General features: G+C 68.1%; 60 protein-coding genes, 1 rRNA gene and 4 pseudogenes (1 of these 65 running past the window's edge). 39 read left to right on the forward strand and 26 right to left on the reverse strand.

The window, feature by feature from the left end; translation table 11 throughout:
• A 5S ribosomal RNA gene (rrf, locus tag C8D87_RS28695) occupies positions 1–98 on the forward strand; the annotation flags it as partial.
• Between the two features lie 170 nt (positions 99–268).
• The gene (locus C8D87_RS28700) at positions 269–1,090 is read left to right on the forward strand and encodes an SMP-30/gluconolactonase/LRE family protein (RefSeq protein ID WP_112229078.1); all 822 of its coding nucleotides are present in this window, start codon (positions 269–271) and stop codon (positions 1,088–1,090) included.
• Here C8D87_RS28700 and C8D87_RS28705 read toward each other — a convergent pair.
• On the reverse strand, positions 1,087–3,282 hold the full coding sequence (locus tag C8D87_RS28705) for a P-loop NTPase fold protein (RefSeq protein WP_112229079.1): 2,196 nt from the start codon (positions 3,280–3,282) through the stop codon (positions 1,087–1,089). The two genes, C8D87_RS28700 and C8D87_RS28705, sit on opposite strands and share 4 nt — an antisense overlap.
• A 90-nt stretch (positions 3,283–3,372) precedes the next feature.
• Here C8D87_RS28705 and C8D87_RS28710 point away from each other — a divergent pair, with 90 nt between their 5' ends.
• The 5 genes from C8D87_RS28710 (at position 3,373) to C8D87_RS28730 (ending at position 7,872) form a co-directional block, all read left to right on the forward strand.
• Positions 3,373–5,004, forward strand: coding sequence for a circularly permuted type 2 ATP-grasp protein (locus C8D87_RS28710; RefSeq protein ID WP_233440301.1), 1,632 nt, complete (start codon positions 3,373–3,375; stop codon positions 5,002–5,004).
• 13 nt (positions 5,005–5,017) lie between these two features.
• The gene (locus tag C8D87_RS28715; RefSeq protein WP_109642887.1) at positions 5,018–5,965 is read left to right on the forward strand and encodes an alpha-E domain-containing protein; all 948 of its coding nucleotides are present in this window, start codon (positions 5,018–5,020) and stop codon (positions 5,963–5,965) included.
• 2 nt (positions 5,966–5,967) lie between these two features.
• Positions 5,968–6,810 carry a transglutaminase family protein gene (locus C8D87_RS28720; RefSeq protein WP_109642890.1) on the forward strand — a complete coding sequence of 281 codons (843 nt, stop codon included), beginning with the start codon at positions 5,968–5,970 and terminating at the stop codon, positions 6,808–6,810.
• 65 nt (positions 6,811–6,875) lie between these two features.
• Positions 6,876–7,721, forward strand: coding sequence for a helix-turn-helix domain-containing protein (locus C8D87_RS28725; protein WP_112229080.1), 846 nt, complete (start codon positions 6,876–6,878; stop codon positions 7,719–7,721).
• Positions 7,699–7,872, forward strand: a complete 174-nt coding sequence (locus C8D87_RS28730) for a DUF397 domain-containing protein (protein ID WP_325049724.1) — start codon at positions 7,699–7,701, stop codon at positions 7,870–7,872. The genes C8D87_RS28725 and C8D87_RS28730 overlap by 23 nt, the downstream gene beginning before the upstream one ends.
• Here C8D87_RS28730 and C8D87_RS28735 read toward each other — a convergent pair.
• The 4 genes from C8D87_RS28735 to C8D87_RS46225 are packed head-to-tail and all read right to left on the reverse strand — an operon-like array spanning position 7,857 to position 10,068.
• Positions 7,857–8,285 carry a type II toxin-antitoxin system PemK/MazF family toxin gene (locus C8D87_RS28735; RefSeq protein ID WP_215732520.1) on the reverse strand — a complete coding sequence of 143 codons (429 nt, stop codon included), beginning with the start codon at positions 8,283–8,285 and terminating at the stop codon, positions 7,857–7,859. The two genes, C8D87_RS28730 and C8D87_RS28735, sit on opposite strands and share 16 nt — an antisense overlap.
• Before the next feature lie 18 nt (positions 8,286–8,303).
• Positions 8,304–8,516 carry a hypothetical protein gene (locus tag C8D87_RS28740; protein ID WP_146771896.1) on the reverse strand — a complete coding sequence of 71 codons (213 nt, stop codon included), beginning with the start codon at positions 8,514–8,516 and terminating at the stop codon, positions 8,304–8,306.
• Positions 8,517–8,520: 4 nt separating this feature from the next.
• Positions 8,521–8,775: a hypothetical protein gene (locus tag C8D87_RS28745; RefSeq protein ID WP_112229083.1), complete on the reverse strand. Its 255-nt coding sequence runs from the start codon at positions 8,773–8,775 to the stop codon at positions 8,521–8,523.
• Positions 8,776–8,787: 12 nt separating this feature from the next.
• The gene (locus tag C8D87_RS46225; RefSeq protein ID WP_170166622.1) at positions 8,788–10,068 is read right to left on the reverse strand and encodes a protein-glutamine glutaminase family protein; all 1,281 of its coding nucleotides are present in this window, start codon (positions 10,066–10,068) and stop codon (positions 8,788–8,790) included.
• A 245-nt stretch (positions 10,069–10,313) separates the two neighbouring features.
• Here C8D87_RS46225 and lepA point away from each other — a divergent pair, with 245 nt between their 5' ends.
• Positions 10,314–12,149, forward strand: coding sequence for a translation elongation factor 4 (lepA, locus tag C8D87_RS28755; RefSeq protein ID WP_109642901.1), 1,836 nt, complete (start codon positions 10,314–10,316; stop codon positions 12,147–12,149).
• Positions 12,150–12,152: 3 nt separating this feature from the next.
• On the opposite strand, the gene C8D87_RS28760 is transcribed toward lepA, so the two are convergent.
• Entirely contained in the window at positions 12,153–12,758 is a 606-nt protein-coding gene (locus C8D87_RS28760) for a dihydrofolate reductase family protein (protein ID WP_109642903.1), read from the reverse strand.
• A gap of 372 nt (positions 12,759–13,130) precedes the next feature.
• On the opposite strand from C8D87_RS28760, the pseudogene C8D87_RS48705 reads away from it, so the two are divergent.
• Positions 13,131–13,544: pseudogene (locus C8D87_RS48705) on the forward strand (LysR substrate-binding domain-containing protein); the annotation flags it as partial.
• A gap of 151 nt (positions 13,545–13,695) precedes the next feature.
• Positions 13,696–14,307, forward strand: a complete 612-nt coding sequence (locus C8D87_RS28770; RefSeq protein WP_109642905.1) for a class I SAM-dependent methyltransferase — start codon at positions 13,696–13,698, stop codon at positions 14,305–14,307.
• 55 nt (positions 14,308–14,362) lie between these two features.
• On the opposite strand, the gene C8D87_RS28775 is transcribed toward C8D87_RS28770, so the two are convergent.
• Positions 14,363–14,590 carry a hypothetical protein gene (locus C8D87_RS28775; protein ID WP_109642908.1) on the reverse strand — a complete coding sequence of 76 codons (228 nt, stop codon included), beginning with the start codon at positions 14,588–14,590 and terminating at the stop codon, positions 14,363–14,365.
• 74 nt (positions 14,591–14,664) lie between these two features.
• Complete coding sequence (locus C8D87_RS28780) at positions 14,665–15,096, reverse strand: HD domain-containing protein (RefSeq protein WP_233440302.1); 432 nt, start codon at positions 15,094–15,096, stop codon at positions 14,665–14,667.
• A 99-nt stretch (positions 15,097–15,195) separates the two neighbouring features.
• On the opposite strand from C8D87_RS28780, the gene C8D87_RS28785 reads away from it, so the two are divergent.
• The 4 genes from C8D87_RS28785 to C8D87_RS28800 all read left to right on the forward strand — a co-directional run bounded on the left by C8D87_RS28785 (position 15,196) and on the right by C8D87_RS28800 (position 20,869).
• Positions 15,196–16,647 carry a chitinase gene (locus C8D87_RS28785; protein ID WP_112229084.1) on the forward strand — a complete coding sequence of 484 codons (1,452 nt, stop codon included), beginning with the start codon at positions 15,196–15,198 and terminating at the stop codon, positions 16,645–16,647.
• Positions 16,648–16,756: 109 nt separating this feature from the next.
• Positions 16,757–17,803, forward strand: a complete 1,047-nt coding sequence (locus C8D87_RS28790) for a nitronate monooxygenase (RefSeq protein ID WP_109642914.1) — start codon at positions 16,757–16,759, stop codon at positions 17,801–17,803.
• Between the two features lie 10 nt (positions 17,804–17,813).
• Positions 17,814–19,337, forward strand: coding sequence for a DUF885 domain-containing protein (locus C8D87_RS28795; protein ID WP_325049725.1), 1,524 nt, complete (start codon positions 17,814–17,816; stop codon positions 19,335–19,337).
• Positions 19,337–20,869, forward strand: a complete 1,533-nt coding sequence (locus C8D87_RS28800) for a DUF885 domain-containing protein (protein WP_112229321.1) — start codon at positions 19,337–19,339, stop codon at positions 20,867–20,869. Before C8D87_RS28795 ends, C8D87_RS28800 begins: the two co-directional genes overlap by 1 nt.
• Here the strand turns inward: C8D87_RS28800 and C8D87_RS28805 are convergent.
• Entirely contained in the window at positions 20,841–22,265 is a 1,425-nt protein-coding gene (locus C8D87_RS28805) for an amino acid permease (protein ID WP_112229085.1), read from the reverse strand. The two genes, C8D87_RS28800 and C8D87_RS28805, sit on opposite strands and share 29 nt — an antisense overlap.
• Before the next feature lie 115 nt (positions 22,266–22,380).
• Positions 22,381–23,349, reverse strand: a complete 969-nt coding sequence (locus tag C8D87_RS28810) for a zinc-binding dehydrogenase (protein ID WP_109642918.1) — start codon at positions 23,347–23,349, stop codon at positions 22,381–22,383.
• Between the two features lie 70 nt (positions 23,350–23,419).
• Here C8D87_RS28810 and C8D87_RS28815 point away from each other — a divergent pair, with 70 nt between their 5' ends.
• From C8D87_RS28815 to C8D87_RS28830, 4 genes are read left to right on the forward strand one after another with little or no spacing between them, the layout of a single operon-like run.
• Complete coding sequence (locus tag C8D87_RS28815; RefSeq protein ID WP_112229086.1) at positions 23,420–23,644, forward strand: hypothetical protein; 225 nt, start codon at positions 23,420–23,422, stop codon at positions 23,642–23,644.
• Positions 23,641–24,090 carry a guanyl-specific ribonuclease gene (locus tag C8D87_RS28820; RefSeq protein ID WP_112229087.1) on the forward strand — a complete coding sequence of 150 codons (450 nt, stop codon included), beginning with the start codon at positions 23,641–23,643 and terminating at the stop codon, positions 24,088–24,090. Before C8D87_RS28815 ends, C8D87_RS28820 begins: the two co-directional genes overlap by 4 nt.
• On the forward strand, positions 24,087–24,350 hold the full coding sequence (locus tag C8D87_RS49260; RefSeq protein ID WP_109642926.1) for a barstar family protein: 264 nt from the start codon (positions 24,087–24,089) through the stop codon (positions 24,348–24,350). Before C8D87_RS28820 ends, C8D87_RS49260 begins: the two co-directional genes overlap by 4 nt.
• A gap of 43 nt (positions 24,351–24,393) precedes the next feature.
• A complete protein-coding gene (locus tag C8D87_RS28830; RefSeq protein ID WP_146231936.1) occupies positions 24,394–24,810 on the forward strand; it encodes a hypothetical protein in 417 nt (138 codons plus the stop codon).
• Here the strand turns inward: C8D87_RS28830 and C8D87_RS28835 are convergent.
• Positions 24,807–25,580 carry an enoyl-CoA hydratase family protein gene (locus C8D87_RS28835; protein WP_109642930.1) on the reverse strand — a complete coding sequence of 258 codons (774 nt, stop codon included), beginning with the start codon at positions 25,578–25,580 and terminating at the stop codon, positions 24,807–24,809. The two genes, C8D87_RS28830 and C8D87_RS28835, sit on opposite strands and share 4 nt — an antisense overlap.
• A 62-nt stretch (positions 25,581–25,642) precedes the next feature.
• Here C8D87_RS28835 and C8D87_RS28840 point away from each other — a divergent pair, with 62 nt between their 5' ends.
• Both C8D87_RS28840 and C8D87_RS28845 read left to right on the forward strand, forming a co-directional pair.
• Positions 25,643–26,260: a DJ-1/PfpI family protein gene (locus tag C8D87_RS28840; RefSeq protein ID WP_112229088.1), complete on the forward strand. Its 618-nt coding sequence runs from the start codon at positions 25,643–25,645 to the stop codon at positions 26,258–26,260.
• Positions 26,247–26,681 carry a MarR family winged helix-turn-helix transcriptional regulator gene (locus C8D87_RS28845; RefSeq protein WP_233440303.1) on the forward strand — a complete coding sequence of 145 codons (435 nt, stop codon included), beginning with the start codon at positions 26,247–26,249 and terminating at the stop codon, positions 26,679–26,681. The genes C8D87_RS28840 and C8D87_RS28845 overlap by 14 nt, the downstream gene beginning before the upstream one ends.
• A 30-nt stretch (positions 26,682–26,711) precedes the next feature.
• Here the strand turns inward: C8D87_RS28845 and C8D87_RS28850 are convergent, their stop codons facing one another.
• From C8D87_RS28850 to C8D87_RS49265, 11 genes are all read right to left on the reverse strand, one after another.
• Positions 26,712–27,326 carry a cyclase gene (locus C8D87_RS28850; protein ID WP_109642935.1) on the reverse strand — a complete coding sequence of 205 codons (615 nt, stop codon included), beginning with the start codon at positions 27,324–27,326 and terminating at the stop codon, positions 26,712–26,714.
• Between the two features lie 211 nt (positions 27,327–27,537).
• Complete coding sequence (locus tag C8D87_RS28855) at positions 27,538–28,233, reverse strand: sirohydrochlorin chelatase (RefSeq protein ID WP_112229089.1); 696 nt, start codon at positions 28,231–28,233, stop codon at positions 27,538–27,540.
• Entirely contained in the window at positions 28,230–29,102 is an 873-nt protein-coding gene (locus tag C8D87_RS28860) for an ABC transporter permease (protein ID WP_109641087.1), read from the reverse strand. Before C8D87_RS28860 ends, C8D87_RS28855 begins: the two co-directional genes overlap by 4 nt.
• Complete coding sequence (locus C8D87_RS28865) at positions 29,086–29,862, reverse strand: ABC transporter ATP-binding protein (protein WP_112229090.1); 777 nt, start codon at positions 29,860–29,862, stop codon at positions 29,086–29,088. Before C8D87_RS28865 ends, C8D87_RS28860 begins: the two co-directional genes overlap by 17 nt.
• An 18-nt stretch (positions 29,863–29,880) precedes the next feature.
• Entirely contained in the window at positions 29,881–30,927 is a 1,047-nt protein-coding gene (locus C8D87_RS28870) for an ABC transporter substrate-binding protein (protein WP_109641089.1), read from the reverse strand.
• A gap of 11 nt (positions 30,928–30,938) precedes the next feature.
• Positions 30,939–32,279: a sulfate adenylyltransferase subunit 1 gene (locus C8D87_RS28875; RefSeq protein ID WP_109641090.1), complete on the reverse strand. Its 1,341-nt coding sequence runs from the start codon at positions 32,277–32,279 to the stop codon at positions 30,939–30,941.
• On the reverse strand, positions 32,280–33,179 hold the full coding sequence (gene cysD, locus C8D87_RS28880; protein WP_211337685.1) for a sulfate adenylyltransferase subunit CysD: 900 nt from the start codon (positions 33,177–33,179) through the stop codon (positions 32,280–32,282).
• Positions 33,176–33,871: a phosphoadenylyl-sulfate reductase gene (locus C8D87_RS28885; RefSeq protein WP_109641092.1), complete on the reverse strand. Its 696-nt coding sequence runs from the start codon at positions 33,869–33,871 to the stop codon at positions 33,176–33,178. Before C8D87_RS28885 ends, cysD begins: the two co-directional genes overlap by 4 nt.
• Positions 33,868–34,026 carry an Insertion element protein gene (locus C8D87_RS28890; protein ID WP_112229091.1) on the reverse strand — a complete coding sequence of 53 codons (159 nt, stop codon included), beginning with the start codon at positions 34,024–34,026 and terminating at the stop codon, positions 33,868–33,870. Before C8D87_RS28890 ends, C8D87_RS28885 begins: the two co-directional genes overlap by 4 nt.
• Entirely contained in the window at positions 34,023–35,702 is a 1,680-nt protein-coding gene (locus tag C8D87_RS28895; RefSeq protein ID WP_325049726.1) for a nitrite/sulfite reductase, read from the reverse strand. Before C8D87_RS28895 ends, C8D87_RS28890 begins: the two co-directional genes overlap by 4 nt.
• A 109-nt stretch (positions 35,703–35,811) precedes the next feature.
• A complete protein-coding gene (locus C8D87_RS49265; protein ID WP_376770691.1) occupies positions 35,812–35,898 on the reverse strand; it encodes a putative leader peptide in 87 nt (28 codons plus the stop codon).
• A 172-nt stretch (positions 35,899–36,070) separates the two neighbouring features.
• Between C8D87_RS49265 and hemW the strand changes: the two genes are divergently transcribed.
• Positions 36,071–37,279, forward strand: a complete 1,209-nt coding sequence (gene hemW / locus C8D87_RS28900) for a radical SAM family heme chaperone HemW (protein ID WP_112229322.1) — start codon at positions 36,071–36,073, stop codon at positions 37,277–37,279.
• On the opposite strand, the gene C8D87_RS28905 is transcribed toward hemW, so the two are convergent.
• On the reverse strand, positions 37,280–37,699 hold the full coding sequence (locus C8D87_RS28905) for a hypothetical protein (protein WP_146771897.1): 420 nt from the start codon (positions 37,697–37,699) through the stop codon (positions 37,280–37,282).
• 35 nt (positions 37,700–37,734) lie between these two features.
• Entirely contained in the window at positions 37,735–39,492 is a 1,758-nt protein-coding gene (locus C8D87_RS28910) for a hypothetical protein (RefSeq protein WP_215732521.1), read from the reverse strand.
• A gap of 233 nt (positions 39,493–39,725) precedes the next feature.
• Between C8D87_RS28910 and hrcA the strand changes: the two genes are divergently transcribed.
• The 6 genes from hrcA to C8D87_RS28940 all read left to right on the forward strand — a co-directional run bounded on the left by hrcA (position 39,726) and on the right by C8D87_RS28940 (position 45,328).
• Entirely contained in the window at positions 39,726–40,748 is a 1,023-nt protein-coding gene (gene hrcA, locus C8D87_RS28915; protein ID WP_109641096.1) for a heat-inducible transcriptional repressor HrcA, read from the forward strand.
• A 55-nt stretch (positions 40,749–40,803) separates the two neighbouring features.
• The gene (gene dnaJ, locus C8D87_RS28920; RefSeq protein WP_109641280.1) at positions 40,804–41,955 is read left to right on the forward strand and encodes a molecular chaperone DnaJ; all 1,152 of its coding nucleotides are present in this window, start codon (positions 40,804–40,806) and stop codon (positions 41,953–41,955) included.
• Positions 41,952–42,683: a 16S rRNA (uracil(1498)-N(3))-methyltransferase gene (locus tag C8D87_RS28925; protein WP_109641097.1), complete on the forward strand. Its 732-nt coding sequence runs from the start codon at positions 41,952–41,954 to the stop codon at positions 42,681–42,683. Before dnaJ ends, C8D87_RS28925 begins: the two co-directional genes overlap by 4 nt.
• 1,033 nt (positions 42,684–43,716) lie before the next feature.
• Positions 43,717–44,373: an alpha/beta hydrolase family protein gene (locus C8D87_RS28930; protein ID WP_112229094.1), complete on the forward strand. Its 657-nt coding sequence runs from the start codon at positions 43,717–43,719 to the stop codon at positions 44,371–44,373.
• A 9-nt stretch (positions 44,374–44,382) separates the two neighbouring features.
• Positions 44,383–44,973: a TetR/AcrR family transcriptional regulator gene (locus C8D87_RS28935; protein ID WP_109641099.1), complete on the forward strand. Its 591-nt coding sequence runs from the start codon at positions 44,383–44,385 to the stop codon at positions 44,971–44,973.
• Between the two features lie 37 nt (positions 44,974–45,010).
• Positions 45,011–45,328, forward strand: coding sequence for a histidine triad nucleotide-binding protein (locus C8D87_RS28940; protein WP_109641100.1), 318 nt, complete (start codon positions 45,011–45,013; stop codon positions 45,326–45,328).
• Here C8D87_RS28940 and C8D87_RS28945 read toward each other — a convergent pair.
• Together C8D87_RS28945 and C8D87_RS28950 are read right to left on the reverse strand one after the other, a co-directional pair.
• Positions 45,325–46,107, reverse strand: a complete 783-nt coding sequence (locus tag C8D87_RS28945) for a GNAT family N-acetyltransferase (protein WP_109641101.1) — start codon at positions 46,105–46,107, stop codon at positions 45,325–45,327. The two genes, C8D87_RS28940 and C8D87_RS28945, sit on opposite strands and share 4 nt — an antisense overlap.
• 13 nt (positions 46,108–46,120) lie before the next feature.
• Positions 46,121–46,867: a GNAT family N-acetyltransferase gene (locus C8D87_RS28950; protein WP_170155284.1), complete on the reverse strand. Its 747-nt coding sequence runs from the start codon at positions 46,865–46,867 to the stop codon at positions 46,121–46,123.
• A 145-nt stretch (positions 46,868–47,012) separates the two neighbouring features.
• Between C8D87_RS28950 and C8D87_RS48035 the strand changes: the two are divergent.
• The 12 genes and pseudogenes from C8D87_RS48035 to C8D87_RS47135 form a co-directional block, all read left to right on the forward strand.
• Positions 47,013–47,705: pseudogene (locus tag C8D87_RS48035) on the forward strand (PhoH family protein); the annotation flags it as partial.
• A gap of 567 nt (positions 47,706–48,272) precedes the next feature.
• Positions 48,273–48,503 (forward strand): annotated as a pseudogene (locus tag C8D87_RS48040) (LAGLIDADG family homing endonuclease); the annotation flags it as partial.
• 282 nt (positions 48,504–48,785) lie between these two features.
• Positions 48,786–49,142, forward strand: a pseudogene (locus C8D87_RS48045) (PhoH family protein); the annotation flags it as partial.
• 4 nt (positions 49,143–49,146) lie between these two features.
• Positions 49,147–49,707 (forward strand): rRNA maturation RNase YbeY, encoded by a 561-nt coding sequence (gene ybeY / locus C8D87_RS28960; protein ID WP_109641104.1) that lies wholly within the window; start codon positions 49,147–49,149, stop codon positions 49,705–49,707.
• Positions 49,708–49,712: 5 nt separating this feature from the next.
• On the forward strand, positions 49,713–51,005 hold the full coding sequence (locus tag C8D87_RS28965; protein ID WP_109641105.1) for a hemolysin family protein: 1,293 nt from the start codon (positions 49,713–49,715) through the stop codon (positions 51,003–51,005).
• Positions 50,995–51,333 carry a cytidine deaminase gene (locus C8D87_RS28970; RefSeq protein WP_109641106.1) on the forward strand — a complete coding sequence of 113 codons (339 nt, stop codon included), beginning with the start codon at positions 50,995–50,997 and terminating at the stop codon, positions 51,331–51,333. Before C8D87_RS28965 ends, C8D87_RS28970 begins: the two co-directional genes overlap by 11 nt.
• A gap of 196 nt (positions 51,334–51,529) precedes the next feature.
• On the forward strand, positions 51,530–51,664 hold the full coding sequence (locus tag C8D87_RS48710) for a hypothetical protein (protein ID WP_267899891.1): 135 nt from the start codon (positions 51,530–51,532) through the stop codon (positions 51,662–51,664).
• Between the two features lie 52 nt (positions 51,665–51,716).
• Complete coding sequence (era, locus tag C8D87_RS28975; RefSeq protein ID WP_109641107.1) at positions 51,717–52,613, forward strand: GTPase Era; 897 nt, start codon at positions 51,717–51,719, stop codon at positions 52,611–52,613.
• 163 nt (positions 52,614–52,776) lie between these two features.
• Entirely contained in the window at positions 52,777–53,535 is a 759-nt protein-coding gene (gene recO, locus C8D87_RS28980; protein WP_109641108.1) for a DNA repair protein RecO, read from the forward strand.
• A 105-nt stretch (positions 53,536–53,640) separates the two neighbouring features.
• Positions 53,641–54,459, forward strand: coding sequence for an isoprenyl transferase (locus C8D87_RS28985; RefSeq protein ID WP_109641109.1), 819 nt, complete (start codon positions 53,641–53,643; stop codon positions 54,457–54,459).
• On the forward strand, positions 54,456–54,854 hold the full coding sequence (locus tag C8D87_RS28990; protein ID WP_109641110.1) for a YbjN domain-containing protein: 399 nt from the start codon (positions 54,456–54,458) through the stop codon (positions 54,852–54,854). The genes C8D87_RS28985 and C8D87_RS28990 overlap by 4 nt, the downstream gene beginning before the upstream one ends.
• Positions 54,855–54,867: 13 nt before the next feature.
• Positions 54,868–55,163: the 5' portion of a hypothetical protein gene (locus C8D87_RS47135; protein WP_112229096.1), read on the forward strand. The gene runs 139 nt beyond the window's last position; the window shows 296 of its 435 coding nt (coding positions 1–296); it begins with the start codon at positions 54,868–54,870; its stop codon lies off the right edge, out of view.

A 55,163-nucleotide genomic window follows, 5' to 3' on the forward strand; every position in this document is an offset into this window, starting at 1 on the left:
GGGAAACACCCGGTCCCATTCCGAACCCGGTAGTTAAGCCCTTCTGCGCCGATGGTACTGCACTGGTTACGGTGTGGGAGAGTAGGTCGCCGCCGAACTTAATTTAGCCCTGCGGGTTGAGTGCCAAAAGCGCTCCCCGCAGGGCTATTTCACTTTCTGTCGACGTGCGATCGCCGGCACAAGGTCACCGTGCAACGACCGTATCGGCGGCGGTCCGACAGGCGGAAAGCCGGTGCGTCCGTCCAGCCACGTCCCTGGCGTCGAACGGATGAGGATCCTCGCGCTGCTGTGCCTCGTCCTGTCCACCACCGCGATCCCAGCTCAGGCCGCACCGATCCGCTGCCCGGCGCCAACCGTCTCCACGTTCCACACCGCCGGCACCTGGTACGAGAACCTGGAGTTCGACGGCAACACGATCTGGCTCTCCAATCTCACCGGCAACCAGATCGAGCAGTACCGCCTCGACGGCACCTTCCTGCAGAAACACGACCTCCGCGCACCCGGCGCCATCCGCAAGGGCAAGGACGGCGTCCTGCACGTCAACTTCGGCAACGACAGCCCCGAAACCCGCCCCCAGCCGTCCGGCGTGGTCCGCCTGACGCCGAAGCCCGTCGTGTGGGTGGGCGGCGACACCCTCAGCTCCGCGAACGGCGCCGAGTTCGACGCCCGCGGCCACCTCTACGTCTCCGACCCGTTCACCGGCCTGTACGAGTTCGACCGCAGAGGCACACTGTTCCGCCGAATCGACCTCGCCTACCCCAACGGCGTCGTCACCGTCGGCAACACCGTCTTCACCAACCTCGTCATCGACCCGCAGTCCGCCATCGTCCGCATCACCGGCAACCGCCAGACCCGCATCGAGCTCGGCGCCCCCGACAAGAACCTCGACGACCTCGCCGTGGGTCCGGACGGCAAGCTCTACGTCACCGCCTACACCAGCGGCGAGCTCATCAAGGTCGACCCGTGGACCGGCGCCCACTGCGTCCTGCTCAACGGCCTGAAGAACCCGACGGCGGCCCGTTTCCTGCCGGGCACGAGGACCATGTTCGTCACCCACGCCTCCGGCACCGTGCTGAAGGTCCGCCCCTAGAACAGCCTGTTCGCCAGCCCCGCAACCGCTTGCGCATCGCAGTCGCGGAGCAGCTCCCGCAGGTTTTCCGCGGCCTTGCGATCCGAGTAGGCGAACCCGAGCTTGGCGATCGTGGCGCCCCACTGGACGTCGTCGTCGACCGCGTCGGCCAGCTCCTGCCACCCACCGCGCAGCCGGTGGAGGTAAGCAGGCCACCGCGTGGCGATTTCGGCGACGGCGACCAGGTGACAGGCCTCCTCAACGTCTGTGGATTCCAGGACTCGCAGGTAAAACTGCCAGGAGTTCAGCAGCCGCTTCTCTTCTCGCACTGACTGCTCAGGCTGGGCCCGCAGCCGGCGCCGCAGGTGATCTCGGACCTCTGGGTGCCGCTCGATGGCGACAATCTCCCGCTCGACCTCGTACGGTGTCGCTGCCTTGGTCACTTCGGCGTCGCCAGTGATGGCAGCCTCGGCGGTGAGTTCGGCGGCCGGCCGTTCGCGGTGTACAGGTCCGAGCTGCGCCAGCAGCACCTGGTCGACGTCGTCCGCGGTGGTACGCGGCAGCCGCACCGGTAGTTGGACGAGCTTGCGCAGAAACGTCCAACCCGGACTCGGGTCGTCGGGATGCGTCACGATCCTCGCGTCGGCGAGTTCCTTGTAGGCGTTGTCGACGTGTGCCGCGACAACGGTCGTGTCGAGGCCCAGCACGAACTTCGTGGCGGGGAAGTCGTCCGACAAGAACACGTTGATCGCCTCGAACACCTGTGCCGTCGTACGGGGGGTGCATCGGTCGAGATCGTCGATCAGGACGATGAGTTCGTGGTCGTGCGCGGCGAGGTCTTTCACCAACGCCTCGACGTCGTGCTGGACGAGGTAGAGGTACCCGGCGCGGGCGTTGTAGTACGGATCGCGAATCAACGGATCGGTTGTGGTGCCTGCGAAAGCGTTGCTGACGACCGGCCCGGCGAAGAGCTCGCCCGGTAGGAACGCCGACGCCCTGGCAAACAGGTATCTCCATCCCGTGTGCAGCAGTCCGGTAGCCGCCAGACCGACGGTCAACCACCAGGCCCAGCCGAGTTTCAGGTTGGTCAGGGTGTTCAGCACCGACAGCCCGAAACCCAGACCTGCGAGTGACAACAGCGGCGAGAAGGTCCGCCTCCACAGCCGGCGCTGGAGGTGGCGGCGGTCCACGCGCTCGGCATTGCGGCTGAACCAGTATCGCTCACGGATGTTCTGATGCGGCATCATCGCCGCTTCCGCAGCCTCGGTCACGGCCTTCGCGAGCCCTGCCCACACCTGCTCGCTCGACTGGTGCCGCCACGGGTTGAACGACACGACCAGCGGTCTGGCCAGCAGCTTGATCTTCGAGGGTTCGGCCTTCGGCGGCTTCGTCCGTGACCGCCACAACCTGCGGTCTGCGGCGAACACGGTGAGCCTGCGACCAGGAGGGACCTCGGCAGGTGGGGTCGCGAGCCTGTGCTTGACGAGCTCCAGCAGCGTGCTCTTGCCAGAACCCCAGGCGCCCTCCACCGTGATCACGGTCGGCGCATCTTCATCGCCCGGCTTCAGAACGTCTTTGAGTGCCTGCACCAGCGTGCCGCGGTTGAGGAGATCCTCACGCGCCGCCCGGTCGCTGAACCCGCGGGTCGCCACCAGGCCGGTCAGAGGTGGAACCGGCAACCGCGGGTTCCAGATGCGCAGCTTGCCCGTCCTGCTGCCGGACACGATGCGGGGCCGTCCATCCGGTCCGGTGTAGGTGAGCAGTACCGAGGTTTGCGCCGCTCCTTCACCCTGTCGCAACTGCTCACCGGTGTCCAGGATCGTGCCACCGTCGCTCGCCGACACGAGCAGCATCTTCTCGAGTGTGCGGCAGCGGCCCATTGCCGTGACCGGCGTGGTGTGACCCTTCAACCTGCGCAGCTCGCGCCTGTCGTCCCGCTGATGGAGGACGACATCGGCGTGGTCGGCCACGGCGCCGATGTTCCCGATGATCTGGGTCGCGAGGCGGTTCGCTCCGGCCACGATCCAGTGCAGCCGGTTGGTGCCCACGTACCGTTGTCCGGTGTTGGCATGCACCACGGCCTGGTTGCTCCCGAGCGTCACCCTGATCAAGACGTCTTCCCGGACGTCCGCGTTCACTGCGAGTTCCGTGATCGGCTGCTCGAAGTCGACGACGCGCTCCATGGTCATCTGCGAACCGTCGGCTGAGGTCACGCCTGGGAAGGTACCGAGTTTCGTTTCCAGGAGGTTTCTGTCTGCCCGGACTAGTGCGCTTTTGGCGTAACAGGGGTGAAGATGTGGACCATGGAACGCCGAGCCCGCACCTCAGGACTGCGCCGCAGCCGCACGGTCACCACGCCGAGGCTCGGTGAGCTGTTCAACGGCTATCTGGATCCGCAACGCCCGCACGCCGGCGCCTACGACGAAATGTTCTCCACCGACAACGGTGTGCGATCGGCCTATCGCGCGCTGTACGAGTCGGTGGCTCCGTCGCAGGTCAACGAGCTGAACGCGCGTAGCGAAGCCCTGGGCAGGGCCTTCGTCGACCAGGGCATCACGTTCAGTCTCAGCGGCCAGGAGCGGCCGTTTCCGCTCGACCTGATTCCCCGCATCATCACGGCCGGTGAGTGGTCGAAGCTGGAGAAGGGCATCGTGCAGCGGGTGCGGGCGCTGGAGATGTTCCTCGCGGACATCTACGGCGACGCGCAGATCGTCCGGGATGGAGTGTTGCCGCGGCGTCTCATCACGAGCTGCGACCACTTCCACCGGGAGGCGGCCGGCATCAACCCGCCCAACGGGGTGCGCATCCACGTCGCGGGTGTCGACCTCGTCAGGGACGAGCAGGGCACGTTCCGGGTCCTCGAAGACAATCTGCGGTGCCCGTCCGGCGTCTCCTACGTCATGGAGAACCGCAGGACGATGGCGCGGGTGTTCCCGGATCTGTTCGCACGACATCGCGTGCGCGCGGTGGGCGATTACGCGGTTCACCTGCTGCGAGCGCTCAGGAACGCTGCAGCGCCTAACGCGGCGGATCCGAACGTTGTCGTTCTCACCCCCGGCCTGGGGAACAGCGCGTACTTCGAGCACTCGTTGCTGGCACGGCAGATGGGTGTGGAGCTGGTCGAGGGGCGGGACCTGTTCTGCCGCGACAACTTCGTGTACCTCAGGACGACCGAGGGGGAGCGGCAGGTCGACGTCATCTACCGGCGCATCGACGACGACTTCCTCGACCCGGTGCATTTCCGGCCGGACTCGGTGCTGGGCATCGCGGGGCTGCTGAACGCGGCGCGGGCTGGCAACGTCGTGGTGGCCAACGCGGTGGGCAACGGGGTGGCGGACGACAAGCTCGTCTACACGTACCTGCCGGAGATCGTGCAGTACTACCTCAACGAGAAGCCGTTGCTGCCCAACGTCGACACGTTCCGGTGTTGGTTGACGGACGAGCGGGCGCACGTGCTCGACCACCTCGACGAGCTGGTGGTGAAGCCCGTCGAGGGGTCGGGCGGGTACGGGATCGTGTTCGGGCCCGATGCGAGCGTCAAGGAGCTGAACTCGCTGCGGAAGCGGATCAGGAGCAACCCGCGCGGGTGGATCGCGCAGCCCGTGGTGCAGCTGAGCACCGTGCCCACGAAGGTCGGGGACAAGCTGGCTCCGCGGCACGTCGACCTGCGGCCGTTCGCGGTGAACGACGGCAACTTCATCTTCGTCCTGCCCGGCGGCCTCACCCGCGTCGCGTTGCCGGAGGGCAGCCTGGTCGTGAACTCGTCGCAGGGCGGCGGGTCCAAGGACACGTGGGTGCTGGCGGCCAAGTCGTCCACTGTGGAGCGCGAGCTGGCGGAGCCGGGACTGGCCGGACCGTCCGAAATGGAGTCGGCTGCGGCCGAGCAGGGGCCGGAGCTGACCACGTCCCAGCAACAGCAACAACAGCAGCAGTAGGGAGGCGCGCGAAATGCTGGCACGCAACGCGGAGTCGCTGTACTGGATCGGCCGTTACGTCGAACGGGCGGACGACACGGCGCGCATCCTCGACGTCTCGGTTCATCAGCTGTTGGAGGACGCGACGGTCGACCCGGACGCCACGTCACGGCAGCTGCTGACCGTTCTGGGCATCAAGCCGCCGGTCGGGGCGGAGCAGTTCGACGTGTGGTCGTTGACCGAACTGGTGGCCTACAACAAGGACAATCCCAGCTCGATCGTCAGCTCGGTGAACAGTGCGCGGGAGAACACGCGTGGTGCTCGCGAGGTCGTGTCGACCGAAATGTGGGAGTGCCTCAACGGCATGTGGAACGCCGTCGCGGAACGGCAGACCTACGCGCGCACGATGGGGCCGCACGCGTTCTTCAGCTTTGTCGAAGAGCGGGCGGCGATGTTCGCTGGGCTGGCCGACTCCACGATGTCGCGCGATGACGGCTGGCGGTTCCTGGTGCTGGGGCGGTCGGTCGAGCGTGTGGACATGATCGTGCGGTTGTTGCTGGCGCGTGTGGGGGACCGGGCCTCGTCTCCTGGATGGGTCACGGTGCTGCGATCTGCCGGTGCGCACGACACGTATCTGAGGACCTATCGTGGGGCGCTGGACGCGTCGCGGGTGGTGCAGTTCTTGTTGCTGGACAGGCTGTTTCCGCGGTCGGTGTTCCACGCGCTGAGGCAGGCCGAGTCGTGCCTGGAGCAGCTGGAGAACCAGCCGTCGGTGCGGGTCGGGGCGCGAGCCGAGGCGCTCAGGTTGCTGGGCAAGGCGCGCAGTGAGCTGGAGTTCCTGCGGCCGCACGATTTGCTGGACGACCTGCCGAAACGTCTTGCGGCACTGCAGAAAACGGTCCGCGACGTCGGTGAGGCAGTGTCGCAGCAGTACTTCCACGTGGCGCCGTGGGTCGCCTGGACGAACACCGAGGTGGGCTGACCATGAGCTGGCGTGTACGTGTCGTGCACACGACTGGTTATGTGTATGAGGCGCCGGTTGTGCAGTCGTACAACGAGGCGCGGCTGACTCCGCGTGGTGACCGACGGCAGAACGTCGTCGTCTCTCGTGTTGAAACGAATCCGGCGACGCGTGCGTACCGGTACACGGACTACTGGGGCACCGAGGTCACGTCGTTCGACCTGCATGCGCCGCACACGGAGCTGAAGGTCGTCGCGTCGTCGGTGGTCGAGACGAGTGCGGAGATCGAACCGGTCACCACTGGCACGTGGGCGGACGTCAAGGCGGACAGCCTCGTCGACCGGTACACGGAGTTCCTGGAGCCGACGCGCTACACACCGCGCAACCGTGAGCTGCTGACGAAGGCGCGGGAGCTGAAGAAGGGCAACTCGCCGTCGGACGCGGTGCTGGCTGCCTCGCACTGGGTGTGGGAGCAGCTCAAGTACCAGGCCGGCTCGACGGGCGTGCACAGTTCGGCCGTGGACGCGTGGCAGGAGCGCAAGGGCGTCTGCCAGGACTTCGCGCATCTGACGTTGGTTTTGTTGCGCGGTATGGGGATTCCGGCGCGCTATGTGTCCGGCTATCTGCATTCGAAGAAGGACGGTGCGCTGCGAGAGACGGTTCGCGGTGAGTCGCACGCGTGGATCGAGGCGTGGACCGGTGGCTGGTGGGGGTTCGACCCGACCAACGCGATCCCGGTCGGGCCCCGGCACGTGTGGGTGGCGCTGGGACGTGACTACTCGGATGTGGCGCCGTTGAAGGGCATCTACTCCGGTGGGGCGGCTACGGCGCTAGAGGTCACTGTGGACATCACACGGCTGGCATAGGGCTGGTCTTTTTCACCCGAATGAGCCTGTTCTATGGACCTCGGACAAGGCCTAGCGTCGGGTGAATGAGTGTGATCACATCCACCGCGTACAGCAGGGATCTCGGGGACGAGCTGCGCCGGTTGCGAGAGACCTGCACCGGGATGGGCGGCCGCGCGCTGGCCGTCAACCTCGGCTGGGATCCGAGCAAGGTGTCGAACATCGAGCACGGAAAGGTTCGTGCGAGCGAGATCGACCTCGTGCAGTTCCTGACGGCGTGCGGCAAGGACATCGACTACTTCGAGGACTTCCGCCAGCGGTACAAGTACGCGTTCGACGAGTACGTGGTGCAGGTTCCGGGAAACACGCGCACCCTCGCGCTGGCGGAGTCGACCGCCAAGACGATCACCAGCTACGACGCGCGGACAGTGCCGGGCCTCGTGCAAACACCGGAGTACGCCGACGCTCTGTACCGGCTCGGTGGGTTCGTGGCCGAGGAACGAATCCCCATGATCGTCCAGTTCCGCATGGACCGGCAGACGATCCTGCGCCGACACGATCGGCCGACTTGTTTGTTCTACGTCCATGAACTAGCGCTGCTGCAGCGAGTCGGCAGCGACCGGATCATGGAGGACCAGTACGCCCGGCTGCTGTTCGACACGCACATCATCCGGATCGTGCCTGCGGACGTCGTGGTTCCTTCGTCCGGTTGTGTGCTGTGGGAATACGAGAAAGCGGCGCCGGTGGCCTTTGGCGAGACCGATCTCGCGAAGGTGTTCGTGCAAGATCCCGGCGCCATCGCGCGGACGAGGCTTCTCTTCGACCATCTGGAAGAGGTCTCGTTGGATGCGGAACAATCGCGGAGCAGGCTGGCGGAGCTCGTCGGCCGACCGCGAGAGGAACTCGATGATGCAGGACCGCGCTTGGCGTAAGAGCAGCTACAGCGACGCAACCGAGGACGGCAACTGCGTCGAGGTCTCGTTCACCCACGACGTGCTCGTTCGTGACTCCAAGAACGCCGACGCGGGCACGCTGATGTTCAGCGCACCCGCGTGGCGTGCGTTCGTTCAGCGCCAACCGTGACGTTCGCGTAGGACGTCCACGACATGACCGAAGGCGGCGGGTGCCAGCACGGCACCCTCACGCCGGATGTCGTCGTCCGAGTCGAGCGCGAACACGCGGTCGAGCCGCAGGTACGACGGGCGACCGTCGCGGTCCCACGCGCCCGCGCCCAGCTCCAGGTAGTCCTCGCGCGGCTCCTTCGAGGAGAGCATCAGCGCGATCAGGTCGCCGTTCGCGTGGCCCACGACCAGCAGCGGGCGGTCCTTGCCGCGGGAGGCGTCCTCCTCGAACGGCACCCAGGCCCAGACGACCTCACCGGGGTCGGCGTCGCCGTCCATCTGCGGGGAGTAGTCGAGCTTGGTCGTCCGTGCAGCGTCGTAGATCTCGCGGACCGCGCCCTTCGCGGGACGGGGGTCCTCACCGTTGATCAGCACGGACGCACCTTAGACGCGTCACTCGTCGTTGCGCTCCGGGGCGGGGCCGGCGTCCGTCGTGCCGCCGTCCTCCGCCAGTTCGGCGGGTGCGGCGACGGCGGGCCCCGCCGAGATCGCGGCGGGTCCGACGGACCGGACCACCGCCGCCTGTCCCTCCCGGTTGACCCTGATCACGACATCCAGCTCGGTGACGTCGAGCTCGATCACGATGCGCACGTTGATTCCCCTCACGTGGTCAGGACAGGACCGCGAACCGGCTGTCGAAGGTGACCGTGGCGCCGGTCAGGTTCTTGACCGTGATCCAGTACGTGCACTGGGTCGAGCTCGCCCGCTCGACCGCGACGTCCCAGTCCAGCTGCGGTGCGCCGGACACCGCGGACGTGGGCATGACGTACCAGACGACGTGCCACCCGACCGGCCATCCCCAGGTGAACCACCGGTGCGAGGTGTTGGGTGCGAGACTTGCGCTGAACTGCGTTCCGGTCCACATGGCGGCCCCCGATCAGGTGCTGAGAACGTCGTAGCGGCCCTCGAAGCGGACCGTGTGCGGGCTGGAGTTGGTCACGGTGATCCAGTAGGTGGCCTGCGTGGCGCCGGCCCGTTCGACCGCGACCGACCACGAGAGCGTCGGCGTGCCGGGGCAGATCAGCGTCGGCATGATCGTCCACAGCACGTGCCAGTTCGCCGGCCAGCCGAAGGTGAACCACCGGTGGCTCGTGTTGCCCGCGATGGTCCCGAAGAACTGCGTGCGCGGCGGCCGGGTCAGGCAGTTGAAGTACGGCGGCGGCCCGCTCGTACCAGCCGCCCTGAGCTGCAGCTGTGTGCGGTACCGCGCGAGCACCGAGTTCGTCTCGCTGTACGTCGGGTCGAAGGTCAGCCCGCCGCCGAATGACCGGTAGAACACGTCCGCGCCGGTCGGCACCAGGCTCGCGGCGGGGTCGCCCTGCACCGACGCCCACGTCGCCCGCGGCACCGGGTTCGGGAAAAGTGCCGGGTCGACCACGTACGTCTCACCGGTCGTGAGTGTGAGCGTCGGCGCCACGTGCCAGCCCCAGCGAACGTTGCAGTCCGGCTTGTTGAAGCTGACCACGCGCAGGTCGCCGTAGATCCACACCTTGTCCGGCTGCACCCCGGCGCCGATCATCAACCGGCACATCTCGTGAGCGCGCCCCCAGCACCCGTCGTCGGGATACGTGAAAGGAATTCCCGGTGCGATCGGGTTCGCGGAACACGCCGTGCGATTGTTGACGAGGGTGAACATCTCGTTCGCCTTGGCGAGCGTCACCGGTGTGCCGAGAACTTCGCTCTCACCGGCCTCCACGCTTTCCGCGCGCACTTTTGGGTCTGGCCGGACGTCGATGATCTCGTGCTCGTCGAGGGTTTCCGTGACGAGCACCGGCTCCTGGCTCTCGTACGCCCGGCGCAGCGCGGCCAGCAACTCGCCGAAGTCCGGGTTGCCGCGCGACAGCCGATGCCGCGCCTGCGAGACGACCAGCTCGACGTCGACTCCGTCGTCGCTTTCCCGCAGGTCACCGACCACGACCGGCAGCGGGCACAGCAGCTCGACGATCGCTCCCGTGCGGGGATCCACCTCCACGTAGGCGGTCAGCCCTGCCGCGCGCATCTCCTCCAGCGCGGCCAGCCAGCCCGTCGCCCGGGAATCCTCGAGGTCCAGCCGGGCACTGCTGCCGTCGGCGAACACCACGGCGCGATATCGCGTTTCCGCGGCCGCTGTGGCCGTCAACTCGCTGACTTCTTCAACCAGAACGTTTTCGCGCGGCATCGGTGAATTTTATGGCGGGAGCGCATTACGCGCACAGAGCCGAAAGCCCCGGTCGGCCCATGTCAATTCTCAATTTGTTGAGCCAACGGAGTGATTTGTGGCCGGTCGGGCTAACGAAGCCGGGCTCCGGGCGAGGGCTCCGGGCGGACCTGGTCGCGGGGTCTCGACCGGCCAGTGGTGCAGGGCACACCGGCCGCTATGGGACCATAAGGGGACACCCGTCCGATTTCGTGCTGAGGACTACCTTGACCACGTTCGCCGACACGACGTTCACGTCGCCGGAGCTCATCCGGAACTTCTGCATCATCGCGCACATCGACCACGGCAAGTCGACCCTGGCCGACCGGATGCTGCAGATCACCGGCGTCGTCGAGGCGCGGGCGATGCGCGCTCAGTACCTCGACCGCATGGATATCGAGCGGGAGCGCGGTATCACCATCAAGGCGCAGAACGTGCGCCTTCCGTGGCAGGTCGACGGGCAGGACCACGTCCTGCACATGATCGACACGCCTGGCCACGTCGACTTCACCTACGAGGTGTCCCGCGCTCTGGAGGCCTGTGAGGGCGCCGTGCTGCTGGTCGACGCCGCGCAGGGCATCGAGGCGCAGACGCTCGCCAACCTGTACCTGGCGATGGAGAACGACCTCACCATCATCCCGGTGCTGAACAAGATCGACCTGCCCGCCGCGGACCCGGACAAGTACGCGAAGGAGATCGCGCACATCACCGGCTGTGAGCCGGAGGACGTGCTGCGCGTCTCCGCGAAGACCGGTGTCGGCGTCGGCGAGCTGCTGAACGAGGTCGTGAAGAAGGTCCCGGCCCCGGTCGGCGAGGCGGACGCCCCGGCCCGCGCCATGATCTTCGACTCGGTCTACGACACCTACCGCGGCGTCGTGACGTACATCAGGGTGGTCGACGGCAAGATCACGCCGCGCGAGCGCATCAAGATGATGTCGACCGGTGCCACCCACGAGATCCTCGAGGTCGGCATCATCTCGCCTGAGCCGAAGCCGTCGCGCGGCCTCGGCGTCGGCGAGGTGGGCTACCTGATCACCGGCGTGAAGGACGTGCGCCAGTCGAAGGTCGGCGACACGGTCACTTCCGAGAAGAAGGGCGCCACCCAGCCGCTGGCCGGCTACCGCGAGCCGCGCCCGATGGTCTACTCGGGCCTCTACCCGGTCGACGGCTCCGACTACCCCGAGCTCCGTGAGGCGCTGGAGAAGCTGCAGCTCAACGACGCGGCTCTGACGTTCGAGCCGGAGACGTCGGCCGCACTGGGCTTCGGTTTCCGCTGCGGCTTCCTCGGTCTGCTGCACCTGGAGATCACCCGCGACCGCCTGGAGCGCGAGTTCGGCCTCGACCTCATCTCCACGGCCCCGAACGTCGTCTACCGCGTGATCATGGAAGACGGCACCGAGCACGTCGTGACGAACCCGTCCGACTGGCCGGAGGGCAAGCGCGCCGAGGTGTACGAGCCCGTCACCAGGTGCACGATCATCGCGCCGTCCGACTACATCGGCGCGATCATGGAGCTCTGCCAGTCCAAGCGCGGCATGCTGGGCGGCATGGACTACCTGTCCGAGGACCGCGTCGAACTGCGCTACACGATGCCCCTCGGCGAGATCATCTTCGACTTCTTCGACTCGCTGAAGTCCCGCACGCGCGGCTACGCGTCGCTGGACTACGAAGAGTCCGGCGAGGCCGAGGCGGAGCTGGTCAAGGTCGACATCCTGCTGCAGGGCGAGGCGGTCGACGCGTTCTCCGCGATCGTGCACAAGGACCACGCGTACGGCTACGGCACGCGCATGGCGACCAAGCTGCGCGAGCTGATCCCGAGGCAGCAGTTCGAGGTGCCGATCCAGGCCGCGATCGGTTCCCGCGTGATCGCGCGCGAGACGATCCGCGCGATCCGCAAGGACGTTCTGGCCAAGTGCTACGGCGGTGACATCACCCGTAAGCGCAAGCTGCTGGAGAAGCAGAAGGAAGGCAAGAAGCGCATGAAGATGGTGGGGCGTGTGGAGGTGCCGCAGGAGGCCTTCGTCGCCGCACTGTCCACTGAGGAGCCCAAGGGCAAGAAGTAGGGCTCACCGGTTCACGCGGTAGGTCAGGTGCGTGAACCCGTTGCCCGTCCGCGACTCCACCTGCTCGAGATCGAGCGCCGGTACGCCCTCGAACAACCGCGTGCCGGCGCCGAGCGTGATGGGCACGATGCGCAGCCGCAGCTCGTCGATCAGGCCTGCCTTGAGGTACTGGTTGATGGTCGTGGCGCCGCCGTGGATGGAGATGTTGCCGTCGCCAGCCGCTTCGCGCGCGAGCTTGAACGCGGCTTCGATGCCATCGGTGACGAAGTGGAACGTGGTGCCGCCCTCCATCGGCTGCGGTTCGCGCGGGTGGTGGGTGAGCACGAAGACCGGTGCGTGATACGGCGGGTTGTCGCCCCACCAGCCGTTCCACTGGCGATCCCACTCGCCGCGCACGGGGCCGAACATGTTGCGGCCCATGATGAACGCCTTGGTCTGGGCCAGCTTGTCCATCTGCAGCTGCCGCTCGTCGGGGTCTTCGAACCAGGCGTGGAGCCTGCTGCCCCAGCCGTCGCCGCCGTCGTCGCCGAACGGGCGGTCCTCGGACTGGTTGAGGCCGGCGGAGTAGCCGTCGAGGGAAATCGTCAGGTCGCACGTCACCTTGGGCATGGGACCAGCGTGGACCTCGTCGCGGTGTGACGTCCATTGGCAAACCTGCGGGGCCTGCGTCGACATCGTTTATGTGGCTTGGCATCCTTGGTGGTACGGGTTCCGTCATCGTCGATGTGGGGCTGCAGCCTGCAGTCGCTGCCTGCCCGCCCCCTTCCTTCTGGCGCGGCGAAGATGACCATGTTTTCGGGACATCTACTAGACGCGGCCAGGCGTGGATTGGGACATCGTTCACCCGTCCGAGTGCTTCTCTTGGCTGAAACCGCCGAGGTCGTGGGACGTGTCGACGCGGCGACCGACGAGCTGGCGGCGCAGGTCGGGCTGCAGGCGGGGCGGGTTCGGCTGGCTGCCAATGCCTCCGCGCTGGCCACGATGGTGCCGCGGGCGGCAGGAGTGCCGGCTCAGGAGCATCCGGGCCTGGAGCTGTCCCTGTTCGAAGAGCACCCCGTCGAGGCGTTGCAGATGCTGCGGCACGGGGAGATCGACGTCGCGCTGGTGTTCCGGTTCGCCGGCGTGCCGGTCGACGAGGGGTTCCGGTTCGTGCACATCGGGGATGATCCTCTGCACCTCATCAGCTCCCGCCCTGACGACAGCGTCGCCGACCACTCGGGCTCTGCCTGGATCGGCGGGTGCGAGCGGTGTCAGGAGGAGCTGGACGCGGTGTGCCGGAGCTTCGGCTTCATGCCGCGGATCGCGTCGCACAGCGATGACATGGTTGTGGTGCAAGCACTTGTGGCCGACGGTGCCGGGGTGGCGCTGCTGCCGAGGCTCGCGCTGCAGGCCCACCGCCGGCCGGACGTGTGTGCGACCGAGATTCCCGGATTCCGGCGGCAGATCTACGCGGGACCTACGGCGACCCGCCGGCCATCGCGGCCGTCGTTGCTGCTTTGGCAACGTAGGTTGCCGTTCCGGCACGGTCGCGAGCATCTTGGGTGTCATGACGACTGCACAGGAGTTCTGGGAGACCTTCTACTCGGAGCGGGACCAGGTGTGGTCCGGCAAGCCGAATCCGTTGCTGGTGCGGGAAGCCGAGCGCCTCACGCCCGGCAGCGCGCTCGACATCGGGTGCGCTGAGGGCGGTGACGCCGTGTGGCTGGCCAAGAGGGGCTGGCGGGTGCTCGGCGTGGACGTGTCGCAGGTGGCGCTGGACCGGGCGTTGAAGCACGCCTACGACGAGGGCGTCGAGATCGCCGTGGAACGGCACGACCTCAAGGAGACGTTCCCGGCCGGCGAGTACGACCTGGTCAGCGCTCAGTTCCTGCACTCACCGGTGGAGGAGGACGGGGAGCGCAACAGCATCCTGAAGCGGGCTTCGGAGGCGGTGGCGCCGGGCGGGCACCTGATCATCGGCGGGCACGCCGGGGCGCCGTCGTGGTCGGAGCACCAGGACTACTACTTCCCGACGACCAAGGACGTGCTGGACCACCTGAAGCTGGCGGACAACTGGATCGTCATCACCGACGAGGTGGTGGGGCGGCCGCTGGTGGGGCCGGACGGTCAGGAGGAGACGCGCTTGGACAACGTCCTCACGCTCAAGCGGTTGTACTAGAAACGCAAAGGCCACCCGCGGCAACGCTGCCGGGGTGGCCCACTCATGTTCCCTGTCAGGCGGAACGGATCAGCCGGTCCATGGCCTGACGGTTGATGATCGAACGGAGCTCGCTCGTCTCCTCGGCGCTGTGGCGGGAGATGATGGCGTCCAGCTCGAGGCGGTCGCTGTCGGAGGTGTAGCTGGCCAACTGCCGCTCCAGGCTCCGGCGCTTCAGTCGAGCGTCACGGCGGGAGGCCAGGCTCGAGCGCAGGGACTTCACGGACAGGTCGTGGCGGGTCATCGTGTCCTTCCAATCTTGGTTACGATTCGATAATACACCCTGCTCAGCTTACCTGTACCGATGAAGAAGGTTAGTTAACTCACGAACTCGTCGAGCAACCTCAGCGCGGTCGCGTACTTGGCCTGCAGGCGCTCCTGCACAGCGGCGTCCAGACGGGCCATCCGCGCGGGGGAGAGGTTGTCGGCGATGTCCGCCCGCTTCACGGTCACCGCCAACGGGTTCGCGGCCACCCGGCGCAGATAGTCGGCCTGGGGCTCGTCCGGCAGGTGCGACAACGCCACGACGGCGTCGACCACGGCAGCAGGGCATCCGCGGGACAACAACTCCGAAGCGGTCACCGGGGTGTCCTCGATGACGTCGTGCAGAACGGCGGCCATCTGCGCGTGTTCGCCCGATACGGATGCCATCACGCGCAACGGATGTCCGATGTAGGGCCGGCCCGACTTGTCGACCTGGCCGTCGTGGGCGGCGGTGGCGATCGTGATCGCGTCTTCGAGGGTGAACACGCGCATCAAGCTAAATCAAGGCTTGACCCGGTGCAGTGGTCTAGTCCATTTTTAGTCCAACTCACAGCATGGCCGCCGCATGATGTGTGGAGGTGGACCATGTCCAAGACCAGACGAGCAGCCATAGCGCTGCTGTCCGCGCTGCTTGCCTGCGCCGGTCTGGTGTTGGTGATCAACGGCAACGCCGCAGCCGCGAACCTCGCGGCCAACAGCGGCTTCGAGGCCGGCAACCTGAGTGGCTGGACCTGTACCGAGGGCACGAGCGTCAGCACGAGCACGAAGCGCACCGGCAGTTACGCGCTCCAAGGGGCGCCGGCCGGGCAGAGCAACGCGAAGTGCCAGCAAACCGTGACGGTGCAACCGAACACGGCCTACAAGCTGAGCGCGTGGGTGCAGGGCAGTTACGTCTACCTCGGCGTGAACGGTGGCGCGCAAACCTGGACGCCGGGCACCAGCGGTTTCCAGCAGCTCACCGTCGACTTCAACAGTGGAGCGGCGACCAGCGTGACGATCTATGTGCACGGTTGGTACGGCCAGCCCGCCTATTACGCCGATGACGTCAGCCTCGACGGTCCCGGCACGCCGCCGACGACCACGAGCACGACGACGACCACCACGACCACTACCACCACCACGACGACCAGCAACCCGCCGAACACCGGTCTGCCCAAGCACGTTCTGACGGGCTACTGGCAGAACTTCTACAACGGTGCGCGCGCTCTGAGGCTGGCTGACGTCCCCACCACCTACGACATCGTTGCGGTGGCGTTCGCCGACGCGACGTCGACGCCCGGTGCGGTCGCGTTCAACCTCGACTCCGGCCTCAGCAGCCAGCTCGGCGGCTACACCGACGCGCAGTTCCGCGCCGACATCAAGACCCTGCAGGGGCGTGGGCAGAAGGTGATCATCTCGGTCGGCGGTGAACTCGGCACGATCCGCGTCGACAACTCCGCCGCGGCGACCAACTTCGCCAACAGCGTCAAGAGCCTGATCTCCACCTACGGGTTCAACGGCGTCGACATCGACCTGGAGAACGGCGTCAACGCCACCTACATGGCGCAGGCGCTGCGCAGCATCCACGCCGGTGGCGGCACCGTGATCACGATGGCACCGCAGACGATCGACATGCAGAACACCAGTGCCGAGTACTTCAAGCTGGCGTTGTCGATCAAGGACATCCTGACGATCGTCAACATGCAGTACTACAACTCCGGCACGATGCTCGGCTGCGACCAGCAGGTCTACGGCCAGGGCACGGTGAACTTCCTGACCGCGCTCGCGTGCATCCAGCTGCAGAACGGCCTGCGTCCCGACCAGGTCGGTCTCGGCCTGCCCGCGTCGCCGTCCGGAGCCGGTGGCGGTTACCAGTCGCCGACCAACGTCAACAACGCGCTCAGCTGTCTCGCCCGCGGCACCAGCTGCGGGACGTTCAAGCCGAGCACGACCTGGCCGTCGATCCGCGGCGCCATGACCTGGTCGATCAACTGGGACGCGTCGAACAACTGGCAGTTCGCCAACACGGTCGCCCCTCATCTGGACTCCCTGCCCTAGATGATGGCCCGTCCGTCGTAACCGCGGGTGAAGCCCCTGTTTCCTTGCGTCATCAAGGACACAGGGGCTTTACCGGGCATCCATCGCCCGGTCCAACTAGGTTGTGCTCATGTTCCACACGCTCGCCGTGCCCGTGATCGCCGCGCCGATGGCGGGCGGCGCCTCCACCCCCGAGCTGGTCGCCGCGGTGAGCGAAGCCGGCGGGTTCGGGTTCCTCGCGGCCGGTTACCTCACCGTCGAGCAGCTCGCGGACAGGATCGGCCAGACGAGCCAGCTCACGAGCAAGCCGTTCGGGGTCAACCTCTTCGTGCCCGGCACCCGGCCGACCGCCGACATCTCGTCCTACGTGGATCGTGTCAAGGCCTGCGCGAAGAAGGTCGGCGCGGTGCCCGGCGATCCGCGCTGGGACGACGACAACTACGGGGCCAAGCTCGAACTGGTGCTGGCGCTGCGGGTTCCGGTGGTGTCGTTCACGTTCGGGCTGCCCGACGTGGACGACGTGCAGCGGCTCAAGGCGACCGGCACCACGATCGTCGTCACGGTCACCACGCCCAGCGAGGCCCGGCAGGCTCAGCAGATCGGCGCGGACGTCCTGTGCGTGCAGGGCGCGGACGCCGGAGCGCACCGCGGCACGTTCACCGACGACGGCATCTCGCCCGGCGGTGGCGAGCTGTACGGGACGCTGGCCGCGTTGACGCTCGTCCGCAACGCCGTCGATCTTCCGGTGATCGCGACCGGTGGGCTCATGAACGGCGCCGACGTCGCCGCGGTGCTGGCGGCGGGGGCGGTCGCGGCGCAGCTCGGCACCGCGTTCCTCGGCTGCCCGGAGGCGGGAACCTCTGCGGCGCACCGGGAAGCACTCGCGGAAGGGGCCCGCCGGACGGCGCTCACGCGGGCGTTCAGCGGACGTCCGGCGCGAGGGCTCGTGAACCGGTTCCTGATCGAGCACACCCCGCACGCGCCCGCCGCGTACCCGAACGTGCACCACCTCACGAAGCCGGTGCGCGCTACCGGTGAGCTTGAGGTCATGTCGCTGTGGGCCGGCACCACCTACCCGCTCGCGACGGCCGAACCGGCGGCCGACATCGTGCGAAGGCTCCACGCGGAGCTCATCGAAGTGGTCAATTCCTTGGCGGAGCGCTTCAAGCGCAGCTAAGAAGGAGGGCGTGACCTCGCTCTCCGATGAGACCTTCCAGGCGATGATGGACTGGTCGCCGATGTTCGCGACGCTCGTGGGCGTGCCCGGCTGGGACGACCGGCTCGAAGACCTCAGCGTCGACGGCCACCAGGCCCTGCGCGCCAGGCTGGCGGACATCCTCCGCCGCGTCGACTCCAGCGACGAGAGTCAGGTCGCAAAGGACGTGATCAGGCACCAGGCGACCTCGATCATCACCAAGATCGACGCCAGGCTGGTCGAGCACACCGTGTCCCGCGGGTTGAACGCGCCGGTCGCGGTACTGCTCAGGAGGGCGTCCCACGTCGACTTCTCGCAGCGGCGGCACCTCGTGCCCCGCTTCCTCGACCAGGCCACGGAGCGGCTGCGCAACACCGACCGCAGGCCGTTGCGCCGGTTGGTGGAGAGCGGGTCGGCCCACGTCGAACGCTTCCTCACCGGGCCGGTTCAGGAGTGGGAGGGCGACGCGGACCTGCGTCCGGCGTTCGCCCGGTACCGCGAGTTCCTGCTCTCACTGGACGGGCGCGACGACGAGCACGCGGGCATCTGCTGGCTGCCGGAGGGCGAGGAGAACTACCGCAAGCTGGTCCGCGACTACACGACCGCCTCGTACACCCCGGCCGAGCTGCACCAGCTCGGGCTCGACCTGATCGCGGCGTTGCGCGAGGAGTACGCCGAGATCGGCTCACGCGTCTGGGGCACGACCGACGTACCGGAGATCTTCCGCCGGTTGCGCACGGAGCTGTTGTGGGACAACGAGGACGACATGCTCGCGAGTGCGGTGGAGGCCGTCGCGCGGGCCGAGGCCGAGGCGCCCAACTGGTTCGGGCGGCTGCCGAAGGCGCGTTGCGAGGTCCGGTTCGTGCCGGAGATGGACCGCGAGAGCGCTCCGTTCGCGTACTACGAGGACGCCGCGCTGGACGGCTCCCGTCCCGGCACGTACTTCGCGAACCCGTTGCGCGCCACTGAACGCAGCCGCACGGTGTCCGAGGTCACGGCGTTTCACGAGGCGATTCCCGGCCACCACTTCCAGCTCTCGATCGCCGCCGAGACCGAGCTGAGCAACGTGCGCAAGTTCGCGTTCATCGACTCCTATCTGGAGGGCTGGGGCCTCTACACCGAGCGGCTGGCCGACGAGATGGGCCTGTACTCGTCCGACGAGCAGCGTCTCGGCATGCTCGGCCTCGACGCGATGCGCGCCGGGCGGCTCGTCGTCGACACGGGCCTGCACGCGTTCGGGTGGTCCAGGCAGAAAGCCGTCGACTACCTGCGCGACAACACCACGATGGACCACACGGAGATCAACTCCGAGGTCGACAGGTACATCGAGACGCCGGGCCAGGCGCTCGCGTACATGGTGGGGCGCCTGGAGATCCAGCGGTTGCGCGGTGAGGCCGAGGCAGCGATGGGTGATCGGTTCGACATCAAGGCGTTCCACGACCTGGTGCTGGAGAACGGCGTGGTGCCGCTGTCCACCCTGAGCGATCTTGTCACCACGTGGTCTGGGAGGGCCTGATGTCGCTCGCGGATGAGATGTTCCAGGCGTCCATGGACTGGTCGCCGCTGGCCTCCACGATGTACGGCCTGCCGGGGTGGGACGACAAGCTGGAAGACCTGAGCGTGGAGGGCGAGCAGGCGCTGCGGGCGCGGATCGCCGACATCCTGCGCAGGGCCGGCACGAGCGACGAGGATCCCGTCACGCTCGCCGTCATCCGGCACCAGGGCGAGTCGATCGTGACCCGCATCGACGCCAGGCTGATCGAGCACACCGTGGCGACCGGGTTGAGCGCACCGGTCAACGGCCTGCTCATGCTCGCGTCGCAGCTCGACATGTCGCAGCGGCTCGACAAGTTCGCCCGCTACATCCAGCAGGCGGGCGAACGGGTCAAGAACTCCGACCGCAGGCCGCTGCGCCGTCACCTCCAGGCCGCCACGACGCGCCTGGAGAGGTTCCTGGCCGCACCCGCGCAGGAGTGGGAAGGGGACTTCTCGACGGAGATCCGCTCGGCCATCGCCGGGTTCCGCGACGTGCTGACCTCGATCGAGGACGGCCGCGGCGACGACAGGCCGGGACTGTGCTGGCTGCCGGACGGCGAGCAGAACTACCTCAAGCTGGTCCGTGACAACACGACCACCTCGCACACCCCGGACGAGTTGCACCGGCTGGGTCTCGACCTGGTCGCCTCGTTGCGCGAGGAGTACGCGGAGATCGGTTCACGGCTGTGGGGCACGAGCGACGTGCCTGAGATCTTTCACAGGCTGCGCACAGAACTGTTGTGGAACAACGAAGACGAGATGATCGCCAGCGCCGTGGAGGCGATCGCACGCTCCGAGGCTGAGGCGCCGAAGTGGTTCGGCCGCATGCCGAAGGTGGGCTGCCAGGTGCGCGCCGTCGACGAGGCGGAACGCGAAACCGCGGGCATCGCGTTCTACCTGCCCGCCCCGCTGGACGGCAGCAGGCCCGGCACGTACTGGCTCAACCCTCTGGGCGCCACCCAGCGCAGCCGGACCCTGTCCGAGGCGACGGCGTTCCACGAGGCGGTGCCCGGCCACCACTACCAGCTGTCGATCGCGGCCGAGACCGACATGCACAACATCCGCAGGTTCGCGTTCATCGTGGCCTACCTCGAAGGCTGGGGCCTCTACACCGAACGGCTCGCAGACGAGATGGGCCTCTACTCGTCGGACGAGCAACGCCTCGGGATGCTGGGCCTCGACGCGATGCGCGCCGGGCGGCTGGTGGTCGACACGGGCCTGCACGCGTTCGGGTGGACTCGGCAGCAGGCTGTCGACTACCTGCGCGAGAACACGGTGATGCCTGAGCCCGAGATCAACGCCGAGATCGACAGGTACATCGAGATGCCCGGCCAGGCACTGGCGTACATGGTGGGGCGCCTGGAGATCCAGCGGTTGCGCGCGGAGGCCGAGGAGAAGCTGGGCGATCGGTTCGACGTGAAGGCGTTCCACGACCTGGTGGTGGGGAGCGGCGCGGTGCCGCTCCCCGTCCTCGGTGATCTGGTTACCGCTTGGACTGCTGCTTCTGCATGACGGAGTTGCGCTTCGAGTAGGCGAAGTAGATGACGAGGCCGATCAGGAACCAGACCGCGAACCGCAGCCAGGTCTCCGGCGTAAGGAACGTGATCAGCCAGATCGAGAACACCACGCCGATGATCGGGACCACCGGCATGCCCGGCGTCCTGAACGTGCGCGGCAGGTCGGGCTGCTTGTAGCGCAACACGATCACGGCGATGCAGACGACGACGAACGCCAGCAGGATGCCGATGTTGGTGAGCTCGGCGGCCTCCGCGATCGGCAGGAAACCGGCGATGACCGCGGAGGCCACGCCCAGCACCCAGGTGATGCGCGACGGGACGTGCTTCACCGGGTGCGTCTTCGCGAACCATCGGGGCAGAAGGCCGTCGCGGCTCATCGAGAAGCCGACGCGGGCCGCGCCAAGGAGGAACGTGAAGAGCACGGTCGTGATGCCGAGGATCGCGCCGACGCTGATGATGATGCCCAGCCAGTGGAAGCCGATGTCCGCGAACGCCGTGGCGAACGCGCTTTCCGAGTCGACGTCCTTGTAGTTGACCATGCCGGTCAGCACGAGGCACGCCAGCACGTAGAGGACCATCGAGATCGCCAGCGAGTAGATGATCGCCTTGGGCATGTGCCGCTGCGAGTCCTTCGACTCCTCGGCGGCTGTGCTCATGGCGTCGTAGCCGAACACCGCGAAGAAGACCGTTGCGGCACCGGTGAAAGCGCCCGTCAGTCCAAACGGGAAGAACGGGTTGTAGTTGTCGGTGTTGATGTGGAAGACACCGACCACGATCACCAGCAGCACCACGGCGATCTTCAGGTACACCAGGGTGGTCTCGAACCGAGCCGCGTTCTTCATGCCCATGTTCAGCACGTACGCGATCAGCAGGCACAGCACGACCGCGAACAGGTTCACCTTGTACGTGCCCGCGGCGACGTCGGCGCCCTCGGTACCCGGTGCGCCCAGCATCCATTGGGGCAGCTGGATGTTGAGCAGACTCAGCAGTTCCGTGAAGTAGCCCGAGATGCCGATCGCGACCACCGCCACGATCGCGGTGTACTCCAGCAGCAGGTCCCAGCCGATGAACCAGCCGACGATCTCGCCCAGGACCGCGTAGCCGTAGGTGTAGGCACTGCCCGCCTTGGGGATCAGGCCGGCGAACTCCGCGTAGGAGAACGCCGCCGCGGCGCTCGCGACACCGGCCACGAGGAACGAGATCAGCACGGCCGGGCCGGCGGTCTTGTTCGCGACGGCTCCCGCGAGCGAGAAGATGCCCGCGCCGATGATGCCGCCGATGCCGATCGCGGTCAGCTGCCACAGGCCCAGCGTTCTGGTGAGCCCGTCGCCCTTGTCCTCCGCGATCTGGTCGATGGGCTTGCGCCTGAAGACGCCCTGCGCGGTACTCATGCTTCAGCTCCCTTGATGAAGGTGGGTCCGGGCGAACCTATGCGCGTCAACTGTCACGCGGTTTGTCCGAACCCACCAATCAAGGGATCCATTTTTGGCCGATCGAGCTGTTTACCTACTCGCGCGTGAAGACGATCTTCCCGGCGGTCTCGCCTTCCAGCATCGACCTGAGGCCCTGCTCGGCGTCCTCGAACTTGAGCTCCGCACCGATCTGCGGCTTGAGGCCGTTGAGCGCGCAGAACTGGATGAGATCGCCCAGCTCCTCGCGCGTGCCCATGGTCGAGCCGACCACGCGCAGCTGCAGGAAGAACAACCGCTGCAGCTCGGCCGCCGTCGCGTCACCGGACGTGGCGCCGGAGATCACGACGATGCCGCCGGGCTTGAGCGCCTTCATCGAGTGCGACCAGGTGGCCTTGCCGACGGTCTCGAACACCGCGTCGACCCGTTCGGGCAGGCGCGCGCCGGACTCGAAGGTCTGGTGGGCGCCGAGGGACGCCGCCAGCGCGCGCTTCTCCTCGGTGCGGCCGGTGACCCAGACGCGGAAGCCGGCGGCACGGCCGAGCTGGATGAGCGCGGTCGACACGCCACCCGACGCGCCCTGCACGAGCATCGTCTGGCCGGGGCGCAGGCCCGACTTCACGAACAGCATCCGGTAGGCGGTCAGCCAGGCCGTGCCCATGCAGGCGGCCTCGGCGAACGACAGGTCCACCGGCTTGGGCAGCGCGTTGCGGGCGGGAACGGTGACGTAGTCGGCGAACGTGCCCTGGTGCTTCTCGGTCAGCAGCGTGCGCTTCGGGTCGAGCGTCTCCTCGCCCGACCAGTTCGGGTCGCCGATGACCGAGTGCAGCACCACCTCGGTGCCGTCGTCGAGGGTGCCGGCGCCGTCGCAGCCCAGGATCATCGGGAACTGCTCCGGCTTGATGCCGACGCCGCGCAACGTCCACAGGTCGTGCATGTTGAGGCTGGCCGCCTTGACCGCGACGCGCACCCACCCGGCGGGGACCTCGGGCTCTGGGCGCTCGCCGACTCGAAGCGAGGCCAGCGGGTTCTCGGGACTGGGTTCTGCTGCGTAAACGGCGAACATGGTTCGCAACATACCTACCGTGCACCTGGTCAAATGCCGTGACACCGGTCACGAGACTAGGGTGGGGCGGGTGGACTGGCTGGTGCAGTGGTGGGGCGGGGTCGAGCTGTGGGTCGTGCAGCTGCCCGTCGCCGTGCAGTTCCCCGTCGTGATGATCGTGGTGTTGCCGCTCTGCCTGGGCGTGGCGCGGTTGATCGACCGCGTCGCGGACTGGGGCGCGAAGAACCCGGCGTCGGGTTCCGACCTGGCCCCGGAGCCCGAGCCGGAGCCCGAGTCGGAGAAGGTCGCCGCGTGAGTCCTGGTCGTCGCCTGACCGTCGCACTGGTCGGGCTCGTCGCTCTGGTCGTGATCGGGTGGTTCGTCAAGGACAACACGTCCGGGCCGCCTCCCGGCGTCTCGAAGCCGGTCGTCACGAGTGCCGCGCAGGCCGAGAAGGTGCCCGGCGCCAACTCGGGCCTCGACATCGAGCCGCTGTCGAAGCTGCCGGCCGAGGCCTCCGCGACCTGGAAGCTGGTCGAGTCGAAGGGCCCGTTCCCGTACCCGCGCAACGACGGCGTGACGTTCGAGAACTGGGAGAAGCGGCTGCCGCAGCAGAAGTCCGGGTACTACAAGGAGTACACGGTGCCAACGCCGGGCAGTCCCGACCGCGGTGCACGCCGGCTCGTGACCGGTGCGGGAAAGGAAGTCTTCTACACCGCCGACCACTATTCGTCGTTCGTCGTCGTGGACGTGACGAAATGAAACGGCACATTCTCGTTTCGGAGAAGTCCGCGGCGATCTCGGCCATTGCCGAGGCGTTGGACTTTCCATCCTGGTTCGGGCAGAACCTGGACGCGTTGTACGACAGCCTGACCGACCTGTCGTGGCTGCCCGCGGGCGAGTACGTGCTGGTCGTGCCGGTCGATTTGGACTCTTCCGTTTCGGGCGTGCTGCGTGACGCTGCGAAACGGACCGCTGAATCAGGTGACCGGAAACTGCGCGTCATTCGCACAGAACGGTGACAGGGGCTGCGCTTCTCCCGTCTGGAGTGGACAGTGCAGCTCCATGGGAACGCAATTCCGCCGTTTGAGCTGTGCGCTCGGCGTCGTAGCAGTTGTTGGTGTGCTTTGCCCCGCCGCGTCGTTCGCTGGTGACCCCGACTGCTCCCAGGAGGAGCCCTTCACCCCGTTCGACACGATCGACGGCGACAACCCGGTGACGATGCAGAACGGTCGCGTGATCGAGCTGCGCGCGTCGAACAAGTCCAAGTGCGCGTGGGGCCGCATCTCCTACGGCACGCCCGGTGAGGAGATCTGGACGGACCGCAAGGACCCCTCGGCCAACGAGCACGAGGGGTTCCTCGGGTACACACGGATCGACTCGGGTAGCGCGAAGTACACCGACGCGTTCAAGAACGACGGCAAGGTGATGCGCGCCTGCGGGTCGTCGCAGGGCGTCATCGAGTGCACGGGCTGGTTCTAGTCGGCGGGAACCCAGGAGGGCCTGCGCTTCTCCTTGAACGCCGCGATGCCCTCCTGGCCCTCCGGTCCGCCGAAGTGCCGCGCCGACAGCTCGAGCATGTCCGCGAAGACCTCGCCGAGGTTCGTCGACCGCTCCTGCTGCAGCATCTCCTTGGTGGCGGCGAGGGCGTTGGGCGCGCCGAGCGCGAGCATGTCGGTGTAGCGGCGGACCTCGGCGTCGACGCCGTCGACCGGCACCGCGGAGTTGAGCAGGCCGATCTCCTTCGCGCGGCGGGCATCGAACGTCTCACCGGTGAGGAACAGCTCGTGGGCCTGGCGTGGCAGCAGGCGCGGCAGCACGGTCACCGAGATGACCGCGGGCACGACGCCGATCCTGACCTCGCTGAACGCGAACGTGGCCTCGTTCGCGGCGATGGCGATGTCGCAGGCCGCCACGATGCCGACACCGCCCGCGCGGGCCGGTCCCCTGAGTGCGGCGACGACCGGTTTCGGGCTGGTCCAGAGCTGCTCGAGGATCGCGGGGAACTCGTTGACGCCCTGATCTCCCGCGCTCGCGCCGGCGGCCTCCTTGAGGTCCATTCCGGAGCAGAACACGGAGCCCGTGTGTGTCAGCACGACCACACGCACCTGGTCGTCCTGCTTCGCCGCGGTCAGGTGCTCCTTGAGCTCCCTGCGCAGCTGTGCGGACAGCGCGTTGCGGTTGTGGGGGGAGTCCAGCGTGATCGTCGCGATGCCACGCTGCACCTCGTAGTGGACCAGCTCGTCTGCCATGTCGCTGACCTTAGCTGCGAGGGCCATTGACAGCATGCTGTCATGTATGACAGTCTACTGTCATGACAACGCAGACGGTGTACCTGGCTCTGGTCGACGGTCTTTCGGACTGGGAGTACGGCCACGCCGCGGCTCAGATCAACATTCAGACCTTCCAGCAGCAGCCGGGCCGTTACGAGATCAAGACCGTGGCCGCGTCGCTGGAGCCGGTGCGGACGATCGGCGGCGTGCGGATGCTGCCGGACGTGGTGATCGAAGACGTGGACGTCGACGGCGCGGCGATGCTGATGCTGATCGGCAGCGACTCGTGGGAGGCGGGAGAGAACGCGGCGCTGGGCCGGCTGGCGCGGCGGTTCCGCGAGGCCGGCAAGCCGGTGGCGGCGATCTGCGGCGCGACGATCGGGCTCGCGCGTGAAGGCCTGCTGGACGACGTCAAGCACACGTCGAACTTCCCCGGCGAGCTCGGCACGTACGGCGGTTCGGCGCTGTACCAGGACGCTCGGGTCGTGCGGGACCAGGGCGTGATCACGTCCGGTGGCGCGAGCTCGATGGAGTGGACACGCGAGATCCTGCTCGAACTGGAGGCCTACCGGCCGCAGACCGTCGACGCCTGGTACGAGTTGTACCGCGAGGACAGCATGGCGGCGTTCGAAAGGCTGATGGCGAGTGTCCAGGACTGAGGCGGGCGACGTGCTGACCGACGTCGTGATGCGGACTTTCCGTTTGTACGGAGCGTTTCTCGACGCGGCCGAGGTCATGACGAAGCCTGTCGGCCTGACCGCGGCCTGGTGGCAGGTGCTGGGCGCGGTGCTGCGCGAGCCGTTGTCGGTCTCGGGCATCGCGCGGGAGATGGGCCTCGCCCGGCAGTCGGTGCAGCGGATCGCAGACCTGTTGGTGGACAAGGGTTTGGCGGAGTACCTGCCGAACCCCGCCCATCAACGCGCGAAGCTCGTCCGGCCCACGGCTGAGGGTTTTGCCGCTATCGCCCGGTTGCGGGAGGCGCAACACGAGTTCGCGAACCGCGTCGGTGCGCAGGTCCCGTTGGAGGACCTGCGCACGACGCTCGCCACGATGAACAAACTGATCGCGGCTATTTCCTGATGCCCGGCAGGGGTGGGGGCACCAGGTGTGTCAGCCGATCGTGGTCGTCGTCAGCACGGGGCTGGGGTCCGGATAGCCCTTCGCGGCGGCGTTGACCGGGAACCCGATGACCGTGACGACGGCGGTGAAGGTGAGGCCGGGCGTGTCGTAGCTGGTGCCGCCCAGCTTGGTGGTGATGGTGCCGGTGCCGCCGGCCTGCAGGTTGATCGTGACCGTCGGCAGCTCGAAGTCGGCGCCACCCTTGATCGGGCCGGGCACGCTCAGCACGACGTCGTTGCCCTGCAAGGCAACCGACGGCGTGCCACCCAAGCCGGCACCGCCCGACAGCGACGCGGACTGGAACTTCGAGTTGGCCGGCACCGGCAGCTTCAGCGCGAGACCCTTGATCTCACGCACCTGCCGCCCACCGGCCTCGGCGGGAATCTTGTTGGGCGCGGGGTCGATGGTGACCTTGACCGTGCCGTTGGGCGCGACACTCGCCGGAGCCGACGCGTCGACACCTTGGTCGAGCGTGAAGTCCGACGACTGCCCGGCGGCGCTCGCCCGCAGTTTGTAGGTGATCGTCTGTGGTGCTGCGGCTGACGCGTTGGTGGCGAACATGAGCATCGGTACCAGTAGCAGGGACCCGATTCCGGCTAGTTTCATGGCCTCTCCCCGATGAGTGGTCGAGGGGCATTTCCAGCACGCGGCGTAATCACCTGCCTACTCATGAGTAGGTTTCACGTCAACGGTTCACACTTCACATCGACCGAACGGCCGTGCGCATTCGATCTTGTGGCGGCGCCCGGAAGTGGAGCGTCGCTGACCCGGGCGCGCGCTCGTCGGGCGGATGGACGTGCTCGTAGATGCCTATGGCCTAGGCGGCGACGGTCTGGCGCGCCAAGGCCTCGTCGTACCGGTCCAACACCAGCTGAGCCACCTCGACGTCGTCCCCCAGCGGCCGCGCCACCACAGCATCTCCCGCCAGCGACGCCACCTTGTCCGGCAACAACCCCGGAGCCAGGAACCAGGACGCGACAGCGATCCGCGTAGCCCCTCGCGCCTTCAACCGCTCAACCGCCTCAGGCACGGCAGGCGAGGCGATCGAAGCGAACGCCGCCTCGACCCCGGCCCACCCGGACTCCCGAGCCCACCGCCGGGCCACGCGAGCCACGGCCTCGTTCGCCGGCTCGTGCGACGACCCGGCGCCGGCCAGTACGACTCCCAGCGACCGGTCCCCGAACGACACCCCGGCCTCGGACAGCCGCCTCAACGCAGCCGACTCCAGCCGCGGATCCGGCCCCAGCACGTCGGAAACCACCGCGGGAACCCGAGCCTCGGCAACAGCAGCCGGCACGTCGACCCGAGCGTGGAAAGCCTTACCCAGCAACAACGGCACCACAACAGCCGGGCCGCGCAACACATCGCTCAACCGAGGCGCGCAGAGGTCCAGGAAGGCACCCCGGACGTCCAGCTCAGGGCGCAACGACCGCACGACGTCCAGCAACGCGTGGATCGACGCGGCAGAGCGCGGATCACGACTGCCGTGTGCGACAGCGACAAGCGACGTCACAGCGCCCCCGTCAATCCGCGAGCCCGCAGCACGGCACGCTCCAGCGGCCGGAACAGCATCAGCTCGATCCCGATGCCCACCAACAGGATCAGGAAGATCGCCGCGATCACCATGTTGATGTCGTTCAACGACGACCCGTTGTGCAGGTACTGCCCGAGGCCGGTCCCCAGCTGGGGCGACGTCGCGATGATCTCCGCGGCCATCAGCGACCGCCACGAGAACGCCCAGCCCTGCTTCAACCCGGCCAGATACCCGGGCAGAGCCGCCGGCAACAGGATGTGCCGAGCCGAAGCCAGCCGACCGGCCCCCAACGCGCGCCCAACTCGGGGCAGCAGCGGCGGAATCTGGTCGATGCCGGCCACCAGGCCGTTGGCGATCGACGGCACCGAACCCATCAGCACCACGAAGTAGATGGTGGAAGGCGTCACGCCGAACCACAGGATCGCGGCCGGAACCCAGGCCACGGAAGGAAGTGACTGCAGGCCCGTCAGCAGCGAGCCGATCGCCGCGCGCACCACGCGGACCTTGGCGATCAGCAACCCCAGTGGTGTCGCGATCAGCACTGCCGCGATGAACCCGAACACCGCGCGGTGCAACGAGGTCCACAGGATGCTGAACGCCTCGCCCGTGCCGATGCTGCGGACGAGCTCGTTCCACACGGTGAGCGGGGCGGGCAGCTGGAACTCCGGCAGCAGAGCCGATGCCCACAACCCCTGCCACACGCCCAGGAGCAGGGCGAAGGCGATGATCGGTGGCACGCCCGTCTTGAGGAACCGGCGCCACATCGGCGCCTTGTGCGCCTCTACGGGCACGTCCAGCGCGTCGAGGCCGGCGCCGACCTTGTCGAGGGTGTCAGGAGGCGTGGCCACTGATGACCTCTCGGAGGTGGGTGTTGATCTCGTTGAGCACTGCGTCCGAGGAGTCCGTGACGTCCCACTCGCGCACCACGCGGCCGGGGCGCGAGGACAGCAGCACGACGCGCTGGCCCAGGCGCACTGCTTCGCGGACGTCGTGCGTCACGAAGATGATCGCGGTGTTCGTGGTCTCCCACACGCGCAACAGTTCGCTCTGCAGCACGTCGCGCGTGATGGCGTCCAGCGCCGCGAACGGCTCGTCCATCAGCAGCAGGGCGGGTGCGCCGTCCGCGGAGACGGTGGTGGACGCCAGCGCGCGAGCCAGGGCCACGCGCTGACGCATGCCGCCGGAGAGCTCGTGCGGGCGCTTGTCGGCGACGTCGCCGAGCCGCACCAGCTTCAGCAGCTCCAGCGCGCGACGCTTGCGGGCCAGGCGGCCGACGCCGGCGAAGCGCAGCGCCAGTTCGACGTTGCGGGCGGCGGTGAGCCACGGCATGAGCGCGGGCTCCTGGAACATCACGGCCGGGCGCGAGGTGTTGAGCTGCAACGAGCCCGACGTCGCGCCGTCGAGGCCGGCGACGATGTTCAGCAGCGTGCTCTTGCCGCAGCCCGAGGCGCCGAGGAGACACACGAACTCGCCGGGCTTGACCTTCAGGTCGACCCCGTCGAGCGCCACCACGGCCGAGTTGCCGTGGCCGAACACCTTGCGAACGCCGGCCAGTTCAACGGCAGTGTCCACAGTAGACAAAACAGTGGTCTCGAGCGTGGCGGTCATATCCGTGTCCCCTCAGAGCTACTTCTGGTCGAGTCCGGCTGCTTGCACCTGCGGCTTGCCCTGTGCCTGAAGAACCTTGTTCAGCACCGTGAAGTCGGCGTACCCGGCGACGTTCGCGGCCTCCTTGGCCACGCCCGCGGTCACCGCGTCCTCCGCGAGCTGCGGGAAGTGCTTGGCCTGCGCGTCGGTCGTCAGCTCGATGTTGTCCCACGCGGCGTCGAGGACCTTCTGACCGAGCTTCTTCGACGTGAGCTTTTCCAGAGCGGCGTTGACCGTGGTCTTGGCCTCGGCGGAGTTGGCCACCGCCCAGTCCGTCGCGGCGACGTGGCCCTTGAGCACGGCCTCGACGGTCTCCGGGTGCTCCTGCAGGAACTTCGTCCGCACGATGATCACCGTGGTCGGGAACTTCCCGCCCTCCCACAGGGACTTCTCGTCCAGCAGCACCTTCGCGCCCGCTTCGGCGACCAGGCGCGCCGACCACGGCTGCGGTGCCCAGGTGGCCTGGATGTCGCCCTTCTTGAACAGGTCGAGCGACTGGGCGTTCTCCACGTTCTGCACCGTCACCTGGCCGGTGAGGTTCTTCTCCGCCAGGTACTTCTTCAGCGCGACGTCCTGGGTGTTCGCGAGCTGCGGCGTGGCGACGGTCTTGCCCTTGAGGTCCTCGATCGAGTTGATCTCGGGCTTCACCACGAGCTGCGCGCCACCGGACGTGGCACCGGCGATGAGCTTGACGGCCTCGCCCTTGGACTTCGCGTAGGCGTTGATCGCCGGTCCGGAACCGATGTAGGCGATGTCGAGCGACTCGCCCAGCAACGCGTTCACCTCTTCCGGGCCGGCGTTGAACGTCTGTGTCGTGAGCTTGGTGGTGCCGAGCTCCTTGGCGAACAAGCCCTTCTCGACACCGATCAGCGCGGCGGCGTGGGTCACGTTCGGGAAGTACCCGAGGCGCACCTCGCTCGCGGCGCCCTTCGCCTGGACGGGTCCGTCGTCAGTGCCTCGACGGGTGCAACCCGACAGTGCTGTCAGTGCGATGAGCGCGATGGCGATCGCGGGCTTGAGATTCACGAGAAGGCCTTTCAAGGACCGGGGGAGACGAGGGCGCGGTTGTCCTGGGCGGCGGTGTCGCCATCCTCGGTACAGCTCTCCGCGTCCAGCTCCGGCAGCGGCGCCCCGACCAGCCCGGCGGCGAGCGTGCTGCCGTCCGAGGGGTCGATCACCAGGAAGGACCCGGTGCGCCGGCTGAAGCTGTAGTCGTCCAGCGGAACAGGCTCGGCCAGGCGCAGTGACACCCGGCCGATCTCGTTGAGCTCCAGCGAGCCGGGCGAGTCCACACTGGACAGTGCCTGCTCGTCGAAGCGGTCGCGCAGTTCGGTGACCATCGCCTGCACGGTGCGCGTGCCGTGCTTGACGAGAACCCGTGCACCCGGCCGCAGCGGCTTCTCCGCGAGCCAGCAGAGGGTGGCCTCGAAGTCGTCCGTGACGGTCGGCGCATTGCCCGCGGAGGCGATCAGGTCGCCGCGCGAGATGTCGATGTCGTCGGCCAGCAGCAGCGTGACGGACTGGCCGGCCGCGGCTTCCGTCAGCTCGCCGTCCGCCGTGTCGATCTTCGTGACGGTGGTGCGGCGGCCCGACGGCAGCACGACGATCTCGTCGCCCGGCTTGACCGTGCCCGCCGCGACCAGACCGGCGTACCCGCGGTAGTCGAGGTGCTCGGCGGTGCGCGGACGGATCACGTACTGCACCGGGAAGCGGAACGGCGCGTCGTGCGGGTCGGGCTCGACCGGCACGGTCTCCAGGTGCTCCAGCAGTGTCGGGCCGGAGTACCACGGCGTGTTCGCGGACTTCTCCACGACGTTGTCGCCGGCCAGCGCCGACACCGGGATCTCGACCACGGCGTCCTCGGTGTACCCGAGAGCCGTGGCGTGCGCCGTGAACTCCTTGGCGATGCGGGAGAACGTCACCTCGTCGTAGTCCACGAGGTCGATCTTGTTGACCGCCAGCACGAGGCGCGGCACACCGAGCAGCGCGAGAACCGCGGCGTGGCGGCGGGTCTGTTCGATGACGCCCTTGCGCGCGTCGACGAGCAGGACCGCGAGCTGCGCGGTGGAGGCACCGGTGACGGTGTTGCGGGTGTACTGCACGTGGCCCGGGGTGTCCGCGAGCACGAACGATCGCTTGGGCGTCGCGAAGTACCGGTACGCCACGTCGATCGTGATGCCCTGCTCCCGCTCCGACCGCAGGCCGTCGACCAGCAGCGACAGGTCCGGGGTGGCGAGACCGCGGTCGGCGCTCGCGCGGTGCACGGCGTCGAGCGTGTCCGCGAGCACCGACTTGGTGTCGTAGAGCAGCCTGCCGACGAGCGTGGACTTGCCGTCGTCCACGCTGCCTGCGGTAGCCAGCCTCAACAGGTCGCTCATTTAGAAGTAACCCTCCCGCTTGCGGTCTTCCATGGCGGCCTCGGACAGCCGGTCGTCGGCACGCGTGGCGCCGCGCTCGGTCAGTCGTGACGCGGCGACCTCGGCGATCACCGCGTGGATGTCGGCGGCGTCGGACTCGACGGCACCGGTGCAGGAGCCGTCGCCGACCGTGCGGTAGCGAACCGTCTTGCGCACCAACGTCTCGCCGTCACGCGCGGTGCCCCACGGGCCCTCGGCGAGCCACATGCCGTCGCGCAGGAACACCTCGCGCTCGTGCGCGTAGTAGATGTCCGGTAGCTCCACGCCCTCGCGCTCGATGTAGTTCCACACGTCGAGCTCGGTCCAGTTGGACAGCGGGAACACGCGGACGTGCTCGCCGGGGCGGTGCCGGCCGTTGTAAAGGTTCCACAGCTCCGGACGCTGGCGCTTCGGATCCCACTGGCCGAACGCCGTGCGCAGGCTGAAGATCCGCTCCTTGGCGCGGGCGCGTTCCTCGTCCCTGCGGCCGCCGCCGAACACGGCGTCGAACTTGTGCTGCGTGATGGTGTCCAGCAACGGCACGGTCTGCAACGGGTTGCGCGTGCCGTCCGGGCGCTCCTGCAGGCGGCCGTCGTCGATCCAGTCCTGGACCTTAGCGACTTCGAGACGCAGACCGTGTTGTGCCACAACGCGATCGCGGAACTCGATGACCTCGTCGAAGTTGTGCCCGGTGTCGACGTGCAGCAGCGGGAACGGCACCGGTGCCGGGTAGAACGCCTTGATCGCGAGGTGCAGCAGGAGCGTCGAGTCCTTGCCGCCGGAGAAGAGGATCACCGGCCGGTCGAACTCGCCCGCGACCTCGCGGAAGATGTGGATCGCCTCCGATTCGAGGCGTCCCAAGGTGTCGAGCGCGAGTGTCATCCGTGCAACCCACATTCCGTCTTCGACTGACCGGCCCACCGGCCGCTGCGGGCGTCCTGCCCCGGCAACGGCTTCGACGTGCACGGCAGGCAGCCGATGGAGGGATATCCCTCCTGCACCAGCAAGTTCTCCAGAATCCCCTTCTCGCGGATGTAGGCGTTGAACTCGTCATCGCTCCACGGCGCGATCGGGTTGATCTTCACCAGGCCGTTGCGCTCGTCCCACTGCACGATCGGCGTGTTCGCGCGGGTGGGCGCGTCCACCCGGCGCACACCGGTGACCCACGCGTCGTACTTCGCGAGCTCACGGCGCAGCGGCACGACCTTGCGCAGGTTGCAGCACTTGGCCGGATCCGTCTGGTAGAGCAGGCCGAACTCGGCCTCCTGGTCGGCCACCGACTGCTCGGCCTCGGCGTTGACGATCCGCACCTCCGGGTAGACGACGCCGACCGCGTCGCGCACGCCGATGGTCTCCGGGAAGTGGTAGCCCGTCTGCAGGAACAGCACGTCGAAGTTCGGCTTCACCTTGGCGGCGAGGTCGATCAGCACGGCGTCCTGCATGTTCGACGCGACGATGTAGTTGTCGCCGAACGTCCGCGCGGTCCACTCCAGCGCTTCGATCGCCGTGGCGTCACGGAGCTCCTGTTCCGCGGCCTCGGCGACGATCTTGAGGTCTTCCTTCAGATCGCTCACTTCTTCACCTCCTGCGGCAGGTTGAGCCCGACGAACTGGACCTTGAAGACGCGGCGGCACCCGGTGCACAGCCACGCGTAGCTGGGTTCCTCCTGCGGCCGGAGGTCCTCGTCGCCGCAGTAGGGGCAGTAGAAGGGCGTCGCCCGTTCGCTCACTTGAGAGCACCCTCTTCCGCGCGGGCGACCCACTGGGCGAAGCGCTCGTCCTCTTCGCGCTGTGCCACGAAGTTCCGCACGACCCGCTCGACGTACTCGGGCAGTTCGGCGGCGGTCACCTTGTGGCCGCGCAACTTCCGGCCGAAACCCGCGTCGAGACCGAGGCCGCCGCCGAGGTGCACCTGGAAGCCCTCGACCTGGTTGCCCTCGTCGTCCGTGACGATCTGGCCCTTGAGACCGATGTCCGCGGTCTGGATGCGGGCGCAGGAGTTGGGGCAGCCGTTGATGTGCACGGTGATCGGCGCGGTCACGCCGTCGACGATGTCCGCGAGGTTGGCCTCGAGCTTGCTGACGAGGTCGTTGGCGCGGGCCTTGGTCTCGACGATCGCGAGCTTGCAGAACTCGATGCCGGTGCAGGCCATCACGCCGCGCCGCCACGGCGACGGCTCCGACTGCAGGCCCAGCTTGGCGAGGTCCGCCTGGAGCGTCTTGACCTCGCCCTCGGGGACGTCCAGCACGACGATCTTCTGCTGCGGCGTGAGGCGGACCCGTGAGCTGCCGGCCCGTTCGACGATCTTCGCGACCTCGACCAGCGTGCTGCCGGAGACCCGGCCCGCGATCGGCGCCGCGCCGACGTAGAACAGGCCGTCCTTCTGCCGGTGCACGCCGATGTGGTCACGTTGCTGGTTCAGGGTTTCCGGCGCCGGGCCGTCGAGCATCTTGCGCTTGAGGTACTCGTCCTCCATGACGTGGCGGAACTTCTCCGGGCCCCAGTCGGCGACGAGGAACTTGATGCGCGCGCGGTGCCGCAGCCTGCGGTAGCCGTAGTCGCGGAAGACGCTGATGACGGCTTCCCACACGTCCGGCACCTCGTCGAGCGGCACCCAGACGCCGAGCCGCTTGCCCAGCATGGGGTTCGTGGACAGGCCGCCGCCGACCCAGAGGTCGAAGCCGGGCCCGTGCTCGGGGTGGTTCACGCCGACGAACGCGACGTCGTGGATCTCGTGGGCGACGTCCTGCAGACCGGAGATGGCGGTCTTGAACTTGCGCGGCAGGTTGGAGAACCGCGGGTCACCGATGTAGCGCTCGAGGATGACGTCGATCGCCGGCTGCCCGTTGATGATCTCGTCCTCGGCGATGCCCGCGACCGGCGAGCCGAGGATGACGCGCGGGCTGTCGCCACACGCCTCCATCGTGGTGAGCCCGACCGCTTCCAGCTTCTGCCAGATCGTGGGAACGTCCTCGATCCGGATCCAGTGGTACTGGATGTTCTGCCGGTCCGTGATGTCCGCGGTGTCGCGCGCATACGTCTGCGAGATCTCGCCGAGGACGGTCAGCTGCTGCGTGGTGAGCGCACCGCCGTCGCTGCGCACGCGCATCATGAAGTACTCGTCGTCCAGCTCTTCGGGCTCGAGCGTGGCCGTGCGGCCGCCGTCGATGCCGGGCTTGCGCTGGGTGTAGAGGCCGTACCACCGGAAACGTCCGCGCAGGTCAGCCGGGTCGATGGCGTCGAAGCCCCGGTGGGCGTAGATGTTCTCGATGCGGGCGCGGACGTTGAGCGGGTTGTCGTCCTTCTTGCTCCGCTCGTTGGGGTTCAGCGGCTCTCGGTAACCGAGCGCCCACTGCCCCTCGCCGCGACGCTGCTTGGCGCGCGGTGACGTCTGCGGCGGGACCATCGCCATCCTCCGGGGTTTCGAGGCGCCGAGTGCGCGTGCGAGCCCAGAGGTGCTGTGGTGGGGGTCTCGTCAGCGCACCAAGCGCCGACGGGAACAAATCAGCGCGAGGTCATGCCGTGCAACGGCACATCGCGCTGGAGACACGACGGAAGTCGACGTGGCGGCGGGCCACGAGGCGGACTCCAGTCGAAGGCATGGGACCAGTGTGCCTGGCGTCCAGAGCATGGTCCACCGCCAACCGAATGCTGGGATTCTCCTGGCGAAGTTGACATCGTCAACCGGTTTCGCTCAGTGATGCTTCTGTCACCGACAGAGATGTGTCCTGGCTGGGCACCGCCGTTCGTGGCCCGTGGTGGACACTGAGCGTCATGCCCTCCGCTTTGCCCGAAGGCGAGCCCGCGCCCGCCGACGGTTCGCTCCCCGCCTCCGCACTCGCCGGCCTCGGCTCCCGCCCGTTCGGCATCTACGTGCACGTGCCGTTCTGCGCCACCCGGTGCGGGTACTGCGACTTCAACACCTACACGCCGGGTGAGCTGGGCTCGTCCGCGTCGCCGGAGTCGTGGCTGGAGGGCCTGCGCCGCGAACTGGACCTCGCCGCGTCCGTGCTGGGATCCGCTCCGCCCGCCTCGACCGTCTTCGTCGGCGGTGGCACGCCCTCGCTGCTGGGTGCTTCCGGTCTGGCTGATGTGTTGGATGCGGTACATCAGTCGTTCGGCCTAGCTCCGGGTGCCGAGGTGACGACGGAATCCAACCCGGAGTCGACGTCGGCGTCGTTCTTCGCCGGTATACGTGATGCGGGATACACACGCGTCTCGCTGGGTATGCAGTCCGCCGCGCGCCACGTGCTCGCCATCCTGGACCGCAAGCACACCCCCGGTCGTCCGATCGACGCCGCACGTGAGGCGCGCGCGGCCGGGTTCGAGCACGTGAACCTCGACCTGATCTACGGGACGCCGGGGGAGAAGCCCGCTGACCTGTCGGCCTCGCTGGACGCGGTGCTGGAAGCAGGCGTCGACCACGTGTCCGCCTACGCGTTGATCGTGGAGGACGGCACGGGCCTGGCCCGCCGCATCCGGCGCGGCGACCTGCCGATGCCGGACGACGACGTGCTGGCGTCGTCGTACGAGATGGTCGACTCGGTGCTGTCCTCGGCCGGCTTCTCCTGGTACGAGGTCTCCAACTGGGCGACGTCGGTCTCCGCGCGGTGTCAGCACAACGTCCTGTACTGGAAGGGCGCCGACTGGTGGGGCTTCGGGCCGGGTGCGCACAGCCACGTCGGCGGCGTCCGCTTCTGGAACGTGAAGCACCCGGCGCGCTACTCGTCGCTGCTCGCGGAGGGCAAGTCACCCGCCGCCGGGCGCGAGGTGCTGTCGGACGAGGACCGGCGGGTCGAGCGGGTGCTGCTGGAGCTGCGGCTCGCCGAGGGTCTGCCGGCCGATGTGCTGGATGGCGCGGGCCGTGCGGAGGCTCGTACGGCGATCGCCGACGGCCTGCTCGAACCGCTGGACGACCGGTGCGTGCTGACGGACCGCGGCCGCCTGCTCGCCGATGCCGTGGTCAGGCGTCTGCTGCCGTGATCAGCGGGCGCGGATGTCGTGCTGGCTGCGCACCTCGGTGATCATCTGCCCCTGCTTGCGGTACGTCACCGTCGCCCACCACAACCCGTCCGGCCGCCGCGACGACTCCCAGATCAGCGTGCCCTCCCACCACCGGTCGTCACTCATGACCAGGCACGGCTTCTCCGACACCTGCGCCCTGCCGTGCCGTTCGAGCCACGCGGGCGCGCAGCAGTGGTCGCACGGCTGGAGCTGGCCGGGGCCGACGTCCGCCCACCGCACCGGGACGACCTCGTGCGTGTCCTTGCCGATCAGCCGCAGCCGGTTCTGGCCCTTCTGGAGCCACTCGCAGCCCGGATCGTTGTGGTACGTCCGGCCGCCCTTGGTGCGCCAGCCCTGTTCGAGCACACCAGGTGGTGGTCGGCGCTCTTCGTCTCTCACCGCGGTCCCCACCTCAGATTCGGATGGTTTGGACCCTAGCGACCAGTACCGACAAAAACAGGGCGTGGCACCTTGATGTTGGAATAGCGGTCCCAGCCCTCTGAGATCCGCTTGAGGTAGAGGTCGGCCTGGGCGGCGTCGATCACCCAGTTCCACTCCCCGGTCGGCGGTGCCGGGTACGCCCGTACTCGGGCGGCGACGGCTTGCGCCTCGTCGAGACCGTCCCAAATAGAGCGTGCGAGCTCGGTGGACGGCTGCTGGACGTAGATCCGGTAGCCGAAGTACGCCTTGGCGACCGCCCTGTGCAGCTCCGCGGTCAGCACGGTGCGTTCGAAATAGGACTTCAGTTGCGTGTAGTCGTTGGGGCGCAGAAACTTCCGGACGCGTTCGACGTCGCGCAGGGAGGCCTTGGCGAGGTTGACGCCGTGGTTCTTCTCGATGTTGAGGTGGTCGAGGTACTCCTGCGTCATCAGGTTGCCGGGCGTGACCCAGCCGCGGTCCAGCACGTAGCCGGCCTCGCGGCGCAGGACGCCGTCGGTCTTGCAGTGCGGTGGTGCGAGGTGGTTCGCGACGTCGATCCAGTAGTGGAACCTCTTGTTCACGCCGTGGCGCACGAACGTCTCGGGCGGGTCGACCCACTTGCCGGAGACGCTGCGGTGGTAGCTCGAGCAGTACGGGTCGTAGTCCAGCCGCGAGTGGTTGGCGCTGTTGCTGCCCAACGTGTAGAGCGTCGAGGTGATGATCTCCGGCGAACGTGCGAGGGCTCTGGCGACGTGCGGTGCGGCCGGCAGGCCGTACTTGCGGGCGGCGAACTCGAAGTAGATCCGGGAGTTCGAGGCGCCTTCCGAGGCGCGCTTCAGGGCGAACAGGTTGATCTCGGTGGGGGTGTTGACGATGCGGGACTCGTCGTAGCGGTCGGTGCGGGCCACGTAGCCGATCACGTTGGGGAGCTTGCGGTAGTGGCGCAGGCGGTCGGCGTGCTCGGCGACGAACGCGTTGGCGATCTTGCCCTGGCCGTTGTACTCGCCGGCGGTGTCGTACTCGATGAGCACCGGGCGTTTGATGCGCGGGACGGTGACGTCGATCGGGTGCGTGAGGAAGAAGTCGTGGGGCTGTGCCTTGGCCATCACGCGGATGCGCTGGTTCCGGACGCGGTCGATCGCGCCGATCGTGCGTTCCATCTCGGCGGGGTAGTAGCCGAACGTGCGCAGGTACAGCAGCATGCCGCGCTCGTCGATCACGGACGCGACCTGGTCGACGAGGTGGGCGAGCTTCTCCTCGGCGGTTTTGAGGCGGGTGGAGTGCTGGTTCTCCACACGGGCGCCGGTCTCGACGAACGTCAGGATGATCGAGTCGACGTCCGGGACGAGGTCGAGCATCTGGCGGTAGTCGGCCTTGAACCACTCCCAGAACGCCGGGTTGTCGAGGTCGATCGTGCCGTTCGGGCCGGTGCGGAACTCGGCTGGGTAATAGGCGAGGTGGTAGAGGGCGTGGTCCCAGGCGGCGACCTCCCTGATGCCCGACGTGTGGGCGAGGTCGGTGAGGCGGTTCACCTGGGCCTGTCTGCGCGGGTCGCGGACCTCGCGCAGGTCGTGCACGACGTCGTGGGACAGCTGCAGGTGGTTGATCCGGTAGCGCTTCGCCGAGGCGATCACCTCGTCGGCGCCCGCGTCGCTGTCGGAGAGGATCGTCCAGCCGCGGATGTTGCGGGAGATCGAGCCCTGATCCGCGGTGGCGACGCCGGGCTGGATCAGCAGTGCCGCCACCAGGAGCAGACAGATGACTCTGCGCATGCGCACCCCTCACGGGACCGGGGCGGCGGCGCCATCTACCCAACGGTTGACTGAATCGTCAGTCAAGAGGGCGGCGGAGTTCTGCGTTGTTTACATCGCAGGCGTCGTGGGTAAGAGTGATATCCAATATATCAGCTTGAACTTGAGTTCGGGTTCAGCAACGCAACAGAGCTGGCTCCCGGCAGGAAACCGCCTGGGTAAACTCGGGAGCACGGGACACGGAGGTGACAGCGGTGAACGCCGATGAGCGTCGGTTCGAGGTGCTGCGCGCCATCGTCGCCGACTACGTGTCCAACCAGGAGCCCGTCGGGTCGAAAGCGCTGGTGGAGCGGCACAACCTGGGTGTGTCGAGCGCGACCGTGCGCAACGACATGGCCGCGCTGGAGGACGAGGGCTACATCGCCCAGCCGCACACCAGCGCGGGTCGTGTGCCGACGGACAAGGGCTACCGGCTCTTCGTCGACAGGCTGAGCGAGATCAAGCCGCTCTCGCAGGCCGAGAAGCGGGCCATCCGCAGCTTTCTCGACGGAGCGCTCGACCTCGACGACGTGATGCGCCGCAGTGTCCGGTTGCTCGCGCAGCTCACCCGGCAGGTCGCGGTGATCCAGGTGCCGACCCTGTCCCGCGCGGCCGTGCGGCACCTCGAGGTGCTGCCGATCACGCCGTCGCGGCTGATGCTGGTGCTGATCACCGACACCGGCCGCGTCGACCAGCGGATCGTCGAGCTGGGTGACGTCATCAGTGAAGAGGACACGGCCCACCTGCGCGGCGTGCTGAACCAGGCCATGTCGGGGCAGCGGCTGGCTGACGCGAGCGCCAAGGTCGCGGAGCTGCCCGACGAGGTGCGTCAGGACCTGCGCGACCCGATGCTGAGGGTCGCCACGGTGCTGATCGAGACGCTGGTCGAGCACCCGGAGGAACGGCTCGTGCTCGGCGGCACCGCGAACCTCACCCGCAACGTCGCGGACTTCCCCGGCTCGCTCCGGCAGGTGCTGGAGGCGCTCGAGGAACAGGTGATCGTGCTCAAGCTGCTCGCCGCCTCCCGCGATCCCGGTCGCGTGCTGGTGCGCATCGGCGAGGAGAACGAGGCAGCTGAGATGCGCAGCACTTCCGTGGTGTCCATCGGCTACGGCAGCCGTGACAATCCGCTGGGCGGCCTCGGTGTCGTCGGACCCACGCGCATGGACTACCCGGGAACGATGGCGGCCGTGCGTGCGGTCGCCAACTACGTCGGTGAGATCCTGACCGGTCGTTGAACGAGAACTGCACCCGAGAACTTTTCTCTGAAAGATGAACACGAAAGCGAACAAGGTGGCCAGGGATTACTACGGCATCCTCGGTGTCGCGCAGAACGCGACACAGGATGAGATCAAGCGCGCCTATCGCAAGCTCGCCAGGCAGCTGCACCCGGACGTCAATCCCAGCGAGGAGGCCCGCTTCAAGGAGGTCACGGCCGCCTACGAGGTGTTGTCGAACCCCGAGAAGCGCCGCATCGTCGACCTGGGCGGCGACCCGCTCGACTCGGGCGGCGGCGGTGGACGCGCCGGCGGCGACCCGTTCGCGGGCTTCGGTCTCGGCGACATCATGGACGCCTTCTTCGGTGCCTCGTCCGGCGGCGGCCGCGGTCCCCGCAGCCGTGTGCAACCGGGTTCCGACGCGCTGATCCGGCTCGACATGACGCTGGAGGAGTGCGCGGCTGGCGCCACCCGTGAGCTCACCGTCGACACCGCGATCCTCTGCGACCGCTGCCACGGCGCCGGCACGTCCGGCGACTCCAAGCCGATCCGCTGCGACACGTGCAACGGCCGCGGCGAGGTCCAGTCGGTGCAGCGCTCGTTCCTCGGCCAGGTCGTGACGTCGCGCCCGTGCCCGGTGTGCCGCGGCTACGGCGAGGTCATCCCCGACCCGTGCCAGCAGTGCAGTGGCGACGGCCGCGTCCGCTCGCGCCGCACGATCTCCGTGAACATCCCCGCCGGTGTCGCCGAGGGCATGCGCGTGCGCCTCGCGGGCCAGGGCGAGGTCGGTCCCGGCGGTGGCCCGGCCGGCGACCTCTACGTCGAGGTCGAGGAGCACCCGCACGAGATCTTCGAACGCGACGGCGCCGACCTGCACTGCGTGGTGCAGATTCCGATGACGACGGCTGCTCTGGGCGCCACCCTGCCCCTGAAGACGCTGGACGGCGAGGAAGAACTGCAGATCGAGCCCGGCACGCAGCCGAACACGCAGCTCGTGCTGACGGGCCGCGGCATGCCGAAGCTGCGTTCCACCGGCCGCGTCGACGGCCGCGGCGACCTGCACGTGCACCTCGAAGTCGTCGTGCCCACGAAGCTCGACGCCGCCCAGGCCGCACTGCTGCGCGACCTCGCCGAGATGCGCGGCGAGAACGAGCCTTCGTTGTCCCACAACGGCAAGGGCGGCGGCGGGCTGTTCTCCCGCCTGCGCGCCTCACGCGGCAACCGATGACCCTGCCCGTCTTCCTCGTGCCCGCGCTCCCGGCGGGCGAGGAGTTCGTGCTGGACGGCCCGGAAGGCCGCCACGCCGCGACCGTGAAGCGCCTGCGCGTGGGTGAGGAACTCGTCCTGTCCGACGGTTCCGGCACCCTCGTGCGGTGCGCCGTGGTGGCGGTGGAACGGGATGCGTTGTCGCTGAAGGTGCTCGAACGCTCCGTGGAGCCAGAACCGATGCCACGCGTCGTCCTCGCGCAGGCGTTGGTGAAGGGCGACCGCGGCGAGCTCGCGGTCGAACTGGCCACCGAGGCCGGAGTGGACGGTGTGGTGCCGTGGCGCGCTTCCCGTTGCGTGGCGAAGTGGGAAGACGGCCCGCGCGGCGCCAAAGCGTTGGGGCGTTGGCGTTCCACGGTTCGGGAGGCGGCGAAGCAAGCCCGGCGCTCACGAGTGCCTTTCGTCGACGAACCCGTGACCACGGCGCAGCTTTCGCAGCGCGTGTCGTCGTCGGCGCTCACGCTCGTGCTGCACGAGAGCGCGACCGACCGACTGTCCGATGTCGACCTTCCGGCATCCGGAGACGTCCTGCTCGTCGTCGGTCCGGAAGGCGGAATCACGCCAGAGGAACTGGACGCCTTGCGTTCTTCGGGTGCCCGGATCGTCCGATTGGGCCCAACCGTTCTGCGTGCATCTACCGCTGCGGCCGTTGCTCTTGGTGCCCTCGGGGTGCTCACCTCTCGCTGGTGACCCAGTTCACTCCGAAGGTGAACATCGGATGGATTGGCTTGACGCAAGTTGTAGCGAACCGCAGGCGGTTGGGGTTACTCTAGTTGCAGAGGGGCTCAATTGGTCTAGCCGGAAACGGAGTAGACGATTAGGCCTTTCTAACCAAAGGACTCGCCGGACACCTCCCCCCTCGGTCCGGCGTCGGCGCCTCGCGGCGAAGCGACCCCCAGGCTTCGGACCGCGAGGCGCCCCTTTATCTCTCGGTCTCGCTTGCTCGGTGCCTTCGGCACCTTCGCCGCTCGTCGATAAAGCGTGTCTTGTGGGGGCCTAGCCCCCACACCCCAGCCGGGGGCAAGCCCCCGGACCCCCGGCCGCCTCGCCTTCGGCTTCGGCAGGCCATCCCCTTTCGCTTCGCGTTACGTCACGTCGCGTTGCGTCGGTCCTGCCACGCCTCGCTTTGCCTCGCGCTGGCCTTGCCGCGCTTCGCGTCGCGTCTCGTTGCCTCACTTCGCCTCTGCCTTGCGTCCCCCGGCATTGCCTCGCTTCGCCCCGCTTCGCATTGGCTCGCTTCGCCTTGCGCCGCCTCGCTTTGCCTCGTCTTGCGTCGCCAGGCCTCGCCACGCCCCCGGCCCCGCCAGGCCTCGCCTTGCGTCGCCTCGCTTTGCCTCGTCTTGCGTCGCCAGGCCTCGCCACGCCCCCGGCCCCGGCCCCGGCCCCGGCCCCGCCAGGCCTCGCCAGGCCTCGCCTTGCGTCGCCTCGTCACGGCCTCGCCTCGCCAGGCCTTGCGTCGCCTCGTCACGGCCCCGCCTCGCGTCGCCTTGCGTCGCCACGTGTTGGCGCGCCCCGCTTTGCGTCGCCTTGCCTCGCTCGTTTGCGCCGCCCCGCTTTGCCTTGTGTCGCCACGTGTTGGCGCGCCCCGCTTTGCTCTTGCCGCGGGTCGCCTTGTGTCGCCTTGCCTTGGTTGATTTGTGTTGTTTGCGGTGGGTGCCTTGTTGGGGTGGATTGTGGGTGTTTGGGGCGTGGGTGGGGTTTGTTGGTCGCGTAGGTTCTGGGGGTGCAGCGGATTGCTTATGGGGAGCACCCCAGTCAGTTTGGCGAGCTTTGGCTTCCCGACGGGGTTGCCGAGGGTGCTGTTGTCGTCGTTCACGGTGGTTTTTGGCACCAGAGGTATGGGCTGGAGCTCGGGCGGCCGCTGGCGGAAGTGCTTGTGAAGGACGGATTTGCCGTCTGGAACATCGAGTACCGGCGTGTTGGTGGTGACGGTGGGTGGCCTGCCACTGGACAGGACGTGTTGGCGGCCATCGAGGCTGTCGACATCGGACCCGTGGTGACGCTCGGACACAGCGCTGGAGGGCATCTCGCTGTGTGGGCGGCCAGACACAGCGAGCGAGTGATCGGAGCTGTGGGGCAGGCGGCGGTGCTCGACTTCACGAAGCACATCACGTCGCGGGCGCTGGAGCTGTGTTCCGAGGAGCAGTTCGCTGAGGCCTCGCCGGCGGCACTGGTGCCGATCGGCAAGCCGGTGATCTGCGTGCACGGTGATCTTGACGAGGACGTGCCGGTGGAGCAGAGCGTCGATTTCTGTGCTCTGGAGCCGCAGGCGGAGCTCGTCGTGGTGGAGGGCGGCGGGCACATGGACATGATCACGCCGGGCACCGAGTCGTGGGAGGAGTGCCGCCGGGCGGTCGTTCGGCTTGCGCGTGGCTGCTAGAAAGAGCCGGTGCCGAAGGTTGTCGACCACGAGGAACGTCGCCGCGAGCTGGCCGAGGCCGTGTGGCGCATCGTGCAACGGGACGGGATCGACCACGCGTCGGTGCGGGCCGTCGCGGCCGAGTCCGGGTGGTCGAGCGGGTCGTTGCGCCACTACTTCCCCACGCAGGACTCGTTGCTGGGGTTCGCGATGGAGCTCGCGTACCGGCGGTTCATCGCGCGGCTGGAGAAGATCGACACCTCGGTCGGCAACCGGGAGCTGGTGAGGGCCTTCGCGCACGAGATGCTCGCGCTGGACGACGAGCGGCGGGTCGAGGCCGCTGTGCTGTTGTCGTTCCTGCCGCGGGCGATGGTGGAGCCGTCGTTGCACGAGTTGGAGCGCTACGGCACGCGGGAGCTCTACGGCGAGATCGCTCGGGTGCTCACGGCGGCCCAGGAGGCGGGGGAACTGCGGGACGGCGTGGTGCCGATGAAGGCCGCGCGGCGGACGATCGTGCTGATCGACGGGCTCAACATCCACCACCAGCTCGGGCCGGACGAGCTCACGGCCGAGGACATGATCGAGGCCGTCGACGAGCACCTGGACCGGCTGTTCATCTGACGAGCCGGTCGCCCGGTGCGGCACTAGCGTGCAGGGCATGTCCTGTTTGTTCTGCCGGATCGTCGACGGTGAGATTCCCGCGACGGTCGTGCACGAGACCAAGACGACGCTGGCGTTCCGCGACATCCACCCCAAGGCGCCGGTGCACGTGCTGATCATTCCGCGCGAGCACGTGCCGAACGCCGTCGACCTCGACGGCGACCAGCTCGGCGACCTCTTCGCCGCCGCGAAGGAGATCGCCGAGGCCGAAGGTGTCTCGGAGACCGGCTACCGGCTGCTGTTCAACACCGGGCCGGACAGCGGGCAGGAGGTCTTCCACGCCCATCTGCACCTGCTCGGCGGCACACGTCTTTAGCCGAGGGCCTGCAGGATCGGTGCGTGGTAACGGGCTCGGTCGCCGGGCAGCTGGTCCGCGTTCCTGACCATCGAGGCGCTCTCGCCCCACGACTCCATGCCGTGTGCACGAACGAACGCGACCACCTCCGGATCGTGCACGTCGACGCGCGCGCGGCCGTTGCCGGCGGCGGAGTCGGCGATGAGCGCGCACGCGTCGGCGGGCGAGTCCGCGATCACCGGGCCGATCAGCAGCAGGTCGTCGGCGACGCGCCACGAACCCGCCACGCCGTTCGCGGACAGCCGCACGGATCCCATGGCGAGCAACGACTCCCACAGGAACGGGCGCGTGATGCCGGTGACCTTGGCGTCGAGCGCGACGAGTTCGTCGAGGTCAGCGGACACGGCGAGATGTGATGTATTGGATACCGGTCCCGTGAACACGCCCGCGTGGATGTCGGTGAAGCCGACGGCGCGGAAGCCCAGCTGTTCGTAGAGCGGGCGGCCCATCTCAGTCGCGAACAGTGTGGAGACGCCCGTATCCAGTACATGGGATACCAGCCGGCGGCCGTGGCCTTGGCGCGCGCAACGTTCAGCCACCAGCACCATGCTGATCGACGCCAGTTCCGGGTAGCGCGTCACGACCGTCGTGCCGGCGAGGCCTTGGTCGTCGAACAGGCCCCAGCCTTCGCTGTGCGTCAGCAGGAACGCCCACTTGCTCTCCTCACGGGGCCACGACCGGCTCTCGGCCAGGTCGGAGCACGCGGTGAGGTCGTCCAGCGTCAGTCGTCGCAGTTCCACAGATCCCCCCAGATCATCCAAGTGCGTGCGAGGCGGGCACGAAGTAGCGCGACCGGTCGCCAGGCACGTTCGCGGCGCCGCGCACCATCAGCGTGCAGCCGCCGCCGAGCTTCTCGAAGTCCTGTTCCAGCAGGAAGGCGCCCACTTCCGCGTTGTCCGTGTTCACGCGGACCTGACCGGCGCCGACGGCCACGTCCGAGATCATGCCGCAGGCCACCGAGGCGGACGGGGCGATCAACGGGCCGATGATCGACCCCACGGGGCTCGGCCGGGTGGCGATCACGCCGGACTCCGACATCCGCACCGTGTACGGCGTCGTCGGGTCGAGCATCCGTTCCCAGAGCAACGGCCGGGTGAACCCGCTCACCTCGTGGTCGAGCGCCACCAACAGGTCCAGGTCGGCCGGGGTGGCCGCCCTGGTCACGCCGGGAGCGGCGCGGAGCACACCCTGGTACTCGGTGGTGGCCCCGACAGGGTGAAACCCGAGCCTCGTGTAGAGCGGCTCACCCATGGAGGTCGCATACAGTGTCGACGCACCGATATCCAATATATTGGACATCAGCCGGGTGCCGATGCCCCGGCGACCTGCCCACGACGCGACCAGCACGCCGCTGATCGCCTGCATCTCGGGATACGGCGTCGTCAACGCCGTGCCGAGCAATCCCGTCGAGTCGAACGCGCCCCACCCCGGACCCAGCTCGAGCATCAGCTCCCACTGCGCGGGCGTCCACGCCCAACCTCGGTCCGTGATGAGCTTCATGCACTCGGGTATGTCGTCGACACCAAGCCTGCGGATCTCCACAGCCCCTGAGCACACACGGTGAGCAATCCGGTAGCCACCCATTTTCGGCCGGACTAGCATCGACGCCACCAGATCCGAGCGACAGGAAGCAGGCCGGGGCCACGTGGCCGAAGAAACACAGCAGAGCATCAAGGAAGGTCAGTCCCGGTTCGCCGTGCCCGACGGCGCGGTGCTCAGCCTGCTGGGGTCGCGAGACGAGAACCTCCGGCTCGCGGAGGAGCTGCTCGACGCCGACGTGCACGTGCGCGGGAACGAGATCACGCTGTCCGGCGCCCCCGCGGACGTGGCCTTCGCGGAACGGGTCTTCAGCGAGCTCGTCACCCTCGCCAGCCGTGGCCAGGCCATCGACCAGAACACCGTGCGCCGCACGGTCGCGATGCTCTCCGCCAACGCCGACTCCTCGCCCGCCGAGGTCCTGAGCCTCGACATCATCAGCCGCCGCGGCCGCACGATCAGGCCGAAGACGCTGAACCAGAAGCACTACGTCGACGCGATCGACAAGAACACCGTCGTGTTCGGCATCGGTCCCGCCGGCACCGGCAAGACCTACCTCGCCATGGCCAAGGCCGTGCAGGCGCTGCAGTCCAAGCAGGTCAACCGCATCATCCTGACCCGCCCGGCGGTCGAGGCCGGCGAGCGGCTCGGCTACCTGCCCGGCACGCTCTACGAGAAGATCGACCCGTACCTGCGCCCGCTCTACGACGCGCTGCACGACATGGTCGACCCGGAGTCGATCCCGCGCCTCACCCAGGCGGGCACGATCGAGGTCGCCCCGCTCGCATACATGCGTGGGCGAGCCCAGCCGATCTTCACTCCGGTGCTGACTCCGGACGGCTACCGGCCGATCGGATCGCTGCAGGTCGGTGATCTCGTCATCGGCTCCAACGGCGAGCCGACCCCGGTGCTGGGCGTCTACCCGCAGGGTGAAAAGGACGTCTACCGCGTCACGGCTCAGGACGGCTCTTCGACCCTTGCCTGCGGGGAGCACCTGTGGACTGTGCGGACTGCGTCCGACCGGCGCCGCAACAAGCCGTGGCGGGTGCTCGAGACGAAGGAGATGATCGGCAACCTGCGGGCCGCGCACGCCCGGCGCTATGAGCTTCCGCTCCTAAGCGCGCCGGTGTGCCTGCCGGAACGCGAAGTGCCGATGAACCCGTATGCCCTGGGTCTGTTGCTCGGCGACGGCTGCATCACCGGCTCGACGACTCCGTCGTTCTCCACCTCCGATCCGGCGCTCGCCTTCGCGCTCCAGGTGGCGCTCGAGCCGATCGCGGTGATGAGGAAGAACCAGGTCGACTACACGTTGAACCGCGTGAAGGCGCCTGGCGACGTGGTGACGCTGGAGAACCCGGTCACGGCGGTGATGCGTCAGCTGGAGCTGCACGGCACGCGGTCGCACGCCAAGTTCGTGCCTGAGCTCTATCTCCACAACAGCGCTGACGTGCGGCTGGCCCTGCTTCAGGGCCTGCTCGACTCGGACGGTGGACCGGTCACCCAGGCCGGTAGGACCTGCCGCATCCAGTACACGACGACGTCCGAACGGTTGCGGGACGACGTCGTCACTCTCGTTCGCTCGCTCGGTGGCGTGGCCTACTGGCGCTGCCGTCCGGCCGAGGGACGCAAGCCGGGCATGGCGAAGGGGCGTGAGGTCGGCTACCGCCACGACGCGTACGTCCTCGACATCAGCCTGCCTGAGGGCGTCGAGCCGTTCCGGCTCAAGCGCAAGCGGGAGAAGTACCACGCCGCCGGTGGTGGTGGGCGTCCGATGCGGTTCATCGACAGCATCGAGCCCGCAGGGCGGACGGAAACGGTGTGCATCCAGGTGGCGGCGCAGGACTCGCTGTACGTCACCGAGGACTACCTGCTGACCCACAACACGCTCAACGACGCGTTCATCATCCTCGACGAGGCGCAGAACACGACGCCCGAGCAGATGAAGATGTTCCTCACGCGACTCGGCTTCGGCTCGAAGATCGTCGTGACCGGCGACATCACCCAGGTCGACCTCCCCGGCGGCCAGCGCAGCGGCCTGAAGGTCGTCAAGGACATCCTCGAAGGCGTCGAAGACGTGCACTTCTCGGTCCTGACCAGCCAGGACGTGGTGCGTCACCGCCTGGTCGGCGACATCGTCGACGCGTACGAGAAGTGGCACGTCGAGCAGGACACCATCGACCAGGACGGGCGACACCACGGACCCGGTGCACGCCGGGGGAACCAGCGCCGGGGACGATAGGCGCGTGAGCATCGAGATCGCCAACGAGTCGGGCGTCGCGGTGGACGAGGGTTCCATCGTCTCCGCCGCCCGCTTCGCGCTGGACCGCATGGGCGTGAGCCCGCTGGCCGAGCTGTCCGTCCTGCTCGTCGAGCTGGACGTGATGGCCGACCTGCACGAGCGCTGGATGGACCTGCCCGGCCCGACGGACGTCATGGCCTTCCCCATGGACGAGCTGGACTCCGCGCGCCGGCCCGACGCCGCGGGCCTCGGCCCTGCGTTGCTCGGGGACATCGTGCTGTGCCCGGCGTTCGCCAAGGACCAGGCCAAGAAGGCGGGCCACGGCCTGCTGGACGAGCTGCACCTGCTGACCGTCCACGGCGTGCTGCACCTGCTCGGCTACGACCACGCCGAGCCTGCGGAGGAACGCGAGATGTTCACCCTGCAGAACCGCATCCTCGCGGACTTCCGCACCGCGCGTGACGAGGCCGAGCGGGCCGCGCACCAGCGCAGCACCGACGACAAGGTGCTCGGCGCGGTCGGCTTGGACGAGCAGAAGCCTCTCCAGCATCCCGAAGAAGACTGACGCGCATGAGCGAGAACCCAGCCGGCGTCATTGTGCTGGCCGTCTTGCTCGTGCTCGCCGCCGGTGTCTTCGCGTGTGTGGACGCAGCCCTCGGCACGGTGTCACGCGCACGGGTCGAGGCCCTGCAACGGCAGGGCCGCTGGGGCACCGGGCAGCTGCTGCAGGTCCTCAACGACCGTCCGCGGCACGTCAACCTGTTGCTGTTGCTGCGCCTGTTCTGCGAGATGCTGGCGGCGGTCTTGGTCACGACGGTCTTCCTGCAGTACGTCGACCAGCTCTGGACGGCCGTCCTGTACTCGTGCCTGAGCATGCTCGTCGTGTCGTACGTGCTCGTCGGTGTCGGACCGCGCACCATCGGCCGTCAGCATCCGTACGGCGTGAGCCTGCTCGCTGCGGGCACGGTCCGTCAGCTCGGCCGCGTGCTCGGGCCGCTCAGCAAGCTGCTGATCCTCATCGGTAACGCGATCACGCCCGGCAAGGGCTTCCGCGAGGGCCCGTTCTCCTCCGAGGTGGAGCTGCGCGAGCTCGTCGACATGGCGCAGGAACGCGGCGTCGTCGACGAGGGCGAGCGCGAGATGATCCACTCGGTGTTCGAGCTGGGCGACACCATCGCGCGCGAGGTCATGGTGCCGCGCACCGAGATCGTGTGGATCGAGCAGTCGAAGTCGGTGCGGCAGGCGCTCGCGCTGTCGTTGCGCACCGGCTACACGCGCGTCCCGGTGATCGGGGAGAGCGTCGACGACGTGCTCGGCGTGGTGAACCTGAAGGACCTCATGCGGGCCACGCTCGCCGACGACGAGGACCCGAAGAGCGTCGCCGAGCTGATGCGCCCGATGAGCTTCATCCCGGACTCGAAGCCGATCGCGGACCTGCTGCGCGAGATGCAGGTGTCCCGCCGCCACATGGCGATCGTCGTCGACGAGTACGGCGGCACCGCGGGCCTGCTGACCATCGAGGACATCCTCGAGGAGATCGTCGGCGAGATCACGGACGAGTCCGACACCGACGACCGCCCGCCGGTCGAGCACCTGCCCGACGGCGCCGTCCGGGTCAGCGCGCGCCTGCCGGTCGACGACCTGGACGCGTTGTTCGGCACCGAGCTGGACGACCACGAGGTCGAGACCGTCGGCGGCCTGCTCGCGCAACGGCTCGGGCGCGTGCCCCTGCCCGGCACCGAGGCCGAGATCGCGGGCCTGCGCATGCGGGCGGAAGGCGGCAAGGACGAACGCGGGCGCATCCGCGTCACCACTGTGCTCGTGCGCCCTGTGCAGAAGGAGACAGAAGAAGATGACCACTGACATCGATCCCGAGGACGCCAAGCTCGTGACGCTCGCGCGGTCCGTCCGTGCGCGCAACGGCGCTGCGGAGGGTGCGGCCGTGCGGGACCTCGATGGCCGCACGTACAACGCGTCCACCGTCTCGTTGCCGTCTCTGCAGCTCACCGCGTTGCAGGCCGCCGTGGCCGCCGCCGTGTCGAGCGGTGCGGAAGGCCTCGAGGCCGCGGTCGTGGTGACCGACGCCGGGGCGCTGGACGAGGGTTCGGTCTCGGTCGTGCGGGACCTCGCGGCAACTGCGCCGATCATTCGTGCGACTTCGGCGGGAGAAGTCGCCGACGTGGTCCGATAGCCCCTGGGGAGCGGAGCCGTCGCCTGGTCTCGCCCACAACCCTGGGGGAAGTGCTGATGAGACGTTTGGCTGTGTTGTTCAGCGTGCTCGCGGTCGCCGTGGGCACGCTTTTCTTTTCCGCGCCGGCGGCACAGGCGGCGTGGAGCAACTGGTACGGGCTGGGCGGGAGGATCTACTGGACGCCCACCGTCACGACGTGGGGCCCGGCCGGCTCGACCTCTTCACCGTCGGCCGCGCCGCCGCGTCGCGGGGGCCGAACCGCATCGACGGCTTCATCACCGCGCCGATCGCTGGCTGCACCAGAAGGCCTGGTCCTGACTTGATCGGGTAGTTCTGGCGGGACCGGCAACAACCTCGTTGCCGGTCCCAGGGACAATGGACCGATGGATGGTTACCGCTCCGGGTTCGCGTGCTTCGTCGGCCGCCCGAACGCAGGGAAGTCGACGCTGACGAACGCGCTGGTGGGCACGAAGGTCGCCATCACGTCGAACAAGCCGCAGACCACCCGTCACACGATCCGCGGCATCGTGCACCGCCCCGACGGCCAGCTCGTGCTCGTGGACACCCCCGGCCTGCACCGGCCGCGCACGCTGCTCGGCCAGCGGCTCAACGACCTGGTGCGCGAGACGTGGTCGGAGGTCGACGTCGTCGGCTTCTGCGTGCCCGCGGACCAGAAGGTCGGCCCCGGTGACAAGTTCATCGCCGCCGAGCTCGAGAAGGTCGCCAAGCGCACGCCCGTGGTCGGCATCGTCACCAAGACGGACCTGGTCTCGCAGCAGCAGGTGATGGAGCAGCTGCTCGCGCTGCAGAAGGTCATGGAGTTCGCCGAGATCATCCCGGTGTCCGCGGTCGACGGCTTCCAGGTCGACAAGCTGAGCGACCTGCTGCTGGGCAAGCTGCCGGAGGGCCCGCAGCTGTTCCCGGACGGCGATCTCACCGACGAGCCCGAGCAGACCCTGGTCGCCGAGCTGATCCGCGAGGCCGCGTTGGAGGGCGTGCGCGACGAGCTGCCGCACTCCATCGCCGTGGTGGTCGAGGAGATGATGCCGCGCGAGGGTCGTGACGACCTGATGGACATCCACGCGTTCGTGTTCGTGGAACGGCCGTCGCAGAAGGCGATCATCCTCGGGCACCGGGGTGAGCGGCTCAAGCAGGTCGGCATGACCGCGCGCAAGCAGATCGAGGCGCTGCTGGGCATGCGGGTGTACCTGGACCTGCACATCAAGATCGCCAAGGACTGGCAGCGCGATCCGAAACAGTTGCGCCGCCTGGGCTTCTAGTGCCGCGACCACCAGCCTTCGCCGTGTCTTCCGACGCTCAGCAGGGCACCTCGCGGCACCGGCCCCACGCCCACGGACAACCAGTATGAGGACGCGGGGCCGGCACCGCGATGCGCCCGTCTGACCGGCGAAACACGGGGCAAAGTCTGGAGGTCACGGCACTATGGCCAACCTGTACCGCGACACCGGAATCGTGCTGCGCGTGCAGAAGCTCGGTGAAGCGGACCGGATCATCACCTTCCTGACCCAGCGCCACGGCAAGCTCCGCGCCGTGGCAAAGGGCGTGCGCCGCACGTCGTCGAAGTTCGGCGCGCGGCTGGAGCCGTTCTGCCACGTCGACGTGCAGTTCCACCCCGGCCGATCGCTCGACATCATCACCCAGGTGCAGACGCTGGACGCGTTCGGCGTGGGCATCGTCAACGACTACCAGCGCTACACGGCCGCGTGCGCGATCCTCGAGACCGCTGACCGCCTCACCTCCGAAGAGGGCGAACCGGTCGTGCGGCTCTACCTGCTCGTGACAGGCGCTTTGAGAGCGTTGGCCGCTGCCGAACGGGATCCGTCGCTGCTGCTGGACGCCTTCCTGATGCGTGCCATGGCGTTCGCCGGTTGGGCGCCCGCCGTGAACGAGTGCGCGAAGTGCGGCACACCCGGCCCGCACCGGGCGTTCAGCGTCCAGGCCGGTGGCACGTGCTGCCCGAACTGCCGCCCGCCCGGCTCGGCGTCGCCGTCCGCGGACACGCTGACGTTGCTCTCGGCACTGCTGCACGGGCAGTGGGGCGTGGTCGACGAGATTCCGCACGTGGCCCGTCGTGACGCGAGCGGGCTGGTCGCGGCGCACCTGCAGTGGCACCTGGAACGGCAGCTGCGATCGTTGCCGTTGGTGGAGCGAAAGGCCAAGGACGACGGCTCGTCGGGCTGATCGGCTTTCACCGGCAGTACCCGGGGGATGGGAGAAGGGCAAGCGGCGGTAGCGGCTAATGTGGCGGCCACCGATCACGGTCCCGTTGAAAGGATGCCGAGCCCCATGCTGCGTCGCCGCCGCTCCGAGCGCGAGAAGCGCGTACCGCGCCCGCCGGAGCCGCACCCGTCCGGCGCGACGCCCCCGGCGATTCCCGCCGAGTTCGTGCCGAAGCACATCGCGATCGTGATGGACGGCAACGGCCGCTGGGCCAACCAGCGCGGACTGTCGCGGGTCGAGGGCCACAAGCGTGGCGAGCAGGTCGTCGTCGAGGTCGCCAAGGGCGCCATCGAGATGGGCGTGAAGTGGCTGTCGCTGTACGCCTTCTCCACCGAGAACTGGCGCCGCAGCCCCGAAGAGGTCCGGTTCCTCATGGGCTTCTCGCGCGACGTCATCCACCACCGCACCGACGAGCTCGACGAACTGGGCGTGCGGGTGCGGTGGGCCGGTCGCCGGCCGCGGTTGTGGCGCAGCGTCATCAAGGAGCTGGAGGTCGCGGAGGAGCGCACCCGCGACAACGACCAGCTCAACCTCGCGATGTGCATCAACTACGGCGGCCGCGCCGAGATCGGTGACGCCGCCCGCGAGATCGCGAGGCTGGCCGCCGCCGGGCAGCTCAACCCCGACAAGGTCGACGAGAAGACCGTCGCGCGCTACCTCTACCAGCCCGAGATGCCGGACGTGGACCTGTTCATCCGTCCGTCGGGCGAGCAGCGCACCTCGAACTTCATGCTGTGGCAGTCCGCGTACGCCGAGCTGGTGTTCCAGGACATCCTCTGGCCCGACTTCGACCGCCGCGACCTGTGGCGCGCGGTCGAGAAGTTCGCCGAGCGCGACCGCCGCTTCGGTGGTGCGATCGACAAGCCCGATTCGGAGGTGTCGTGAACGCGAGCGGTGAGGCTCTCGAGGCCGCGCGCAAGGCGCTGGAGCTGTTCCACGACGTCTCCGTGGACGACGACGGCGCGCTGAGCTTCCGCCACGGCGACGTGCCGTGCGCCGTGCAGGGCATGGAACTGGCCGACGGGCTGACGGTGCTCTCGCTGACCTGCGTCGTCGCGTGGGACCTGCCGGCCGATGCGGCGGTGTGGGTCGCCGAACGCGCAGGTCAGGGCCTTTTCGGCACGCTCGGCGTCATCGCGTCCGAACGGGGGACCGATGTCATGCTGCGCTACGCGTTCCCGGCGGACGGCCTCAAACCGGAGCCGCTGAGCACGCTGCTCATGCTGGTTGTGTCGACCGCCTCGCAGGTGCGCGGCGAGCTCCTCTCCCGCTTTTCTTGAGAAAGGACCCTCGATGGGTGGCGTGATCATTTACGAGCCGGAAGAGGACGCGGACGTCAACGAGTTCCCGTGGACCGTGACGTTCGAGCCGTCGGGCGGCGACGACTGGGACTCGTTCATCTGCGGCCCGTACGAGCGCGACCACGCCGTCGCGCTGGCGGAGGCCGTGGCGCTGGACGACGCCGAGGGTGGCGTGCTGGCCATCGTGAAGCCGATGCTGCCCGCCCTGTCGGCCGAGGACGTGAGCGCCACGATCGAGGAGCTCCGTGAGGCCGCCCTCGAGGAAGAGGACGACGAGGAGACCGTCAA

Origin of the sequence: Lentzea atacamensis, assembly GCF_003269295.1 — a bacterium.
Lineage (GTDB): Bacteria > Actinomycetota > Actinomycetes > Mycobacteriales > Pseudonocardiaceae > Lentzea > Lentzea atacamensis.

Coding starts and splice junctions, on each gene's coding strand:
- C8D87_RS28700 (WP_112229078.1), top strand. CDS start 269: ATGAGGATCCTCGCGCTGCTGTGCCTCGTCCTGTCCACCACCGCGATC.
- C8D87_RS28710 (WP_233440301.1), top strand. CDS start 3,373: ATGGAACGCCGAGCCCGCACCTCAGGACTGCGCCGCAGCCGCACGGTC.
- C8D87_RS28715 (WP_109642887.1), top strand. CDS start 5,018: ATGCTGGCACGCAACGCGGAGTCGCTGTACTGGATCGGCCGTTACGTC.
- C8D87_RS28720 (WP_109642890.1), top strand. CDS start 5,968: ATGAGCTGGCGTGTACGTGTCGTGCACACGACTGGTTATGTGTATGAG.
- C8D87_RS28725 (WP_112229080.1), top strand. CDS start 6,876: ATGAGTGTGATCACATCCACCGCGTACAGCAGGGATCTCGGGGACGAG.
- C8D87_RS28730 (WP_325049724.1), top strand. CDS start 7,699: ATGCAGGACCGCGCTTGGCGTAAGAGCAGCTACAGCGACGCAACCGAG.
- C8D87_RS28745 (WP_112229083.1), bottom strand. CDS start 8,775: ATGTGGACCGGAACGCAGTTCAGCGCAAGTCTCGCACCCAACACCTCG.
- C8D87_RS46225 (WP_170166622.1), bottom strand. CDS start 10,068: ATGCCGCGCGAAAACGTTCTGGTTGAAGAAGTCAGCGAGTTGACGGCC.
- C8D87_RS28760 (WP_109642903.1), bottom strand. CDS start 12,758: ATGCCCAAGGTGACGTGCGACCTGACGATTTCCCTCGACGGCTACTCC.
- C8D87_RS28770 (WP_109642905.1), top strand. CDS start 13,696: ATGACGACTGCACAGGAGTTCTGGGAGACCTTCTACTCGGAGCGGGAC.
- C8D87_RS28775 (WP_109642908.1), bottom strand. CDS start 14,590: ATGACCCGCCACGACCTGTCCGTGAAGTCCCTGCGCTCGAGCCTGGCC.
- C8D87_RS28785 (WP_112229084.1), top strand. CDS start 15,196: ATGTCCAAGACCAGACGAGCAGCCATAGCGCTGCTGTCCGCGCTGCTT.
- C8D87_RS28790 (WP_109642914.1), top strand. CDS start 16,757: ATGTTCCACACGCTCGCCGTGCCCGTGATCGCCGCGCCGATGGCGGGC.
- C8D87_RS28800 (WP_112229321.1), top strand. CDS start 19,337: ATGTCGCTCGCGGATGAGATGTTCCAGGCGTCCATGGACTGGTCGCCG.
- C8D87_RS28805 (WP_112229085.1), bottom strand. CDS start 22,265: ATGAGTACCGCGCAGGGCGTCTTCAGGCGCAAGCCCATCGACCAGATC.
- C8D87_RS28810 (WP_109642918.1), bottom strand. CDS start 23,349: ATGTTCGCCGTTTACGCAGCAGAACCCAGTCCCGAGAACCCGCTGGCC.
- C8D87_RS49260 (WP_109642926.1), top strand. CDS start 24,087: ATGAAACGGCACATTCTCGTTTCGGAGAAGTCCGCGGCGATCTCGGCC.
- C8D87_RS28830 (WP_146231936.1), top strand. CDS start 24,394: ATGGGAACGCAATTCCGCCGTTTGAGCTGTGCGCTCGGCGTCGTAGCA.
- C8D87_RS28835 (WP_109642930.1), bottom strand. CDS start 25,580: ATGGCAGACGAGCTGGTCCACTACGAGGTGCAGCGTGGCATCGCGACG.
- C8D87_RS28840 (WP_112229088.1), top strand. CDS start 25,643: ATGACAACGCAGACGGTGTACCTGGCTCTGGTCGACGGTCTTTCGGAC.
- C8D87_RS28850 (WP_109642935.1), bottom strand. CDS start 27,326: ATGAAACTAGCCGGAATCGGGTCCCTGCTACTGGTACCGATGCTCATG.
- C8D87_RS28865 (WP_112229090.1), bottom strand. CDS start 29,862: ATGACCGCCACGCTCGAGACCACTGTTTTGTCTACTGTGGACACTGCC.
- C8D87_RS28875 (WP_109641090.1), bottom strand. CDS start 32,279: ATGAGCGACCTGTTGAGGCTGGCTACCGCAGGCAGCGTGGACGACGGC.
- cysD (WP_211337685.1), bottom strand. CDS start 33,179: ATGACACTCGCGCTCGACACCTTGGGACGCCTCGAATCGGAGGCGATC.
- C8D87_RS28895 (WP_325049726.1), bottom strand. CDS start 35,702: ATGGTCCCGCCGCAGACGTCACCGCGCGCCAAGCAGCGTCGCGGCGAG.
- C8D87_RS49265 (WP_376770691.1), bottom strand. CDS start 35,898: ATGCCTTCGACTGGAGTCCGCCTCGTGGCCCGCCGCCACGTCGACTTC.
- hemW (WP_112229322.1), top strand. CDS start 36,071: ATGCCCTCCGCTTTGCCCGAAGGCGAGCCCGCGCCCGCCGACGGTTCG.
- C8D87_RS28910 (WP_215732521.1), bottom strand. CDS start 39,492: ATGCGCAGAGTCATCTGTCTGCTCCTGGTGGCGGCACTGCTGATCCAG.
- C8D87_RS28925 (WP_109641097.1), top strand. CDS start 41,952: ATGACCCTGCCCGTCTTCCTCGTGCCCGCGCTCCCGGCGGGCGAGGAG.
- C8D87_RS28940 (WP_109641100.1), top strand. CDS start 45,011: ATGTCCTGTTTGTTCTGCCGGATCGTCGACGGTGAGATTCCCGCGACG.
- C8D87_RS28950 (WP_170155284.1), bottom strand. CDS start 46,867: ATGAAGCTCATCACGGACCGAGGTTGGGCGTGGACGCCCGCGCAGTGG.
- C8D87_RS28965 (WP_109641105.1), top strand. CDS start 49,713: ATGAGCGAGAACCCAGCCGGCGTCATTGTGCTGGCCGTCTTGCTCGTG.
- C8D87_RS28970 (WP_109641106.1), top strand. CDS start 50,995: ATGACCACTGACATCGATCCCGAGGACGCCAAGCTCGTGACGCTCGCG.
- era (WP_109641107.1), top strand. CDS start 51,717: ATGGATGGTTACCGCTCCGGGTTCGCGTGCTTCGTCGGCCGCCCGAAC.
- recO (WP_109641108.1), top strand. CDS start 52,777: ATGGCCAACCTGTACCGCGACACCGGAATCGTGCTGCGCGTGCAGAAG.
- C8D87_RS28985 (WP_109641109.1), top strand. CDS start 53,641: ATGCTGCGTCGCCGCCGCTCCGAGCGCGAGAAGCGCGTACCGCGCCCG.